We start from the raw sequence: 57,671 nt of genomic DNA on the forward strand, positions 1-57,671 counted from the left end.
AAGGTGTTAAAATTCATGCTAAGGAAAATAAATTAAATATAGAATTATATATAATAGTAGAATATGGAACGAAGATATCTGTAATTGCAAGTAATATAATACAAAAGGTACGATACAATGTTGAAATTTATACAGGATTGAAGGTTTCAAGCATTACAGTGAATGTTCAAGGGGTTAGAGTCTAAGGAGGTAACTTACAATGGAATACTTAAAGATTGATGGGCAGTGTTTTTACAACATGGCAATAAACGCTAGCAATAAATTAGAACAGGAAAAAGAGTATGTAAATGCTTTAAATGTATTTCCTGTTCCTGATGGTGACACTGGAACAAATATGTCCATGACTTTTAAATCTGCAGTTACAGAAATTCAAGGAATGGAAAAAGAAACTATAGGTAAAATTGCTAAAAGTTTAGCTAAAGGTGCGCTAATGGGTGCAAGAGGTAATTCGGGAGTAATTTTATCACAAATATTTAGAGGAATTGCTAAGGGATTAGAAGATAAGGTTCAGGTTAATGCACAAGAATTTGGAAATAGTATAGTAGAAGGTGCAAAATCAGCTTATAAAGCTGTTATGAGACCTACAGAAGGAACTATTTTAACTGTAATAAAATCAGCAGGAGAAGCAGCAGCAAAAAGTAATTTTAAAAACATTACAGAACTTATGAAGCATATATGTGATGAAAGTGAAGTTACTTTAAATAAAACTCCGGAAATGTTGCCAGTTTTAAAGCAAGCAAAGGTTGTGGATGCTGGTGGAGCTGGACTTTTAATTATACTTAAAGGAATGGAAGAAGTATTAGAAAAAGGATTAAGTTCTTTAACTATAAATAAAGGAGTAGAAAAAAGTTCTAACATTTCTGCTGCTAAAACTTTAGGCAATCAAGACATTAAGTTTGGATATTGTACTGAGTTTTTTATAATGTCTGATAAAGTTAATTTAGAAGGATTTAAAAAAGATTTAGAGCCTCATGGAGATTCCATGATAGTTGTAGGTGGAGATGGATTAGTAAAAGTTCATATACATACTAATGATCCAGGATTAATTTTATCAAAAGCCATTAAGTTAGGACCTTTATCGAAAATTAAAATTGATAATATGAGAGAACAGCATAGACACATTTTAGAGGATGAATATCCACTGAAAGATGAGAAAGATGTAAATGATTTAGTAGAAGAATCTATGAAAAAAAAGGAATATGCTTTTGTAGCTGTGGCATTGGGAGAAGGTATAACTAATATATTTAAGGATTTAGGAGTAGACTTTGTTATTGAAGGCGGACAGACAATGAATCCAAGTACAGAGGATATATTAAATGCCATAAATAAAATTAATGCAGACAATGTATTTGTTTTACCGAATAACAAAAATATAATAATGGCAGCAAAACAGGCCGCAGAATTGTCAGATAAAAACGTGTATGTTATTGAAACAAAAACTATTCCACAGGGAATAACAGCTATTACATCATTTAATGGAGAGGCTGAGGTTTTAAAGAATGTTGATACTATGAAAGAAGCAATTAAAAATGTTTCTTCTGCATCAGTAACTTATGCTGTGAGAGATACCGAGATGGAAGGCAAAGTTATTAATGAAGGAGATTTTTTAGGACTTAGAGAAGGGAAGATTAAAGAAATAGGTAGAGGGTTATTTCAGCTTTGTGAGAAATTAATTGAAGATATGGTTACAGAAGATAGTGAGCTTATAACAATTTTTTATGGTAAGGATGCTGAGGAAGAAAAGGTTAATGAATTTGTAGAAAAATTAGAAGAAAAATATACAGATTTAGATATTCAATGTTATAATGGAGAACAACCATTATATTATTTCATTTTATCTGTAGAATAAAAAAAGCCATATGGCTTTTTTTATTCTATATTAAATTATGAAACGTTGGAGTGATATTATGGATGTGTACAGTAACATTAACTGTATAAAAGGTGTAGGACCAAAAACAGAAACTGATTTAAATAAATGTGGAATTTATACAGTAATGGATTTACTATTATACTTTCCTAGAGATTATAAGAAAGTTTTGTTATATAATGATTTAAACAGTGTAAAATCAAGAGATGAGGTTATTTTATTTGGGAATGTAGTAGAAATAAGAAAAGATATAAGAACAAGGACTGGTAAGATTTTATCTACAGTAGTATTTGAGAAAGATGATAGCTTATTTAAATGTAAGTGGTTTAATCAACCTTATATTAAAAATTACTTTAGAATAAATAAAAGCTACATTTTAAAAGGAAAAATAGACATATTTAATGGAGAAAAAATTATAGTTAATCCCACAATATTAAAAGATAAAGATATAGATTTAAATAATAAAAAGGAAACTATAATGCCTATATATCCATTAAGAGGGAATATTAAAAATAATACAATTGCTAAGTTAATAAAAAAAGTTTTAAGCTTTATAGAAATAGAAGAAAATTTACCTGAATGGATTATTGAAAAATATAGATTTTGTTCTTTGGATAAAGGAATAAGAAATATACATAATCCTATAAATAATGAAATTCTTTACGAAGCAAGAAGAAGACTAAAATTCCAAGAACTTTTTACCTACTCTCTTAAAATACTTATGCTTAAAGAATATAAAAAAATAAATACAGAAGGTATATCCTTTAATATAGTACCTGAACTTAAAGAATTAAAAGACAAATTACCTTTTAAGCTTACTAATTCACAAAGTAAAGTAATAAGGGAGATACTTTTAGATAGTAAAAGACCTATACAAATGAATAGGCTAGTTCAAGGAGATGTAGGGAGTGGAAAAACTATAGTTGGAATTCTTTCTATGTTTAATGTAGTTAGAAATGGTTATCAAGCAGTTTTGATGGCACCTACTGAAATATTAGCACAACAGCATTATAAGGAAGTAAGTAAGATATTAAATGACTTTAATTTAAATATAAGGTTATTAAGTGGAAGTACTCCTAAAAAAGAAAAGGAACAAGTAAAAAAAGAATTAAAAGAAGGAAAAATAGATATAATAATAGGGACACATGCGTTAATAGAGGATGATGTAGAGTTTTATAAATTAGGTTTTGTAATAACAGATGAACAACATAGATTTGGGGTAATTCAAAGGAGCAAATTGTTCAATAAAGGGACTAGTGTAGATGTTCTTGTTATGACTGCTACACCTATACCAAGAACTTTAGCATTATATTTATATGGAGATTTGGATGTGTCTATAATAGATGAACTTCCTCCAGGAAGACAAAAAATTGATACGTATTGTATAAATAAAAAAGAAAAAGGAAGAGTATATTCTTTTGCTTTAAAAGAAATACACAAAGGCAGACAAGTTTATATAGTTTGTCCATTAGTAGATGAAAATAATGATTTAGATTTAACTTCTGTTCAATTTTTATATGAAGAGTTAAAAAATAAATATTTTAGAGATATAGATATAGCCATATTACATGGCAAAATGAAGCCAAAAGAAAAAAATGATATAATGAATAAATTTAAAAACAATGAAATAAAAGTTCTTATATCAACTACTGTAATAGAAGTAGGAATAAATGTACCAAATGCAACTTTAATGATAATAGAAAATGCGGAGAGATTTGGTCTTGCACAACTACATCAGTTAAGAGGAAGGGTAGGAAGAGGAGGAGAAAAATCCTATTGTATACTTATAGCTGATATTAAAAATTCCATTACTAAAAAGAGAATGGAGACTATGGTTAGTAGTAATGATGGGTTTTATATAGCAGAACAAGATTTGAAAATAAGAGGTAGTGGAGAGATATTTGGATTTAGACAGCATGGAGAGGAAGGATTTATATTATCAGATATAATGGAGGATATAGACTTACTTAAAAAATCTAATTCAGAAGCCAAAAAGATTATAAGTAGTCAGGATGAAAAAGATAAAAAGATTATAAAATATATTTTATGTAAAATAGATAATAATTCCAAATATATTTGTTTTAATTAAAACTCTATTTTTATATATTATATTGAAAAATTATAAATAATTACTTGAGTATTTCTATAGAATAATGGGGAATATAATTATACACCGATGTTTTACTAGAAGTAAAAATCGGAGGTGTTTATGCCGTGGATAAAGGAAAATATTTAAAGGATGATGAAACAGCAATATCTAAAGATGAAAAAGCTTTACAAAAGTTGCATTATGAAGTAGGCAATGATATAAATCCAGAATATATTAATAATGGATACTTAAGAGGAATTACTTCATGGGAAGATGGAACTATGGGAGGATTTATGGTAAAAAGAATGACGGAAATGGCACAAAGATATATTGTTGATAAAGATGATTAAATAAAACAAGGAAGGTATTTTACCTTCCTTGTTGCTGTGTATATGGTAAAATATCTTTGTATAAAAGAGATAAATATGCTAAAATATTATAGGTATATACCAAAGGAAAAAAATTCAAGGAGGAAATAGTATGAGAATTATCGCAGGTCTTGCTAAAGGCAGAAAAATATTGTCTCCAGAAGGTATGGGAACAAGACCTACTCTAGATAGAGTAAAGGAAAATATATTTAATATAATACAACATAATGTATATGGGACTAAGGCACTAGATTTATTTGCAGGGACTGGGAGTTTAGGTTTAGAGGCAGTAAGTAGAGGAGCCAAGGAATGTTATCTTATAGATAAAGGAGACCAAACATTCAAATATTTACAAGAAAATGTTAAGAATTTGAACTTTGAAGATAAGTGCAAATGTTTAAATGTAGATTCTTATGGAGCATTAAAATATTTTGTAAAGAATCAGATAAGTTTTGATCTTATTTTTATAGATCCTCCATATGCAAAAAATATGATTCCACCAGCAATGGAGATCATTGACCAAAATAATATTTTAGATAAAGATGGATTAATTGTAACTAAAATTGATTCTTCAGAGGAATTATATAATGGAACAGACAGAATTGTAATGATAAATCATAGGAAATATGGAAATACTACAGTCTGTTTTTACAGGTATAAGGAGGACTAAAATGAATATTGCTGTTTACCCAGGAAGCTTTGATCCTATTACTAATGGACATTTAGATATTATTAGGAGAGCTTCAAAGGTATTTGATGAAGTTATTGTAGGAGTACTAGTAAATCCAGACAAAAAAGGACTATTTGCTATAGAAGAAAGAGTTGAAATTATAAAAGAAGTAACTAATGACATTCCTAATGTAAAAGTTGAAAGTTTTAGTGGACTTTTAGTTGATTTTATGAATGAAAGGGATATAAAAGTTATTATTAAGGGACTTAGAGCAGTATCTGATTTTGAATATGAATTTCAAATGGCTCTTATGAATAAAAAATTAAATCCAAACATAGAAACTTTATTTATGATGACAAATGCTAAATATTCATTTTTAAGTTCTTCATCAGTAAAGCAAGTTGCCATGTTTGGCGGATGTATAAAGGGACTTGTACCTGATATTATAGTAGATGATGTAATGAATAAGATAGAACATAAATAGGGGGATATAACTATGGATGTAATGAAATTATTAGAATATCTTCAAGAGATAATTGAAACTTCGGGAAAAGTTCCCATGACAGGGAAAATTATGGTGGATAAAAAAGAGGTTTTGGAAGTTATAGATAAAATAATAAATTTTCTTCCTCCGGAATTTAAAAAGGCTCAATGGATATTGGAAGAAAAAGAAAGAATTTTGGGAGAAGCAATAAAAGAAGCTGAAACAATGAAAAAGGAAAATATAGAATTGATTAAAAGAAAAATAGAAAATCATGATATTACAAAGGAAGCCAAAATAAGAGCTCAAGAAATAATTGCTTCTGCCCAAAGAGATGCTAAAGTTATGAGATTAGGTGCCAGAGATTATGCAGATGAAGTACTTTCTGGACTTGAAAAAGAAATAACTAAAAATAGTGAAGGAATGCTAAATAAATTACATGACGAAATGGAACAATTCTTAATTAAAATAAATTCAGAAGTTAATTCCACTTCGTCAATTATACGAGATAATATTAAAGAGTTAAGGGATATGAAGAAGTAACTTAGTAAATATGCTTTTTAAAGTTATAAATCATAATTGGTAAAATAAATAAAAGTAATGAAATTAAAACGAAGATTCCGTTAATATTAAAAAGTATGGAAGTATTTTGCTTAAAGGTAAAGGCTGAATTTTCTTTATAAAATAGGCAATATAATATATATGAAATAATAGAGGAAATTATTCCTTGAAATACTTTATATTTTATATACCTAATTAATGAAAAATTATGTTTACTCATAAAAGAATTGCATTGCAATACTATGCAAATACCACTAAATCCCAATAAAAATCCAATAAATATTATTTTTATTCCATAACCTAAATTTAAAGATGAGATAATATTACATCCATTTGTCATTTCAATTAACCCAAGAGTAAGCCCTTCTATAATGCCATGTGGCACTTTTAAATTTTTATAAATATTATCTAAGATTATATGAAAAATATAACTATTTCTTAATATATTATTTATAACTGAAAATAATACTATGAAACCTCCTACAGATAAGGAGGTTTTTATTCCATTTTCTATAGAAGATTTTAATGTATTTCCTAGATTAATATTTGAAGAAGGAAAAAGCATTTTAGAATTATTGTGTTTCAGTGAATCATATCTAACAGGTATAATAAAACTTATTATAAGAGAAGAAAGATAACTTCCTATTAATAATATGTATCCTATATAAGTGTTACCTAACATAGATGTACCTACAGTTCCAATAATAAATAAAGGGCTAGCAGTTGAAGCAATGTTCAATAGTCTTTCACAAGTTTTAAAATCTATTATTTTTTTTTCATATAGTTCGCAACTATATTTAGCTCCTAAAGGATATCCGCATAAAATACTTACTATTATGACGAAACTGCAGTTCAAAGGCAAACTTAAAGGAGAGCATAGTATTTTACCAAAGGCTTTAGAATAAATATATACTCCATTACAGTTCATTATAATATTACATATTACCAAAAAAGGAAAAAGAGAAGGAAATACTTTATAAAAAAATAAGGAAGCACCAGATATACATCCTTTAATACATATATTGGGATTTAAAACAAAACTTATTATAATTAATGAACAGATTATAGTAATTATAAGAGATTTATCTTTAAATAATAAAGCTAACAAAACAAATACACATATTATTAAAATATATAATAGAATTCTCACCGTATCTCCTTTAATTAATAATGTTTTAATACATATATATTTTAATCTTAATATTTTATTACTATAATATAATTGGTTTTAGTTTATAATCTGCTAATGGGTCTATACTTTTGTTTAGTAAGCTATAGCATTTAGTAGCCTTAATATCTAGATCCAAAACTGGATCTATTTGTTTAGGTATTTTAGTATAAACTGGTATATTAGAATGTTTCTTCATTTCTTTTAATATTTTCATTCCTATTTTATTAAATCCTAAAACCCTGGCATAGGGGCAAGAATTTTGTCTTAAATTTTTCGTATCTAAGAGCTCAAAACCTAAAAAATACTGGCATAATATTCTATTTATTCTTGTATAAGTATAACGTTTTGTTTTTATTTCAAGTATCAAATCTTCTAAGGAAATGGCTTTATCTAGTGCGGAATATATTCTATTATGAAGTCCTTCAGATATATCGGGAATGTTTTCTAAAGAATTTTTATCTAAAAAATACTTATATTTAATAAAATCTAGCAAAGAATCTTCAAAGACAAAAGTGTATTTATCTTTGCTAAGTGTATCTATTATATTTAAAACATTGTTTGGAAGATATTTTTCTAGTAAGTTTAAGTTATTATTGTTTTTGATATAATGTCTAATAGAGGTTGCACTGGAATAAAATTCATTTAATTCCCTGGAATTGTAAGCGTTTCCTTCTCTTTTTACAGTTAGAGGAATAATTTTGCTATTGATTTTTAATAAATTTTTGCAGTATTCTATGGCCAAAATATTGTTAGAAGAGGTTAAAAAATTGTTAAAGTGAAAACAGGTTTTTTCATTATATACTAAATATTCTCGCAATGCTTCAGTTCTGGCAGTGGGAAAAGATAATCCATTATTTAGGTGTGATTTAAGTAGAGTTTTATATTCATTTGATTCCTCATATAGAACTTTAGCTATTTCTAATATATTATTAATGTCTCCAACTTCACTACCAAAGCAAAGGTTACTAACTACTCCTATGTTATTAAGTAGACTTACTGCTCCTAATGCGAAAAACTCAGCAGAAGATAAGCTATATAAAACAGGAAGTTCTAATACTAAATCTACTCCATTTAATAAGGCCATTTTTGTTCTATTCCATTTATCTATAATAGAAGGAACTCCTCTTTGTACAAAGTTACCACTCATTACAGCTACTATACCGTCACAATTTGTAAATTCTTTAGTTTTATTTATATGATATAGATGGCCATTATGAAAGGGATTATACTCAACTATTACTCCTGATATATTCAATTTAAAACCTCCTATTGTTTATAATATAAATTTTATGGTAATAATTACTTAAAATAGATTAACAATATTATATACAAGTTTTTGAAATATATAAAGAAAATATTAATTTAAAATAGAAATTAAGAATAAACTTTGACAATAATTTAACACTTTTTTTGAAGAATGCTATACTTTTTAAAAAAATTCTGTCAATAATATGTATATATCCTTGTTAAGAGTAGAAAAATTTTTTAACATAACACTTGAAAATGTCACATAAAAAGTCTTATATTATATATGTGTGTAGTTTAAAATTAACCGAAGGGAGAAATTCGAAAATGAAATTAATGGAAGAAATTTGGAAGAAAGCCCAAGATAATAAAAAGAAAATTGTTCTTGCTGAAGGTGAAGAAGAAAGAAATATTAAAGCTTGTGAAATGATAATAAAGAACAAGCTTGCAGATATAGTACTTGTAGGTAACGAAGAAAAGGTTAAGAATAAAGCAAAAGAATTAGGAGTAAGCGTAGATGGAGCTAAAATAGTTGATCCTAAAACTTCAGATAAAACTCAATCTTATGCAAAAACTTTATATGAATTAAGAAAGAATAAAGGAATGACAGAAGAAAAGGCTGCAAAAATTATATTAGATCCATTATACTTTGGAACAATGATGGTTAAGATGGACGATGCAGATGGTATGGTATCCGGTGCTATACATACAACAGGAGATCTTTTAAGACCTGGTCTTCAAATTGTTAAGACTGCTCCAGGAGTATCAGTAGTATCAAGCTTCTTTATAATGTTAGTTCCAGATTCAAAATATGGCGAAGATGGATTATTATTATTTGCTGATTGTGCAGTAAATCCTAACCCTAATTCAGATGAGTTAGCTTCAATAGCTATAACTACTGCAGACACAGCAAAGGATTTATGTAATATGAATCCAAAAGTTGCTATGCTTTCATTTTCAACAATGGGAAGTGCTAGTCATGAATTAGTTGATAAAGTTACTACAGCAGCTAAGGTAGCTAAGGGAAGAAGACCAGAATTAGATATAGATGGAGAATTACAATTAGATGCAGCTATAGTTGAAAAAGTTGCTAATTTAAAAGCTCCAAATAGTTCAGTAGCAGGCAAAGCTAATGTTTTAGTATTCCCTGATCTTCAAGCAGGAAATATTGGATATAAATTAGTTCAAAGATTTGCCAATGCTGAAGCAATAGGACCTATAACTCAAGGTTTTGCAAAGCCTATAAATGATTTATCAAGAGGATGTAGTGCAGAGGATATAGTGAATGTTGTTGCCGTAACAGCAGTTCAAGCGCAAACTAACTAGTTAAGTAAAGAGAATTCTATTTATTATAATTAAATATAAAAAATGAAGGAGAGATTTAGAATTGAAAATACTAGTAATAAACTGTGGTAGTTCATCATTAAAATATCAGCTAATTGACATGGAAAATGAAAATGCATTAGCTAAAGGATTAGTTGAAAGAATTGGAATCGAAGGTTCAATACTTACTCAAAAATCAAATGGAGAAAAATATATAATAGAGCAGCCAATGAAAGATCATAAAGATGCTATAAAATTAGTTTTAGATGCTCTTGTAGATAGCAAACATGGTGTAATTAGTGATATGTCAGAGATATCAGCAGTAGGACATAGAGTTGTTCATGGTGGAGAAAAGTATGCTAAATCAGTTTTAATAGATGATGAAGTTATGAAATCTTTAGAGGATTGTATAAAGTTAGCGCCACTCCATAATCCACCAAATATTATTGGTATAAATGCATGTAAAGCTTTAATGCCAAATACTTCAATGGTAGCAGTATTTGATACAGCTTTTCATCAGACTATACCTGAATATGCTTATATTTACCCTATACCATATGAATTATACAAAAAATATGGTATTAGAAAGTACGGTTTTCACGGTACATCACACAGATATGTATCAAGAATGGCAGCTGAAATGATGGGAAAAGACATAAAAGATTTAAAGATAATTACTTGTCATCTTGGAAATGGAGCGAGTATTTGTGCTGTTGATGGAGGAAAATCAGTAGAAACAAGTATGGGATTTACTCCACTTGAAGGAGTAGCTATGGGAACAAGATCTGGTAGTATTGACCCTGCTATTATTACATTCTTGATGAAAGAATTAAATTTAACTATAGATGAAGTAAATAATCTTATAAACAAAAAATCAGGTGTTTATGGAATATCTGGAGTTAGCAGTGATTTTAGAGATATAGAAACAGCAGCAGAAGAAGGAAAACATAGATCAAAACTTGCTTTAGATGTATTCCATTATAAAGTAAAGAGGTTCATAGGTTCTTATGCAGCAGCTATGGGCGGAGTGGATTGTGTTGTATTTACAGCAGGTCTTGGAGAAAATGCTCCTTTAAGTAGAGCAGAAATATGTAATGGATTAGAGTTTTTAGGAATAAAAATTGATGATAAGAAGAACAATGAAGGAAGAGGCTTTGCTAAAGTTATAAGTACTGATGACTCAAAAGTAAAAGTTTTTGTTATACCAACAGATGAAGAACTTATGATAGCTAGAGATACTGAAGAAATAGTAGAATAAGTTAAATAAGTGGGAAAAAATTTTCATCTTTTAACAAAAAATAAATAAAACTTGACTTTTAATCATCATCTTTATATAATAAATTGTGGTTAATTCATTGAGGTGAGTGTTATGAAAATTGATGTATCTGACTTATTAAAAAAGAAAATCATAAAAAGAAACATTGACCTTATAATTGAGGAAAAGGATTTTTATGATGGAGCAGAATACCTCAGATATTTAGAACCTATTAAATTTGTAGGAAAGATAAATTTAGCAGGAGAATTTCTAACCCTTCAAGGTACTGCAACTACCAAAATAGAGCTAACTTGTTCTAGATGTTTAGAAAAGTTTAGTAAAGATATAGAGATTGAAGTTAACGAAAAATTCTCTAGTGATAATGCTAATAAAGATGATGATTACATCTTTATAGATAGTGATGCTATTGACATCACAGAAATTATTGAAAATAATATTACATTATCTTTACCGATTAGGAGGCTTTGCAAAGAAGAATGTAAGGGATTATGTCAAACATGCGGAACTAATCTTAATCATTCACGTTGTAATTGTAAAAATGAGGATATAGATCCTAGATTAGCAAAGCTAAAAGAGTTGTTTTCATCTAATTAAGGAGGTGTTTACTATGGGAAATCCAGCGAGAAAATTTTCAAAAGCTAGAAGAGATTCAAGAAGAGCTCAAACTTTTAAATTAAGTTTACCAGGAATAGTTGAATGTCCTCAGTGTCACGAAATGAAACTTGCACACAGAGTTTGTAAAAGTTGTGGATACTATAAAGGTAAAGAAGTTGTTGCAACTGAAAAATAAAGAAAGTCTTTTGACTTTCTTTTATTTTTTTACTATTATCATTTCCAAGTATATTGTTTTTAGTAAGGAATTGTTATATACTTTTAAATTATGACAAGTAGTCGAATTTCTATTTAAAAGGAAGTGAACAAAAATGATAATAGCAGTAGATGGAATGGGAGGAGACTTTGCACCTACTGAGGTAGTGGCAGGGGTAATAGAAGCTATTAAAGAATATAATGATTTAAATATTATAATTACTGGTCCAGAAGAAATAATAAATAAAGAATTGGGTAAATATAATTATGACAAGAGTAAAATATCAGTAGTCCATGCAGCAGATGTAATATCCACAAATGAGAGTCCAGTTATGGCCATAAGAAGAAAAAAGGATTCAAGTTTAGTTAAAGCTTTAAATCTTGTAAAAGAAAAGAAGGCTCATGGTATTATTTCAGCAGGAAGTACTGGTGCATTTATGGCAGGTTCTTTATTTGTTATAGGAAGGATAAAGGGAATAGATAGACCAGCTCTAGCTCCAGTTATGCCAGGTAAGAATGCTCCTTTTATGGTTATAGATGTGGGAGCTAATGCTGAATGTAAACCTAAAAATTTAGTGCAATTTGCATTGATGGGTAAAGTATATTTTGAAAGAATATTAAACATTAAAAATCCTTCAATAGGTTTGGTGAATATTGGGGTAGAGGAAGAAAAAGGCAATGAATTAACTAAAGCAACTTACCCTTTATTAAAAGAATCTGGACTAAATTTCATTGGAAATGTAGAACCTAGAGAAATACCCACAGGAGATGTAAATGTTTTAGTATGTGATGGATTTGTTGGAAATACAGTGCTCAAAATGTATGAGGGTACAGCTTCAAATTTATTTCATATAATTAAAAGTGAAATGATTAGTTCGTTTTCTGGAAAAATAGCAGGATTACTATTAAAACCTGTATTCAGAAATATAAAGAAAAAATTTGATTATAAAGAATATGGTGGGGCTGCATTTCTTGGGGTAGAAGGCATATGTGTAAAGGCTCATGGATCATCTGACAAAAAAGCATTTAAAAATGCTGTAAGACAATGTATTAATTTTCATAACAATAATATTATTGGGCACATTAAAGAAGATTTAATAAAAATAAATGAGGCTTAATAATATTGACGGTATGACTATTATGTAATATTATCTAATTATAAGATTTTCGGGGAGGTGAAAGTATGATATTTGAAAAAGTTAAAAATATAATTTCTGAACAGCTAGGAGTTGACCCAGAAGAAATTACTATGGAAGCATCTTTCATAGATGATTTGGGGGCAGATTCACTTGATATTGTTGAGCTTATTATGGCATTAGAAACTGAATTCGATTTAGAAATACCAGATGAAGATGCTGAAAAAATATCAACAGTAGGAGATGTAGTAGAGTACATAAAAGCTCATACTGAAGAGTAATTTTAAGTCCCGTGTATACGGGGCTTTAACTTTTATTTAAATATTGAGGTTTATTGTTGAATTTGTTATGATTAAAAATTTTAACAAATTGAATAATAAACCTGTAAAATAAGGAGTTACTATATATGGAAAGAAAAAAGTTTTTCAAAGAACTAGAGTATAAGTTAGGAATAATATTTAAAGATGAATCTTTGATTAGAATAGCTCTTACACATAGTTCTTATGCAAATCAAAAAAAGCATATTAAATATAATGAACGATTAGAATTTCTAGGAGATTCTGTTTTACAACTTGTAATCACAGAATATTTATTTATGAATTATAAGGAGAAATCAGAAGGAGAATTATCAAAGAAGAGAGCTTTAATAGTTTGTGAAAATTCTTTGTTTGAAATAGCCCAAAAATGGAAGCTTGGAGAATATATGCTCATGAGCAAAGGAGAAGAATTAACAGGTGGTAGAGTAAGAGCATCTATTTTAGCAGATTGTGTTGAAGCTATAATTGCAGCGATATATTTAGATCGAGGATTAGAAATTGTTAAAACTTTTATTATTAGTAATTTTAATGGGATAATAGATAGAGCTATGAAAGATGAAATAATATTAGATTATAAAACAAAACTTCAAGAAAAATTACAAGAGCATGGAGATATAGATATTATATATAATCTTGAGAAATTCGAAGGTCCTCCTCATAGAAGAAAATTCTATACTAAGGTTCAAATAGAGGATAAGATTTTGGGTAAAGGTGAAGGATATAGTAAAAAAGAGGCTGAACAAAATGCAGCTAAAGAAGCCATTAAAAAAATGGAGGAAAGATATGAGTAAAAGACATTATATAATACCTATATTTGTACCTCATGAAGGATGTCCTCATAATTGTGTGTTTTGTAATCAAGAAAGTATAACTGGTAATGAGGAAGTAGTAGATGAAAGTTATACAAGAAATGTAATAGAAAATTATTTAAAAACAATAGATAGAGATAATTCTATAATTGAAGTATCCTTTTTTGGAGGCACATTTACTGCTATTCACATAGATAAGCAAAAAAGACTATTAAAAGTTGCAAAAGAATATAAGGATAAAGGATATATAGATTATATAAGATTATCAACTAGACCAGATTATATAGATAATATTATATTAAATAATCTAAAAAAATATGGAGTGGATATAATAGAGCTGGGAATACAGTCTATGGATAAAGAGGTGCTAGAAAAATCCGGAAGGGGTCATTTGGAAGAAGACGTTTATATTGCATCAAAGCTTATAAAAGAATATGGTTTCACTTTAGGGCATCAGATAATGTTAGGACTTCCAGGGGATACTTTTTTAAAAGACATAAAAACTACTGAAGAAGTAATATCTATGAAGCCAGATATATGTAGAATTTATCCAGCTTTAGTAGTAAAAAATACACCCATGGAAATTATGTATAATAATGGCATATATACTCCATATTCTATAAAAGAAGCATTGAATATTTGTAAAATAATTTATTCCATGATGATAGCTAATGGAATACAGGTTATAAGAGTTGGTTTACAACCTACAGAAGAAATAAATGTAGGAAAAGATATAGTAGCAGGACCATTTCATCCTGCATTTAGAGAATTAGTAGAAAGTAGTATATTAAATGATATGATATATGAATTTGTAGTTGAAGAAAATTTAAAGGATTTTTATATACAGATAAATAGTAAGGACATTTCCAAATTATATGCTAATAAAAAAGAATTTTTCTGCGACATTCTAGGAAGATTAAAGACAGATAAAGTTAAAGTTATTCAAAATAATGGTGTTAATCAAGGAGAAATAATAATAGGTACGGATAAAAATTGTAATTGTCTGTCGATATCTAGCTATATTTTAAAAAAGTATAAAGAAGGAAATTTTGATATTTCATAGAATAATATTAATAAATTATTAATTGATGTAATGTTCAATATAAAAAATACAATAATGAAAAGTAAATTTAATGAAGTCATGGGGGAGGAGTTATTTATGGAAATATTAAAAGTATCCGCTCAATCAGAACCAAAATCTGTAGCAGGAGCATTGGCTGCGACTATTAAGGAAAAGTGTAGCGCAGAAATTCAAGCTGTTGGTGCGGGAGCTGTAAACCAGGCTATAAAAGCAATTGCTATTACTAGGGGATTTGTAGCTCCAAATGGAATTGACTTGGTTGTAGTTCCAGCCTTTTCAGAGGTAAATATAGAAGGAGAGGAAAGAACGGCAATTAAATTTATTGTAGAACCTAGATAATTTTAAATAATTTAAAGAGTAAAAACCATGCTGTAGCATGGTTTTTATTTTTAGAATTGATATTTTGGGTTATATAATATAAACTATTATATTGTTAAGTAATTTAAATAAAATATTAAACATAAATTTGGAGGAGATTAAGGTGAAAAAGCAGCAAAGAGAAAAATCTAAAAAAATAATGGCATATGTGATTCTCGTAATCTTTATAGCTAGTTTGATTCCTATGATATTTGGTAGATAGGGAGTTGTAGCATATGAACTTAAAATCAATTGAAATACGAGGTTTTAAATCTTTTGCAAATAAAACTGAATTGACTTTTAAAAATGGAATCACAGCTATTGTAGGACCTAATGGTAGTGGTAAAAGTAATATATCTGATGCTATAAGATGGGTGCTTGGAGAACAAAGCGTTAAGAGCCTAAGAGGCGGAAAAATGGAAGATGTTATATTTGCAGGAACTCAATTTAGAAAAGCTGTAAGTTTGGCTCAAGTTTCCTTAACATTAGACAATAGTAATTCTGAGTTACCTATAGAATACTGTGATGTTACTATCTCCAGAAGAATATATCGTTCTGGAGATAGCGAATATTACATAAATAATACTCAATGCAGATTGAAAGATATTCAAGAGTTATTTATGGATACTGGTATTGGTAAAGAAGGTTATTCTATTATAGGGCAAGGTAAGATAGAAGCTATATTAAGTGGAAAGCCAGAAGAAAGAAGAAGCCTTTTAGAAGAAGCAGCAGGTATAGTAAAATTTAAAAGAAGAAAAGAAGAAGCGGAAAAGAAACTAGAAAGTACTGAATCAAACTTAACCAGAATAATGGATATTCTAAGTACCTATGAAGAAAGGTTGGAACCTTTAAAAATAGAGAGCGAAAAAGCAAATAAATTTGTCCAAATAAATAATGAATTAAAAAATAAAGAAGTAAATTTAACTATTCATTCTATAGAGAATGTAGTAAATAAAATATCTGATGTAAATTCTAAAATGGAAATTTTGAAAAGAGAAATAGAAAATATAGAAAAGAATACTATATGTTATAAAAACGTTCTAAATGATTGGAATAAAAAACTGGAGAATTTAGAAGAAAAGATTTCTGTTGATAAAAAGAATTATTATAATGAAAAAGAACAATTGAATAAAATAATTGGAGATATAAGTATACTTAAAGAGAGAATAAACAATTTTCATAAATACATAAATGATACATTACAATCAATAGATGAAATAAGAAATAAAATAAGTTCCTTAAAAATAATAAAGGATGAGGAAGAAAAAAAATTAAAGGAAGATCAAGTTGTACAAAAGGATTTAAATAGTATCATAATAAATTTTGAAAATGATGTAATTGCTTTTAATTCATCTATAGAAGATAAATTAAATAAAATAAAAAAATACAAGGAAGATCAAATTGAATATTTAAGTAATATTTCTAACGTAAAAAATGAAATAATTATTATTACTAACAATATTGAAGTTTTAAACAAAAAATTAGATGGAATAAAATCTTCATGTGAAAGTTGTATTAATTCAATTAAAATTAATTCTAATACTGCATTAGCTATAGAAGAGGAAATAAAAAAGCTTAATGCAAATGTATTGACATATGAAGATAAAATTAAAAAAAATAAGAAAGAAATAAGCAACATAAATTCTTTATTAGGTACAAAAGATAAGAAACTGAAAGATTTAAATAATTCTAGAAGTAGATTAGAAGCAAATCATAATCTTTTAGTAAATTTAGATAAACATTATGAGGGATATAATAAGTCTGTAAAAACTTTGATGCAGCATATACATAAAGATAAAATAAAAAGAGCATATGGAAATACTTTTGTATTAGGTGAAATTATAGAAGTTAAAAGGGAGTTTGAAACTGCTATAGAAATAGCATTAGGAGGAGCAATTTCAGACATTATAACCTTAGATGAAGGTATTGCAAAAATTTTAATTAATTATCTTAAAGAAAACAATTTAGGAAGAGCTACTTTTCTTCCTCTAAATATAATAAAAGGTAAAAAAATATTTATTAATGAGGATATAAAAAGTATTCCTGGATACATAGGTATTGGTAGTGAATTAATAAGTTATGATACTAAATTTTCTAATGCAATAGAATATGTTTTAGGGAGAACAATTATTTGTAAGGATATGGATACCTCTCTTGTTATAGCTAAAAAAATAGATTACAGTTATAGAATAGTTACTCTTTCAGGAGAAGTGATAAATGCAGGTGGATCCTTAACAGGAGGAAGTGTATTTCGTAGTAAAAATACAAACATAATAGGTAGAAAAAGAGAAATAGAAGAAGTTAAAGAAGAAATGAATAAGGTAAATAGAGAAATAGAAGCTTTATCAAACTCTATAAATTTTGATAGAGAAAATATAAAAAAGTTAGATGAAGAATCTTTGAATCTGAAGGATCAAGTATATTACGAAAATATTGAAACAACAAAGCTACAAGAGAAGCTTTCTTCTATATGTGATGATAACATAAAGTTAAAAAATAGGTTAGAGGTTTGGAATAAAGAAATAGAAAATATAAATGAAGAATTAAATTTAAGCATTGCTCAAAAAGAAGAAAAGATGGAAAATTTAAATACATTACAAGCGGCAGAAGAAGAAAATTCTAAAAATATAGTACATTTAGAAGAACTTTTAGAAAACAGACAAAAACAAATAGCAGCATTAAGGGATAAACTTACATCTAACAAAATTAAAAAAGCGCAGATAGACGAAGTTGTATCAAATAAACTGAAAGATTTAATTAGAATAGATAAGGAAATAGAAGAACTTAATATAAAACATGAAGAAATGATAAATAGCATAGATAAGTGTGAGGAAGAAAAACATAAATGTGAGCAAAGTATTTTAGAAAAAGAAGATAAATGTAAAAGTATCACAAATGTAATAGAGAAGCTAGAAAACAATTTTAAAGAAGGGGAAATACAAATAATAAAAATAAAAGATTCTATTAAGGAGAATAAAGATAAACTTGATGAATGCTATTTGATAAAAAATAAAAAAGATAGTGAATTACATAAAATAGAAATTTATTTTGCTAAAATTCAATCAGAAAAAGAAATTTTGTATAATAAGTTAAATGAAGAACATAACTTAGATTATATAGAAGCTATAAAGTATAAAGAACCTATAGAAAATATAGAAACTTATAAAAATAGTATTTATAAATTAAAATCTCAAATAACTTCACTAGGAGTAGTTAATTTAGGAGCTGTTGAGGAATATAAAGAAGTAAAAGAAAAATATACTTTTATGAACAATCAGAAAGAGGATTTAATAACAGCAAAACAAGAGCTTTTAAAGTTAATAGAAGAAATGACAGATAAAATGAGAGTAGTTTTTAATGAAAACTTTAATAAATTAAAAGTTCTTTTTAATGAAACTTTTAAACAATTATTCAAAGGTGGAAATGCAGATTTAATATTATCTTCTGGAGATGAATTGAATGGGGCTATTGATATTACTGTTCAACCTCCAGGAAAGAAGTTGCAAAATATCAATCTAATGTCTGGAGGAGAAAAAGTTTTATCTGCAATAGCATTACTTTTTGCTATATTAAAAATGAAACCTACTCCTTTCTGTATATTAGATGAAATCGAAGCAGCTCTAGATGACGCTAATGTAATGAGATATGCAGAGTTTTTGAAAGAATTTTCAGGAAATGTTCAATTTATTGTAATAACTCACAGAAAGGGAACTATGGAAGCTAGCGATGTGCTATATGGTGTAACTATGGAGGAAAAAGGGGTTTCAAAAATAATTTCAGTAGATTTAACAAATTAAGGAGTGATATATATGTTTGGAGGTTTTTTTGATAAGCTAAAACAAGGTTTAACGAAAACTAAAGATAATTTTACAGATAAAATAAGTGAAATGCTTAATTTATATGTAAATATTGATGAGGATTTATATGAGGAGTTAGAAGAAATACTAATAACTTCTGATATAGGAGTAGAAACATCATTAGAAATTATTGAAAAATTAAAGGAAAAAATTAAAGAAAAGAAGATAAAGGAGCCAGCAGAAGTAAAGCCATGCCTAAAAGAAGTACTAATTGAGATGTTAGGAGAAGAAAAAGGATCTATAGTTCCAGAGAGCACACCAGAAATAATGTTAATTGTAGGAGTAAATGGGGTAGGAAAGACTACATCCATAGGAAAGATATCATATAAATTAAAGGACGAAGGATATAAGGTGCTTATGGTTGCAGCAGATACATTTAGAGCTGCAGCTATAGATCAGTTAGAAGTTTGGAGCAAAAGAGCTGGAGTTGATTTGGTAAAGCATAAAGAAGGTTCTGATCCAGCAGCAGTTGTTTTCGATGGAATTCAAGCAGCAAAGGCAAGAGGGGTTGATGTGCTTATTTGTGATACTGCTGGTAGACTTCATAACAAGAAAAATTTAATGGATGAGTTAGGGAAAATAAATAGGGTAATTGAAAGAGAATATAGTGAAGCAACAAAACATACTTACTTGGTGTTAGATGCTACTACAGGTCAAAATGCTGTATTACAGGCAAAACAGTTCATGGAAGTATGTAAAGTTGATGGGATTATATTAACAAAGTTAGATGGTACTGCTAAAGGCGGAATTGTTATTTCAATAAAACACAGTTTGAATATCCCGGTTAAACTTATTGGAGTTGGAGAAGGCGTAGAAGATTTGCAAGAGTTTGATCCAAAGGAATTTGTCGAAGCCCTTTTCTAAAAAAATATATAGGTGTTAAGTAAAAATACTTGACACCTATATATATATTTGATATTATATATTTTGTCAGTTAATGAGAAAAGGAGTGAGTGTGTAGAGTGTTCTACAGGTCTCATGGATAAGAAAATAGAAATTTCAATACTTCTAGATTATTATGGGGTACTTTTAACAGATAAACAAAGGACTATAATGAATTTATATTACAATGAAGATTTTTCTTTGTCTGAGATATCTGAACATACTAATACTAGTAGGCAAGCAATATATGATTTAACTAAGAGATGTAATAAATTGTTATTAGAATATGAAAAAAAATTAAAATTAATGCAAAAAAATGATGAATTTATGAAATCTAAAGAGTATATATTAAGTAAAATTAATGATTTAGAACAAATATGTAAAGATGACAAATGTATAAATATAATTTCTGATATAAAGAATAATTTAATTAATAATTTTTAGGAGGATAACTATGGCTTTTGAAGGATTGGCCTCTAAGCTTCAAGAAACTCTTAAAAAGCTTAAAGGAAAAGGTAAGCTTACAGAAAAAGATATTAAAGAAGCAATGAGAGAAGTTAAATTAGCACTTTTAGAAGCTGATGTAAATTATAAGATAGTTAAAGACTTTGTAAAAAGTGTTAGTGAAAAGTGTACTGGCAAAGAAGTTTTAGAAAGTCTTACTCCAGGGCAACAGGTTATTAAAATAGTTAATGAAGAACTTGTTGAATTAATGGGAAACAAGGAAAGTGAAATAAATTTTTCTCAAACTGGCATAACAGTTATTATGCTAGTTGGACTTCAAGGTGCAGGTAAAACAACTATGGCTGGTAAATTAGCTTTACAGCTAAGAAAGAAAAATAAGAAGCCGTTACTTGTAGCCTGTGATATTTATAGACCAGCCGCAATAAAGCAGTTACAGGTAGTTGGAAAACAAATTGAAATTCCAGTGTTTACATTAGGCGATAAAGTGAATCCTGTGGATATTTCTAAAGCGGCTATAAAACATGCTAAGGAAAATAGTAATAATGTAGTGATAATTGATACTGCTGGAAGACTTCATATAGATGAAGAACTAATGGATGAACTTAAAAATGTAAAAGAGAGTGTTAATCCAAATGAAATACTTTTAGTTGTAGATTCAATGACTGGTCAAGATGCTGTAAATGTAGCAGAGAGTTTTAATTCACAACTTGATATTACAGGCGTAGTTTTAACAAAACTAGATGGTGATACTAGAGGTGGAGCAGCTCTTTCTATAAAATCTATGACAGGGAAACCTATAAAGTTTATTGGTGTGGGAGAAAAAATGAGTGATTTTGAAGTGTTCCACCCTGATAGAATGGCTTCAAGGATTCTTGGAATGGGAGATGTGCTTACTCTTATAGAAAAAGCACAGCAAGCTATTGATGAAAAAGAAGCTGAAAAAATAGGCAGCAGAATAATGAATCAGGAATTTAATTTTGAAGACTTTTTAGCAGCTATGCAACAGATGAAAAAACTTGGACCTTTGAATAAGATTATGGAAATGATGCCAGGAATCAATTCAAAAGAACTTAAAGGTGTTGATTTAAGTCAAAGTGAAAAAGAATTAAAAAGGATAGAAGCAATTGTAAGTTCTATGACTATAAAAGAGAGAAGAAACCCAACTCTTGTAAGTGGTTCTCCTTCAAGAAAGAAAAGAATTGCTAATGGATCAGGTACTAATATTCAACAAGTAAACAAAATATTAAAGGATTTTGAAACTATGAAGAAAATGATGAAGCAAATGAAGGGTATGCAGAAGGGGTTCGCAAAGAAAAAAGGTTTATTTGGTAAATTGCCATTTTAACATAAAAACATATTTTTAAAGGAGGTGAAAAACATGGCAGTAAAGATAAGACTAAGAAGAATGGGTGCTAAGAAAGCTCCTTTCTACAGAGTTATTGTAGCAGATTCAAGATCTCCAAGAGATGGAAGATTCATTGATGAAATAGGTTACTACAACCCAACAACAGAACCAGCTACAATTAAAATTAATGAAGAAAAGGCAGTTACTTGGGTAAAGAACGGTGCTCAGCCAACAGATATAGTTAAAAAGCTTTTTGTAAGAACTGGATTAAATGAAAAGCTTTCTAAATAATTTGGGGGTGTAGTACATGAAAGAATTAGTTGAAATCATAGCTAAGTCACTAGTGGATGACCCTGATATGGTTCAAGTAAATGAAATTGCTGGAGAGCAATCAATTATACTTGAACTAAAGGTTGCACCAGAAGACATGGGAAAAGTAATTGGAAAACAGGGAAGAATAGCAAAGGCTATTAGAACTGTTGTAAAAGCAGCAGCCATTAAAGAGAATAAAAGAGTTGTTGTAGAAATAATATAAAAAAAGAGTTAGGTGCTGCCTAGCTCTTTTTTTAAAAAGGAGAATTAATTATGAAGGAATTTTTAAGTATTGGTCAAATTATAAATACCCATGGATTAAAAGGCGAGCTAAAAATATATCCCTTAACTGATGATATAAGAAGATTTAGAAATTTGAAAAGAGTATTTATTAACAATGAAGAAAAAAAAGTAATTTGGTGTAAATTACAAAATGATAAAGTTATTTTAAAAATAGAAGGGATAGACTCTATAGAAGATGCCATAAAATATAGAAATAAATATCTTGAAGTACCAAGAGCAGAAGCTGTCAAATTGCCAGAGGGACGATACTACATAGCTGATTTAATAGGATGTAAAGTATTTGATGAAAATGAAGAAGAAATAGGAACTTTAGTAGATGTGATTCAAACTAAAAGTAATGATGTATATTGTGTAAAAGGAGAAAAAGAAGTACTAGTACCTGTGTTAAAAACTATTGTGGTTAGTATTGATATAGAAGAAGAAAGAATAATTATTAAACCTATAAAAGAATGGCTTGCAGAATAGATATTCTTACACTTTTTCCAGAAATGTTTAATGTATTTAACCACAGTATAATAGGCAGGGCAATAGAAAAGAAAATAATAGATATTAATACAGTACAAATTAGAGACTTTACTTTAGATAAACATAAAAAAGTTGATGACTATCCCTATGGTGGAGGGGCTGGAATGGTAATGGCAGCACAACCTATTGTAGATGCTATATCCTATGCGAAAAATAAAAATAGAGGTAAAGTTATATTTTTAGGTCCTAGAGGAAAAACTTTCAATCAAGAAATGGCCAAAGAATTATCTAAAGAGGAAGAATTAATATTTTTATGTGGACATTATGAAGGAATAGATGAAAGGATTTATAAATATATTGATTTAGAAATATCTTTAGGGGATTTTGTATTAACTGGAGGAGAAATGGCTTGTATACCTATTATAGATAGCATATGCAGACTTATACCGGGAGTATTAGGAAGAAACGAAAGTTTTATGGAAGAGTCCTTTTATGAAGGAGTTTTAGAGTATCCTCAGTATACTAGGCCAGAAGAATTTAGAGGAGATAGGGTACCAGAAGTACTTACATCTGGACATCATGAAAATATAAGAAAGTGGAAAAGGCTACAATCCCTATTGATTACTAAAGAGAAAAGACCTGATTTATTTAACAGGCTAAATTTAACAGAGGAAGATAAAAAAATATTAAATGAATTTTATAAGAAAATGTAAGTTTAATATTGAAAAATATACATACATATGGTAGAATTAACTTCGTGCTAGTACGGGCGGTCCTCTGTCTATGATTTATTAAGGCATGAACGTCTAATTATATATGAGGAGGGAATGCACAAATGTTAGAAGTAATCAGAGCTATAGAAGCAGAACAAATTAGAACAGACTTACCTAAATTTAACGTAGGAGATACTGTTAAAGTTTATGTAAGAATTAAAGAAGGAACTAGAGAAAGAGTTCAGATGTTCGAAGGAACAGTTTTAAAGAGACAAAATGGTGGATTAAGAGAAACATTTACAGTAAGAAGAGTTACTTCAGGAGTAGGTGTTGAAAGAACTTTTCCTGTTAATGCTCCAACAATTGAAAAAATTGAAGTTGCAAGAAGAGGTAAAGTAAGAAGAGCTAAATTATTCTATTTAAGAGATAGAGTAGGTAAAGCTGCAAAAGTTAAGGAATTATTATAATAAGAATGGGGCTTTTATAGTCCCTTTTTTATATTACGGGATGGTGATTATTATGGTAAAACAATTAGTAGAATTGGGAAAGTCAATTCTTATAGCGATTATAGCGGCATTTTTAATAATAACTTTTATATTTGAGACAGTTCAGGTTGACGGTCTTTCAATGTATCCTACCCTTCATAATAAGGATAGGCTTATAGTGGAGAAAGTATCTTACTATTTTAGAAAGCCAGCTCAAGGAGATATTGTAGTAATAAAATATCCAGCAGATCCTAAGGAAAAGTTTATCAAAAGAGTAATTGCTGTAGGTGGAGATAAAGTTAGAGTAGAAAATGATAAAGTATATGTAAATGGAAAACCTTTAGAAGAAAATTATATATTTGAACAAAGAATGCAGGATTTTAATGAAATTACAGTACCAGAGAATACTATATTTGTTATGGGAGACAATAGGAATAATAGTTTAGATAGTCGAGATGAAAGAGTTGGATTTGTAAAATATAACATGGTAGTAGGAAGGGCAGCTTTGAGAATATATCCATTTAACAGTGTAGGAAAAATAAGAGCAGCAGCAAAAAATAATTGATTAAGTTGAGACTTAGGAAAGGATAGATATTATGGCAATAAATTGGTTTCCTGGTCATATGGCAAAGACAAGGAGAGAAATAAAAGAAAATTTAAAGTTAGTAGATGCGGTTATAGAAATTAGAGATGCTAGAATAGTTAAATCTAGTTCTAATCCAGAGATAGAAGAAATTTGTGGTATGAAGCCTAGAATTATTTTATTAAATAAAAGTGATTTAAGTGAAAAAAAGATTACAAATAGTTGGATAAAAGAATTAACTAAAGATAATGTAAAAGTGCTATCAGTTAATTGCTTGAATGGCGAAGGCATAAAAAATATAAAGCCTATGCTAAATGAACTATTAAAGGAAAAACATGAAAGATTGAAAAATAAAGGATTAGTAAAAGTTGTTGATAGAGTTATGGTGGTTGGTATTCCAAATGTAGGTAAATCTTCTTTTATAAATAAAATGGCTAAGAATAATATAGCTAAGATAGGAGATAAACCAGGAGTAACCAAGAGTAAACAGTGGATAAAAACAAAAATGGATATAGAATTAATGGATACACCAGGAATATTATGGCCAAAGTTTGAGGATGAAAAAGTTGGTCTAAATTTAGCTTTTACAGGAGCCATAAAAGATGAAATAATGGATATCGAGACATTAGCTTTAAGACTTATAGAAAAATTACAAAATGATTATTCAGAAAATCTAAAGTCTAGATATAAATTAGAAGAATTAGATGAAAATCCTTTAACTAATATGGACAATATAGGAAGAAAAAGAGGGGCAGTTATAGCTAAAGGAGAAATTGATTATAATAGGGTAGCAATTATGTTACTAGATGAATTTAGAGGAGGAAAATTAGGAAACATATCTCTTGAAAAACCAGAAGATGAATTATAATTTAATATTTAATTCTAAAGGAAAGGTAGCATAAGATAATGAATTTAGAAAGTTTGAAAAATAATGTAGAAATTTCTACCCTTAAGTTTACAGATATAAAAAGCAAGGTTTGTTCTTTAGAAGAAGAATATTGTAGTGAAGTTAAAGAACATTTAATAGAAATAGCAAAATTTTTAAAACAGGATAAAAGAAAAAATGTAAAGAGTTTGAGTAATAGAATTCTGAAATTTATTCAAAAGCATGAAGATGAAATAAACAGAGTTAAAGGAATGTATAACTTTGATAAATCTTTTGGTAAATATACTTATATAGCAGGAGTGGATGAAGTAGGAAGAGGCCCTTTGGCTGGACCAATAGTTGCTGCTTCTGTTATATTAGATTTAAATTATAAAAATTATAATGACTTAATTTTAGGAATAAAAGATTCGAAAAAACTCTCACAAAAATCTAGGGAGGAGTTATCACAAATAATAAAAAGCAAAGCATTGTATTATAATATAGTAGAAATAGATAATGACATAATTGATTCCAAAGGAATAGGTTGGTGTAATAATGAAGTCTTAAAAAGATCCTCTATGGGTTTAGATGTTAAACCACAATTAGTTATTTCCGATGGATACGCAATAAAAGATATAAAATTTAAAAATGAATTTATAATAAAAGGAGATAATAAAAGTGCGTCTATTGCAAGCGCTTCAATTATAGCTAAGGTATATAGGGATAAAAAAATGGAGAAATATGCAGAAATTTATCCTAATTATGGTTTTGAAAAAAACGTAGGCTATGGAACTACAGAACATATTGAAGGAATAAAAAAATATGGGACATGCCCTATACATAGATTAAGTTTTCTAAAAAATATTCTTTAATATTATAGTTGAAAAGCATCTTTTATTAATTTTATATAAAAATCATCATTTTTGTGATTTAAAGTTACTTCAATTACATCAAATCTAAACTTAAACTTATGAAGATTTTTTTTCAATATATATAGTTGAGCGGTTTTGTATATTCTATATTGTTTTATTAGATTAACTGCTTCTCCAGGTGTGCCATATAGACTTCCATACCTGGATTTTACTTCTATAAAACTTATATAATCGCCGTCCTTTCCTATTATATCTATTTCCCCTTGTTTGCACCTAAAATTTTTATCTAGTATAATATACCCATTTTGAATAAGATAACTTTGAGCTAAATTTTCACCTAAAGTTCCTACTTCCTTCTTATAGGAATGCATAAATACTCTCCTTTCATTTTTAATATAAATAACTAATAATGAAGTATATTCACTTTACAATAATTAATATAATAATATGAATTATATAATTATATTATACTATAAATGAGAATATATCAACTAGTGGTAAAATTCGAAAAATTGATAAAATTATTTTTGGAATTTTAAATCCTAAATTTTTATTTAGGATTTTTTGTATTATAAAAATTTTTTTGTCAAGAATTCTAAAAAAGGTGGTGATGTCATTGGCTGTTAAAATTAATACTGCTACATTTACAGGAATAGAAGGAATAATGATAGATGTAGAAGTAGATATTTCTAGAGGATTACCTTGTTTTAACATAGTAGGAATGCCTAATATAGCTGTAAAAGAATCAAAGGAGAGAGTAAGAGCGGCTATAATAAATTCTGGATTTGAATTTCCAGTTGGGAGGATTACCATTAATTTAGCTCCAGCAGATTTAAAGAAAGAAGGCTCTTTATTTGATTTGCCTATAGCTATTGGTATTTTATTAGCTACAAATCAAATTAAAATAGATAATGTAGAAAAATATATATTTATGGGAGAATTATCTTTATTAGGAGAGTTAAGAATGGTAAAAGGGGCATTACCTATAGTAATAGAAGGCATAAAAAATAATATATATAGCTTTATAGTACCACTAGAGAATAAAGATGAATGTTCAATAATCAAGGAAGCAAAAGTATATCCATTAAGTAATTTAAATGAAGTAGTTGGATACTTAAAATATAAAGATTTACTACCCTATAAAAATAAGTATAAATTTAATATTTTAAATAAATATTCTATAGATTTTTCTGATATTTTAAGTCAAGAAAGTGCTAAAAGAGCAGTTGAAGTAGCAGCAGCAGGAAATCATAATATAATTTTATATGGTCCTCCAGGTACAGGGAAGACCATGATTGCTAAAAGAATTCCAACCATATTGCCAGATATAACATATAAAGAGGCTTTAGAATGTACCAAAATTTATAGCGTAGTGGGAGCATTAAAAGAAAAAAAAGGGTTAATAGTAAAGCGTCCTTTTAGGGATCCACATCATACTGCATCTAAAATATCTCTTGTAGGAGGCGGAATTAATTTAAATCCAGGAGAAGTATCTTTAGCTCATAATGGAGTGCTATTTCTAGATGAATTATTAGAATTTAAGAAAGATGTTTTAGAATCATTAAGACAGCCTTTAGAAAATAGAAAAATAAAAATAAGCAAATCTTCAGGAACAGTAGAATACCCATGTAATTTTATGTTAGTAGGGGCTTTAAATCCGTGTCCGTGCTCCAAAATTCCATGTGAATGTTCTGAGTTAGAGAAAAGAAGATATATAAATAAATTATCTGGTCCTCTTTTAGATAGAATAGATATTTTTACACCTCTTTCTAAGTTAGAATATAGAGAAATAAAATCTACTACAAAAGGCGAAAATTCTAAAACTATAAAGAAAAGAATTGATAAGGCTAGAAAAATCCAAAAAGAAAGATTTAAAAGTTATAGTATATTGACTAATGGAGAAATGAATGGGGAAATGATAATGAAATATTGCAAATTAAAAGGGAAGGCTGCATCATTTATGGAAAAAGTTTATGATAAATTTAATTTTAGTACAAGAGTATACACAAGAATATTAAAGGTATCCAGAACTATTGCAGATTTAGAAGAAAAACAGGATATAGAAGAAGTAGACTTAATTGAAGCTCTTCAATATAGGAAATTTTTAGATAATATAGTTTAAGGAGAGATGTTTATGAATTTTTATGACATATGGTTTTCAACAGTTAAGATTTCTAATAAAATAAAGATTAAATTAATAAAAAAATTTAAGACTACTGAGGCCATATGGAAATACTGTAATGGTAAAGAAAATCATTTTTCTAAAATGATGGAAGAAAACAAATTTAAGAGTTCATTGATTAATTCATGGAATAAAGAAAAGATAAATAATATAGGAGAAATATTAATAAAAGAAGGTATTTCTACGATTAATTACTATGATAAACTTTATCCAAAAAAACTTAGAAATTTTGAAGATTCTCCTACTATATTGTTTTATAAAGGAAATATAGAAATGTTGAATAATAATAAATCTGTAGCTATTGTAGGTTCTAGAAATCATAGTTATTATGGAGAAAATGTAACAAGAATATTAGCTAGTAAACTAGGGGAAGAAAATATAAATGTGATTAGTGGTATGGCAAAAGGAATTGATTCTTTTTCACATAAATCATCGCTAGAAAGTGGAGGATACACTTGTGCTGTATTAGGCTGTGGAGTAGATGTTATATATCCAAAAGTAAATAAAAAATTGTATTATGAAATTATAAATAAGGGGTGTATCCTATCAGAGTTTCCTCCTAAAACTCCGCCTTATGCATATAATTTCCCTTTAAGAAACAGAATAATTAGTGGAGTGAGTGATTTAATTGTTATAGTAGAAGCCTCAGAAAAAAGTGGAAGTTTAATAACGGCTTCTTATGCTTTAGAACAGGGGAAAGATATAATGGTAGTACCAGGAACTATATTTTCAAAAACTAGTAAAGGAACTAATAAATTAATAAGGGATGGAGCATATCCGTTGACATCAGTAGAAGATATTTTTAATATATTAAATATTAAGTACTGTTCTAAAGAGGAGAAAACACCCGTTTTTCAAAGGGAAATTGAACATAAGATATATAGTAATATAAAAGATAGACCAATACATATAGATGACATATTGAAAAAGACTAATGTTGACATTAAGCAATTATATGAGGTATTATTTGAATTGCAACTTAAAAATCAAATAACTTGCCTTTCTGGTAATTATTATGTTAGAATTGCAAATAGTGTTTAATATATTATAAATTATAATATTCTAATACTATAAGCAATAAAATTAATAATAAATAGAAAGCAACTTACGTCATATAAAATATTAAATATAATTGAGGACTAGTTGTTAAAATGTAACACATGCTATCAGTATACTAACTTATATTAAAAAAACTATGGGTAGTAATGATGGCAAGTGAAAGATTTAAATTAAATACTATCATATAGGGGGTGTAACCTCTGATACTAGCTATCGGAGTATAAGATGGGACGAAAACTTGTTATTGTAGAATCACCAGCAAAAGCAAAAACTATAGGAAAATATTTGGGAAAAAATTATGTAGTTGAGGCATCTATGGGTCATGTAAGAGATCTTCCTAAAAGTCAATTAGGAGTTGATATAGATAACAATTATACACCAAAATATATTACTATTAGAGGAAAAGGAGAACTCTTAGATAAGATAAAAAAAGAAGCTAAAAAATGTGATGAAGTATATTTAGCTACAGACCCTGATAGAGAAGGAGAAGCTATATCTTGGCATCTTTTAAAGGCATTAAAATTGGATGAAAGTAAAAAGTGTAGAATAGAGTTTAATGAAATAACTAAAAGTGCTATAAAGACAGCTATAAAACAACCAAGAGAAATAAATTTAAATTTAGTTAATGCACAGCAAGCAAGAAGAGTGTTGGACAGATTAGTTGGATATGAAATAAGCCCTATATTATGGAGAAAGGTAAAATGGGGATTAAGTGCAGGAAGAGTGCAATCAGTAGCCTTAAAGATGATATGCGATAGAGAAAGAGAAATAGAAAAATTTATTCCAAAGGAATATTGGACTATAGAATGTAGCTTACATAAAGAACAAAACAAAAATAATTTTATTGTTAAGTTAATTTCTAAACAGGGAAAAAAAGTAGAGATAAATAATGAAGAAGAAAGTAAAGCTATAATTGATGAATTAAATCAAGGGGAATTTTTGGTTAAAAATGTGAAAAAATCACAAAAAACAAAAAATCCATTAGCACCATTTACTACTAGTACATTACAACAAGATGCCTATAAAAAAATAAACTTTTCTACTAAAAGAACCATGTCTATAGCTCAACAGTTATATGAGGGCGTAGATATAAAAGGACATGGTACTATAGGTTTGATAACATACATGAGAACTGATTCTGTAAGAATTTCTAAAGATGCTCAAGAAGCTGCAAGAAATTTTATAATAGAAAAGTTTGGAGAAAAGTATATTCCAAAGGAAGTTAGAGAATTTAAGGGGAAAAAGAATATACAAGATGCCCATGAAGCTATAAGACCTACTAATGTGGAAATAACTCCAGAATTAGCAAAAGAAAATTTAAGTAATGAGCAATATAAATTATATACACTGATATGGAACAGATTTTTGGCTAGTCAAATGGCATCCTCCATTTTAAAGGCTACTTCAATAGAAATATTAAATAAAGAATATTTATTTAAAGCTACAGGATCAACTGTAGATTTTGATGGATTTATGAAAGTATATGAATATGCGACAGATGAAGAAAAGGATTCCATTAAATTACCTATATTGCAAATAGGTGAAAAATTAGATAAAAAATCCATAGATGGCAAACAACACTTTACTCAGCCACCTGCTAGATTTTCAGAAGCGTCTTTAGTTAAGACTCTAGAAGAGAATGGTATTGGTAGACCTAGTACTTATGCTCCAATAATATCAACATTACTCGAAAGAAAATATATAGAGAGAGAAAAGAAAACTTTAAAATCTACAGAGCTAGGTTTTATAGTAAATGACATATTATCGGAGTATTTTAAACCTATTGTAGATGTGGAATTTACTGCAGAAATGGAAGATAAATTGGATAGCGTAGAAGTTGGAAAAGATGATTGGCAAAGAATAGTCCATCAGTTTTTTAATCCATTGAAAGAACTTATAGATAAAGCAGAAAAAGAAGTGGCAAAAGTCACTATAGAAGATAAGGTTACAGATGTAATTTGTGAAAAATGTGGGAAGAATATGGTGATAAAACATGGTAGATTTGGAGATTTCTTAGCCTGCCCTGGTTATCCGGAATGTAAGAATACAAAACCTATTGTTGAAGAGATCGATGCAAATTGTCCGAAATGTGGAGGAAAAATACTTGTAAAGAAGAGTAAAAAAGGGAGAAAGTTTTATGGATGTGGAAACTATCCTAATTGTGATTTTATAAGCTGGTTTGAACCAGTTAATGATAAATGTCCTTTGTGTAATGGTAATATGGTTAAAAAATATAGCAAAGCAAAGGGAAATTACATTGAGTGTACAAACGAAAATTGTAAAAACAGAATATACAAAACGGAAGAGAAAGAATAAATTTATGTAATTATAAAGCTTTAAGTTAAATGAGATTTTAAATAAAGAATTTATTATATTACGCCACTAATAATATGGATCTATTTAGGTTATATTTATTAGTGGCGTAATTCATGTATAAAATAAATTTATATTATAAGAAAATCATATTTTATATATGAATTACTTGATAATTTTCATAAGTATTAATTGTTAAATTATTAAATTATTAAATTTAAAGGGTAAATCTTAATCAATTTGCATAAAGTTGTCGAAAAGCGCCTTTATAATAATAAATTTAGTACAAGATGGTTGAAATTTGTTATATAGTATGGTATTATTATTAAAGCTAAGGTAACAATTCTAAATATTAAAAAAAATCACAATAATTTAACAAAATTTATTATTGAATGTTATAATTTGTGATATAATATAATTAAAAAAAGTGCAGCAATAAATTCTGTATATGACTGCAGTTTAAATAATTTAATAATGGTAATAAAATAGAGGAGGAATTTTAAAAATGTCATCACTTTTAAATAAGACAAGAAGGTTAAATAAAATACTTCAGAAATCAGGAACAGAGCCAGTGGTATTTGACGACATATGTAAATTACTAAGTGAGGTATTAGAGTGTAATGTTTATATTTTAAGTAAAAAAGGAAAAATATTAGGTTATGATCTTTCAACTGGATTTGAATGTGAAATTGTGAAAGAAAAAATAGTTCCAGAAATGAGATTTCCAGAGTTTTATAATAATAAACTTTTAAATATTCATGAAACTTTAGCTAATTTAACTAATAATGGGAAATGTGTTTTCGAAGAAAACTGTGGCTGTGGTATACAAAATAAATTAACTACTATAGTGCCTATAAATGGAAACAGAGAAAGACTTGGAACATTATCATTAGCTAGATTTGATGATCAGTTTACAGATGAAGATCTTGTATTAGCTGAATATAGTGCAACTATTATTGGACTTGAAATACTTAGATCAAAACACGATGAAATAGAAGAAGAAGCAAGAAAAAAAGCTGTAGTACAACTTGCTATTGGAACACTTTCATATTCTGAATTAGAAGCTGTAGAACATATATTTAATGAATTAGATGGAATGGAAGGACTTTTAGTTGCTTCAAAAATAGCAGATAAAGTTGGAATAACAAGATCAGTAATAGTTAATGCTTTAAGAAAATTTGAAAGTGCTGGAGTTATTGAATCTAGATCATTAGGTATGAAGGGAACTCATATAAGAATATTAAATGACAAATTATTAGATGAATTAAAGAAAATAAAATAAAAAACAGGATAATTATTATCCTGTTTTTTATTTTAATAATGTTTTCACTATAAATTATAGTAAAAATATATATTTTTATTATAGATTAGTTTTTTTTGCTATACTTATGTAAAATTTTTAAATTATTATTGAACATAGTGATTTCATATGATATACTACTCTAGGTAACAAAAATACACACATTATCTAATTTATAAACGGTGCCTTAGGGTATTTTATAAATATGAAGATAATGGAGGTAAAAACCAAGGAGGTAAAAATTATGTCAGTTATTTCAATGAAACAATTATTAGAAGCAGGTGTTCATTTCGGACATCAGACAAGAAGATGGAACCCTAAAATGGCTCCATACATTTTTACAGAAAGAAATGGAATCTATATTATAGATTTACAGAAAACTGTAAAGAAAGTTGAAGAAGCATATAACTTCATAAAAGAAGTTGCAGGAGAAGGAAAAGATATCCTTTTTGTTGGAACAAAAAAACAAGCTCAAGAAGCTATTAAAGAAGAAGCTATAAGAAGTAACATGCACTTTGTTAATAACAGATGGTTAGGTGGTATGTTAACAAACTTCTCAACTATAAAGGGAAGAATTAAGAAATTAGAAGAATTAGAGGAAATGGAACAGGATGGAACTTTTGATGTTCTTCCTAAGAAAGAAGTTATAAAGCTTAAGTTAGAAGAAGAAAAATTAGAAAAGAACTTAGGTGGAATAAAGAAAATGGATGCAAATAATGTTGGAGCTTTATTTGTAGTAGATCCAAGAAAAGAAAAAAATGCTATATCAGAAGCTAAAATATTAGGTATACCAGTGGTAGCAATAGTAGATACTAATTGTGATCCAGATGAAGTTGATTATGTAATTCCAGGAAATGACGACGCTATAAGAGCTGTAAAATTAATAACTGCTAAAATAGCTGATGCTGTTATAGAAGCAAGACAAGGTGAACAATTAGCTGAATAATATATTTAAAGGTAGATGAAGGTATCTTCATTTACCTTTAAAAAAATCGTAAAGATAGGGAGGATAAATTATGATTTCTGCACAGATGGTAAAGGATTTAAGAGAAAGAACTGGAGCAGGTATGATGGACTGCAAAAAAGCTTTATCTGAAACTAATGGAGATTTAGATAAGGCTATAGAATTATTAAGAGAAAAGGGATTAGCTGCTGCTGCTAAAAAAGCTGGAAGAGTTGCTGCTGAAGGATTAGTTGAAACTTTTATTTCAGAAGATGAAAAATCAGGTTCTATAGTTGAAGTAAACTGTGAAACTGACTTTGTTGCTGCAAATGATGATTTCAAAACATTAGCTAATAATGTTGCAAAACAGGCAGTAAATACTAAGGCTTCTAATATAGAAGAATTCATAGAAGAAAAATACATAGGTGATGAAAGCATATCAATAAAAGATGCTGTTACGGCTTTAATTGCTAAACTTGGAGAAAACATGTCAGTAAGAAGATTTAGCAATTATTCTGTTGAAAATGGAGTAGTTGAAAGCTATATCCATGGTGGTGGAAGAATTGGTGTACTTGTAAAGCTTGAATGTGAAAAATCAAATGAAGTATTAAAAGAAGTAGCTAAAGATATAGCTATGCAAATTGCTGCTGTAAATCCATTATTCTTAAATAGAGATGAAGTTGATAATGATACTTTAGAAAAAGAAAAGGAAATTTACAGAGTTCAAGCTTTAAATGAAGGAAAACCAGAAAAAATTGTTGATAAGATGGTAGAAGGTAGAATCCAAAAATACTATAAAGAAAACTGCTTAATAGAACAAGTTTGGGTTAAGAATGCTGATTATACTATAACAAAATATCTCCAGGAAAAATCAAAAGAAGTTGGAGCTGAAATAAAGGTTACTGGATTTGTTAGATTCGAAAGAGGAGAAGGAATCGAGAAGAAAGAAGAAGATTTTGCTGAAGAAGTTAAGAAACAAATGCAGCAAGGAAAATAACTAAAAAGAGAGAACACTGCGTGTTCTCTTTTTTTGAAATGAAAATCCGGTGAATTTTAAAATTACTATGTAATTTTTAACAGTTTGGAGGTATAATATATATGAATAATATTAAATATAAAAGAATAATGCTGAAGCTTTCAGGAGAAGCCTTAGCAGGTGAAAAAGGATATGGTATAGACTTTGAAGTAGTTCAAAATATATCTAAACAAATAAAAGAGCTTGTAGATATGGGAGTAGAAATTGGTGCAGTCGTTGGAGGCGGAAACATTTGGAGAGGAAGAAATGGAGACGCTATGGACAGAACTACTGCAGATTATATGGGAATGTTAGCTACTTGTATAAATGCATTAGCACTTCAGGATTCTTTAGAACAGTTAGGGGTTAATACTAGAGTTCAAACAGCTATAGAAATGAAAGAAGTTGCCGAGCCTTTTATAAGAAGACGTGCTATGAGACATTTAGAAAAAGGAAGAGTAGTAATATTTGCAGCAGGAACAGGAAATCCTTATTTTTCAACTGATACTACTGCAGCTTTAAGAGCAGCAGAAATTGAAGCAGATGTGATACTACTTGCCAAGAAAGTTGACGGAGTTTATGATAAAGATCCTCACAAATATTCAGATGCTAAAAAATTTGAAACTTTAAGTTATATACATGTATTAGACAGAGGACTTCAAGTTATGGATTCTACTGCAACCTCATTATGTATGGATAATAATATTCCTATATTAGTGTTTGGATTAGATTCTCCTGAAAATATTAAAAAAGCAGTTATTGGAGAAAAAATAGGAACAATAGTGTGTAAAGAATAAAGGAGGTATTATTAATGATAAAAGATATTATGGCCACAGCTGATGAAAAAATGCAAAAAACTATTAGTGTTTTAAAGAAAGATTTAGCTTCTATGAAAGCTGGAAGAGCTAATCCAGCAATGCTAGATAAAATAGAAGTTGAGTATTATGGATCCGTTACACCTATAAATCAAGTAGCGAGCATTTCTGTACCTGAGTCAAGAGTTCTACAAATTCAGCCTTGGGATAAGACTGCTATAAAAGATATAGAAAAAGCTATTTTAAAATCAGACTTAGGACTAAATCCGTCTAATGATGGTACTATTATTAGATTGGTAATACCAGAATTAACTGAAGAAACAAGAAAAAACATTGTTAAAACTATTAAGAAAACTGGTGAAGAATCTAAAATAGCAATAAGAGCTATAAGAAGAGATTGCAATGATAAATTAAAAAATCTTAAAAAAGAATCAGATATATCAGAAGATGAAATTAAAAAAGCAGAAGATGATATTCAAAAGAAAACAGATAATTTTATAAAAGAAATTGATAAAATTTTGGAAGTAAAAGAAAAAGAAGTTATGGCTATTTAATATTTTTAATTTTAAACCTGCGTTTTCGCAGGTTTTATTAGTAAAGTTAAATTTTAGTTATTACTAAAGGTTAATTTTAGAATGGAGAGGAATATATGTGGAAATTTTTTAATGATAAGAAAAAGAAAGAAGAGAATTGCTTATCATTGGACATGAATAATATTCCAAAACATATTGGAATAATAATGGATGGAAATGGACGATGGGCTAAAGAAAGAAATTTACCTAGAAGTATGGGTCATAAAGCAGGAGTAGAAACTATTAGAGATGTAGTAAAAGAATGTGACAAATTAGGAGTAAAATATTTAACTTTATATGCTTTCTCAACAGAAAATTGGAAGAGACCTAAAGATGAAGTGAATGCTCTTATGAGATTATTAGTTGAGTATTTAAAAAAAGAAGTAGAAGAATTACATGAAAACAATGTAATAGTAAATACTATAGGAGATATTTTAAAGCTTCCACAAATATGTCAAGATGAGCTTCGAAGTGCTTATGAAAAAACAAAAAATAATACAGGACTTCAATTAAATTTAGCTTTAAATTATGGTGGAAGAAATGAAATTGTTAGAGCTATAAAATTACTTTATGAAGATATTAAGAAAGGACAAATTAATGAAGAAGTTATAGATGAAAATATCATATCAAATTATTTATATACTGCAGGAATGCCAGATCCAGATTTGATAATAAGACCAAGCGGAGAACAAAGAATTAGTAACTTTCTTTTATGGCAATCTGCTTACTCAGAATTTTGGTATTCAGATATAAAATGGCCTGATTTTAATAAAGAACACCTTCACAAGGCAATATACGATTTTCAAAACAGAGATAGGAGATATGGAGGAGTGAAATAAGAAAGTTTAGGAGTGGGTAAAGTGAACAACAGATATTTGGGAGCTCTTATATTATCACCTCTTATAATATTTTTATTTGTAGGTGGAATTTTTTTAAAGTACTTAACTTTTGTACTATCATTAATGGGACTTTATGAATTTTATAAAGTTTTAAAAGAAAAAAATATACATGCATTTAGTATAGTTGGATATGTATTGTGTATAATATACTTTTTAACTTTAGGCACAAAGATAAATACGGATTTATTCTTTTATATTGTTATATTAACTACTTTAATAGTATTGAGTATTCCTGTTATAAATATAAAATATACTTTTATTGATGCAGGAACTACTTTACTAGGATTTTTATATGTACCAGTGTTTTTCAGTTTTATAGTTTTAGTAAATAATAAGTCTTATGGAAATTATCTTATTTGGCTTATATTTCTATCTTCTTGGATATGTGATACTTCTGCTTATTATAGTGGTAAGTTTTTTGGTAAAAATAAGCTTTGTCCTAAAGTAAGTCCTAAAAAAACTGTGGAGGGTTCTATAGGAGGATTTATTGGATCTACACTATCTTGTGGGTTATTTGGAGTTTATTTAGTTAATATAGGAGTAAATATTTCATTAATACATTTTTTTATAATAGGAGCATTATGCGGAATATTAGTACAATTTGGAGATTTAGTTGCTTCTTCTATTAAAAGATATGCAGGTGTAAAGGATTATAGTAATCTAATACCAGGGCATGGAGGTGTACTTGATAGATTTGATAGTATACTTTTTTCAGCCGTAGTAGTATTTTATTATTTAACTTTTATAGTAAGAATATAAAAAATAAGTGTATTTTAGCACTTAGAGTATATAGATTATGCTCTAAGTGCTTTTGCATTATATTTTATAATATATAACTATATTTTAGAATATAATACTATATAGCAATTCTAGGGGATATAAATTTGTTTTATGAAAAATATAAAAAGATTATATATTGCTCTATTTCTTTAATAATATTTATAATTTTTACTGTTTTTATAAAAAGATATTTCAAACCATTTTTTGTAATTGTAATATTTTTATTCCTTTCAAGTCCTATATATGATCTATTGAGTAAGTTTGAAATATTTAGCAAGAAAGTAAGAGGATTAATAAGTATATTATTTGTAAATATGATTATATTTATTTTTCTTATATATATTGGCAATTGGTTATATAGCATTAAGGATATAATTATAGATGCTATATTAAAAATAGTATATACTTTAGATAAATTAAGTAGAAATTTAAATTTAAATTTTTCAGGGTTAAATCAGGAATTAGAAAAATATTATTTTAATATTCTAAACAGTGATTTTTTAAGGAAAGGAGCAGTATATACTACAGAAAGTATTTTTAATTATTTTATTGGTAATATAGTTGCTTACTTTATTTTGGTAGATAAATATGTTATATTTAATTGGACTAAAAATTTTATATCACCTAATGGGCTAAGATTCATAAAAGAAAAGATTAAAGATATGGAAGGTATATTGAAAGTAGAAATATTGTTAATATTTGTTACTACTATAGAAACTATATTTGGATTAATGGCTTTAAATATAGAAAATTACATTATGCTAGGAACGCTTTGTGGTATACTTGATTTGTTACCTTATTTAGGAACAATAATAATATTTATACCTTTAATACTGTATAAAGTTTCCATAGGGGACTTTATAATTGCTTTTGGATTGATTTGTCTTTATGTACTTCTTTTTATTAATAGGCAGATTATGGAAGCTAAATTTATGAGTAATAAATTAAAAATTCATCCTATATTTACTATATTATCTTTATATGTTGGATTAAAGGCTTTTGGTATAATAGGAATGATATTTGCACCTTTATATATAATAATTTGTAAAAGTATACTAGAAATGTAATTTCATTAATTTTTTTACAAAGGAGAGGATATGTTGAAGAATATATGCATATTAGGAGGAACTGGTTCTATAGGATCTCAGGCATTAGATGTAATTAGAGATGAGAAAGATAGTTTTTCATTAATAGCTGTTTCTGCTAATAAAAATTGGAAAGGTATTATAAATATTATAAATGAATTTAGTCCTAAATTTGTTGCTCTGATGGATAGTGTAGCTTATGAGAAAGTTAAAGTGTATTGTAATGATAATAATAAAAATACAGAAGTTCTATTTGGATTAGAGGGACTTAATATAATAGCTTCTTTAGAAGAAGTAGATGTGGTATTAACTTCTGTAGTTGGTATGATTGGCTTATATCCAACTTTAAAAGCTATAAAATCAGGAAAAGATATAGCTCTTGCTAATAAAGAAACTTTGGTGGTAGGGGGAGAAATAATCAAGAAGGAAGCTAAGAAAAGTAATATAAATATACTTCCTGTTGATTCGGAGCATGGAGCTATATTTCAATGTTTAAGAGGTAACTCTTATGAAGATGTAAACAAAATATTATTAACAGCTTCTGGCGGCCCTTTTCGGGGTAAAACTTTGCATGAATTAAAAAATGTTACTGTAGAAGATGCGCTTAATCATCCTAGATGGAATATGGGTAAAAAAATATCTATAGATTCAGCCACTCTTATGAATAAAGGATTAGAGGTTATAGAAGCTCATTTCTTGTTTGATGTGGATTATAATAATATTCAGGTAATAGTTCATCCTGAAAGCATAATACATTCAATGGTAGAGTATAAAGATGGAAGTGTTATAGCGCAATTAGGGAGTACAGATATGAAACTTCCTATACAATATGCATTAAATTATCCTAAAAGAAAGGAAGCGGTGGTTGAAAAAATAGATTTTTATGCTATCAAGAATCTAACTTTTGAAAAGCCAGATATAGATACTTTTAAGCCTTTGAAATTAGCCTATGACGCAGGGAAAATAGGTGGATTAATGCCAGCAATTTTAAATGGGGCTAATGAAGCAGCTGTAGAGCTTTTTATAAATAAAAGAATAGACTTTCTTACTATAGGAAATATATTAGAAGAAGCAATGAATAAATTTAGTAATATAAAAAATCCTTCATTGGAAGAAATAATATATATAGATAAAAGAGTAAAGGAATATGTAAACAATACATTTATTTAAGGAGGAATATACGTGAGTATTATGAATATAATTGGTGCTATTTTTGCTTTTAGTTTATTAGTTATTGTACATGAATTTGGTCATTTTGCTTTAGCAAAATTAAATGGTGTTAAAGTAGAAGAATTTTCTATAGGTATGGGGCCTAAATTATTTGGTTTAAAAAAGGGAGAAACTCAATATAATGTAAAGTTATTACCTATAGGTGGATATGTAAGAATGCTTGGAGAAGATGGAGAAGAAACTACAGATGATAGAGCATTTTCAAATAAATCATCTCTTCAGAAATTAAGCATAGTTGCAGCAGGGCCTTTTATGAATTTAATATTAGCAATAGTTCTGTTTGGAGTTATATCTGCAAGTAGAGGTTACTATGCACCTATAGTAGATAGAGTAGAAGCTAATAATCCAGCCCAAATTGCAGGTATCCAAAAAGGCGATGAAATATTAAAAGTGAATAATAAGAAAATATTAACTTGGGAAGATTTTGTAACTGAAGTTTATACTAATGGTAAATCTACTTTAAATATTACTTATAAAAGACAAGGAGAAGTTAAAACTACTAAAGTTACTCCTGTAAAGAATGAAGAAGAAAATAGATATGTTGTTGGAATTTATCCTACAGCTATAACAAATCCAAGTATAGGACAGTCAATTTCATATGGATTTGTTGAAACAAATTCTCTTATAAGTCAGACTTTTGGATTTTTAAAAACTATGTTCAAAGGCAAGGTATCAGTAAATGATTTTGGAGGACCATTAACTATTATAAAGGTATCGGGAAAAGCAGCAGAAGCGGGATTTTTAAGTTTAATGTCTTTTGCAGCTTATTTAAGCGTACAATTAGCTATATTTAATATTATTCCATTTCCAGCTTTGGATGGAGGATGGATTATTCTATTCTTAATTGAAATTATAACTAGAAGAAAAATAGATAGTAATAAAGTTGGTGTTATAAATTATATTGGATTTGCTATATTAATGACTTTAATGGTGCTAGTTACTGTAAAAGATATACTATATCCTGTTAATTTATAGGAGATGATAAGCATGGAAAGGATAAAAACCAAAAAGATTAAGGTTGGAAATTTATATGTAGGAGGAGACTCCCCTATATCTGTTCAATCGATGACTAATACAGATACTAGAAATGTAGATAAAACAGTAGAACAAATAAAGGCTTTAGAGAAAGCTGGCTGTCATATAGTAAGATGTGCAGTGCCAGATGAAGAGGCAGCTAAAGCAATAAAACATATAGTAAGTAGAATAGATGTACCTTTAGTTGCAGATATTCATTTTGATTATAGATTGGCATTACAATCTATAGAAAATGGAGTAGCTGCTCTTAGAATTAATCCTGGTAATATTGGAAATATTAATCGTGTAAGAGAAGTAGCAGAAAGAGCAAAAGAAAAAAATATTCCTATAAGGATTGGAGTAAATTCAGGTTCTTTGGATAAAGAACTCCTAAAAAAATATGGAAAAGTATGCCCAGAAGCTTTAGTAGAAAGTGCTATGCAACATGTAAGGATATTAGAAGAAGTTAATTTTTCAGATATTGTTATATCTATAAAGTCATCTAATGTTATGCAAATGATTGATAGCTATAGATTAATTTCAAAACAAGTAGAGTATCCATTACATCTTGGTGTAACAGAAGCAGGAACTTTATGGAGAGGAACAATAAAATCAAGTATTGGAATAGGAACTCTTTTATCAGAAGGTATTGGAGATACTATAAGAGTATCACTTACAGGAGATCCTATAGAAGAAATAAAAACTGGAAGAGAGATACTAAAAGCTTTAGGGCTTTTAAACGGAGGGGTAGAATTTATATCTTGTCCAACTTGTGGAAGAACACAGATTAATCTTATAGAAATTGCTAAAGAAGTGGAAAAGAGGTTAGAAGGTGTTGAAAAAAATATTAAAGTAGCAGTTATGGGGTGTATTGTCAATGGCCCTGGGGAAGCAAGAGAAGCAGACATAGGAATTGCCGGTGGAAAAGGTGAAGGGCTTATATTTAAAAAAGGAAAAATAGTTAAAAAAGTTAAGGAAGAGAACTTGTTACAAGAATTATTAAAAGAAATAGAAAACATGTAAAGTGAATGTTAATAGATACTCAGTTAAAGATGTTACTTAAAATAAGCTATGAAATATATAAAAGAGGTATAAAATTTTAAAAGTAGATTTATATAAATCAGAAGCTTTTAGAAAATCATGGATGTTCTAAAGCATTGCCGGAAACTAATCAATTATCTTTATTTAATTTATAATAATTAGTTATGCTGTAAATATAATGTTAACTTTTCCTTGAAATAACCTATACGTTATGATACAATGGGAACTAGTAAGATTACCGATAATTATTTTGACGGAGAAGAGTGGGTGAAGGCCCGCTCTTTCTATTTGTATAAAACGCAACTTATGTTGCGTTTTTAAATTAATATCGTATGTAATTTGTAATTTACCACAAAATAATAAATAAGGAGGGATTGCTATGAACAAAGAAAATTTAATCAAAGAACTAAATACTTTAATAGAACCTATAGTTAATAAATTAAATTATGAATTATATCATTTAGAATTTGTTAAGGAAAGTGGAGAAAATTATTTAAGAATATATATAGATACTGAAAAAGGAATAGGGCTTGAAGATTGTGAAAAAGTTAGTAGAACCATTAGTGATATGCTAGATGAAGTTGATCCAATAGAAGAAAGCTATTATTTGGAAGTATCATCTCCTGGAATAGATAGAGAATTATATAATGATAAACATTTAGAGAAAAATTTAAATTCAGAGGTATCAATAAAACTTTCATCCTTACTTAATGGAAATAAAAAATATGAAGGAACACTAAAATACTTTGACAGTGCTTGTATAAAAATTGAGAGCGAAGGAAAAGAAATAGTTATTCCAAGAGAAAAAATTCAAAAAATTAAATTAAAAGTAGAATTTTAAAAGGAGGTTTAGTAAGAAAATGAACGAGGAGTTTGTAGAAGCACTAAGAGAAATAGTTAAAGAAAAAGGAATTTGTGAAGATTTAATATTTAATACTATAGAAGACGCTTTAGTTGCGGCATATAAGAAAAACTATGCAAAACAAGGAGCTACAAATCAAAATGTAATAGTAAATATGAATAGAGAAACTGGAGAAATAAATGTTTATTCTAGAAAAACAGTAGTTGACGAAGTTTTGGATGAATTGAATGATATATCACTTGATGATGCTAAAGAAATAGATCCAAGATATGAACTAGGAGAGGTAGTAAACATTGAAGTAACTCCTAAAAAGTTTGGAAGAGTAGCTGCTCAAGCTGCAAAACAGGTAGTTATTCAAAGAATAAAAGAAGAGGAAAGAAGACTTGTATATAATGAATTCAGTGAAAAAGAATGTGATATAATAACTGGAACAGTTATAAGAAAAGACAAAGCTAATGTATTTGTTGATTTAGGAAAAATTGAAGCTGTACTTGGACCAAATGAACAAATGTTAGGGGAAAGTTATAATTTCAATGAAAAATTAAAATTATATATAGTTGAAGTGAAGAATACTACTAAAGGAGCTCAGGTGGTAGTATCAAGAACTCATCCAGGCTTGGTTAAGAGATTATTTGAATTAGAAGTGCCAGAAATATATAATGGTATTGTAGAAATAAAAAGCATAGCTAGAGAAGCTGGATCTAGAACAAAAATAGCTGTACATTCTAATGAAGATAATGTTGATCCTATGGGAGCATGTGTTGGTCCAAAAGGTATAAGAGTTCAAAATATAGTAAATGAGCTTAAAAATGAAAAAATTGATATAATAAAGTGGAGTAAGCTTCCAGATGAATACATTGCTAATGCATTAAGTCCAGCTAAGGTATTAGATGTTGATGTAGATGAAGATAATAAATCAGCAAAAGTAGTGGTAGAAGATAATCAACTTTCATTAGCTATAGGTAAAGAAGGTCAAAATGTAAGACTTGCAGCAAAGCTTACAGGTTGGAAAATTGACATAAAAAGTTCATCTCAAGTTAATGAATAATCAAGGCTAAAGAAGGAAGGTGGTTATTTTATGAAAGTAAAAAAAATACCTGAAAGAATGTGCACTGGATGTATGGAAATGAGACCTAAAAGAGAGCTTATAAGAGTTGTTAAAAACAAAGAAGGAGAAGTTTCTATAGATTTAACTGGTAAAAAGCCTGGTAGAGGTGCATATATTTGCAAAAGTACAGGTTGTCTTCAAAAAGCCTTTAAAAGTAAAAAATTAGAGAGAAATTTGGAAACCACTATAAGTGAAGAAATCTATAACAAATTGAAGGAAGAGATAGATAGTGAAAAATAAATTTATTTCTTTTCTAGGTATAGTGAAAAAAGCTGGGAAATGTATAGAAGGATACAACAAATGCGAAGAAGCTTTAAGAAAAGACAAATGCTATTTAGTTATTGTATCAAAAGAAGCTTCACAAAATACAAAAGAAAAGTTTAGTAGAATGGCCCTTAACAGAAATATTCCTGTTATTAGTGAGTGCAATGGAGAAGATTTATGTCAAATATTAGGAAGGGATAGAATAAATATAGTTGGAGTATCAGATATGTCCATGGCTGAAAAGTTGCTAGAACTATGGGAAGATAAAAAATAAAATTAGTCTCGGGGGTGAATGTTTTGTCAAAAATTAGAGTATATGAATTAGCAAAGGAATTAGGAATATCCAGCAAAGAACTAATAAATTTATTAAGAGATGAGTTTGGCATAGAAGTAAAAAATCATATGAGTGTTATTGAAGAAGAGGATGCTCAATTAATAAACGAACTATTTTCAGAAGATAATAAAAAAGCTTCTGATATTAGTAATTCAGAAAATGATATAGAAGAAGAATATTCTGAATTGGAAGAAGAAAAGATAAAAACAAAAAAGAAGAATAGAAGAGGTAAAGAGATTTTGAGTGATGAAAAAACAAATGAAAATGTAATAAAAGATACTAAAGAAGAAATTATAATAGAAATGAATGATACTATAACTGTTAAAGAGTTTGCAGATAAGCTAGAAAAACCTTATACAGAAGTAATAAAAGAACTTATATTTATGGGAGTTATGGCAGCGGTAAATCAAGAAATTGACTTTGAAACTGCAGAAAAATTAGGTGAAAAATTAGGTGCTTTAGTAGTATTAAAAGAACAAAATTTAGAATTAGAAGCCATAGAACAAGAAGACGAAGATGATGAAGAAGGAAAGAAAAAAAGACCAGCAGTAGTAACTGTTATGGGGCATGTTGATCATGGTAAAACTTCTTTATTGGATGCTATAAAACAATCAAAAGTTGCAGCTTCTGAAGCAGGTGGTATAACTCAGCATATTGGTGCTTATACTGTAAATATAAATGGAGAAAAAATAACTTTCTTAGATACTCCAGGACATGAAGCTTTTACAGCAATGAGAGCAAGAGGTGCTCAAATAACAGATATAGTTATATTAGTTGTAGCTGCAGATGATGGAATAATGCCTCAAACAGAAGAAGCAATAAATCACTGTAAAGCAGCAAATGTTCCAATAATAGTTGCAATAAATAAAATGGATAGACCAGGTGCTAATCCTGATAGAGTAAAACAGCAGTTATCAGAGAAAGGATTACTTGCAGAAGACTGGGGTGGAGATACAATAACTGTACCAGTGTCTGCACATACAAGGGAAGGATTAGACTCTTTATTAGAAATGGTTCTTTTAACAGCAGAAATGGAAGAACTTAAAGCAAATCCTAATAGAAATGCAAAAGGAACGGTAATAGAAGCAAAGCTTGACAAAGGAAGAGGAGCTGTAGCCTCATTACTTATACAAAATGGTACTTTACATGCTGGTGATTCTATAATAGTTGGTACTACTTATGGAAGAATAAGAGCTATGTTTGATGATAAAGGAAAGAAGATAAAATCAGCAGGACCATCTATACCAGTAGAGATATTAGGACTATCAGAAGTACCAGCAGCAGGAGATAGATTTCATGTTGTTAAAGATGAAAAAACTGCTAGGGATATGGCAGAAAAGAGAAAAGAAAAAGCTAGGAGTGAATATTTACAATCAACTCATAAAGTATCTTTAGAAGATTTATATAATCAGATAAAAGAAGGAAAAATAAAAGAGTTGAACATAATTGTAAAGGCAGATGTTCAAGGTTCTATAGAAGCAGTAAGACAGTCCTTTGAAAAACTTTCAACTGATGAGATAAAAGTTAGAGTTATACATGGAGCTGTAGGAGCAATCACAGAAACAGATGTTACTCTAGCCAATGCATCTAATGCAATTATAATAGGATTCAATGTAAGACCAGATTCTAATGCTATAGCTGCTGCGGATAAAGAAAATGTAGATATTAAAACTTATAGAGTTATATATACTGCTATAGAAGATATAAAATCAGCTATGTTAGGTATGCTTGAGCCTGATTATAAAGAAGTAGTGTTAGGAAGAGTAGAAGTTAGACGAACTTATAAGATTTCCAATGTAGGAACTGTAGCAGGCTGTTATGTTTTAAATGGAAAGATCACAAGAAATTCAAGCGTAAGGATTATAAGAGACGGAATAGTTATAAATGAATCTGAATTATCATCCTTAAAGAGATTTAAAGATGATGCTAAAGAAGTTGCAACAGGTTATGAATGTGGACTTATGGTTGAGAAATTTAATGACCTTAAAGAAGGAGATATAATAGAAGCTTATACTATGGAAGAAATAAAAAAAGATAAGCTATGATTAGGAGTGAATTTATATGGCTAAATATAGATCTGGAAGAATAAACGAAGAAGTAAAAAAAGAAGTATCAAGTATAATTCGTGAAGATATTAAAGATCCAAGAATGAGTGGAATGGTTAGTGTAACCAAAGTAGATGTTACAAAAGATTTAAGATATGCTAAAGTATATGTAAGTATTTTTGGAGATAAACAAGTAAAAAATGATACTTTAAGTGCTTTAAAAAGTTCTAGTGGATTTATAAGAAGAGAAATTGGTCATAGAATAAATCTAAGATATACGCCAGAAATAATAATAGAATTAGATGAAACTATAGAACATGGTATGCACATAGATGCACTACTTGCCGAAATAAAGGAGAGAGAAAGCCATGATAATGAATAAAATATTGGAGGTTATAAAGAAAAGTGAAAATATAGCAATAACTTTCCATACTTCCCCAGATGGAGATTCTATAGGTAGCTCATTAGGACTTTTACAAGGAATTAGAAAACTTGACAAAAAAGCATATATCATATGTAAAGAAAATATTCCAGAAAATTTTAAGTTTTTGCCATGTAGTGAAGAAATAAATGGAGAAAACTCAGAAGTCAAAGATGGAACGGATTGTGTAATTGTTTTAGACTGCGGAAACTATGAAAGAGTAAATGCAAATATAGATTTAGACAATAAAAAATATACTTTTATAAATATAGACCATCATATATCTAATGGATTATATGGAGATTTAAACTTTGTAGATACGAATGCTTCATGTATGGGGGAAATTGTATATCAAATGTTAAGATCACTAGGAGTAAATGTTGACAAAGATATAGCTTCTTGTTTATATACATCAATTTTAACAGATACAGGTTCTTTTAGACATTCAAATGTAACATCTATTACTCATAGTATAGCAGGAGATTTGATAAATACTGGTATTGACTTTAGTGATATACATAGAAAAGTATTTGATAACAAAGAATTCAATAGATTTAAATTATATGGTGTAGTATTTAATAACATGGAATTAATTAATAATAAAATATGTGTAATGAAAATACCACAGGAGATATTTGCAGAATTAAACATAGAGTCAGGTACAGATACTTCAGATGTAGTATCCTTTGGTAATAGCATAAAAACCGTAGAAGTAACAATGTTATTAAAAGAAAAAGATGAAGAAATAAAGTTAAGTTTAAGATCTAAATCAAAAGTAGATGTTAGAAAAATTGCAGAAACTCTTGGTGGTGGAGGACATATAAGAGCAGCAGGAGCTTCTATAAAAGGTAAATCACTAGAAGAAGTAAAAAATATTGTGTTAGAACTAATAAAAAAAGAGTTGATATAAATGAATGGTGTGTTAAATATATATAAACCTTCAGGTATGACTTCTTTCGATGTGGTAAGAAAAATTAAGAAACAATGTAATACAAAGAAGGTTGGCCATACTGGTACATTAGATCCTATGGCGACTGGTGTGCTGCCTATATGTGTAGGTAATGCAACTAAGATAGTAGATTACATTATGAATGAAAATAAAATATATGTTGCTACTATGAAACTTGGCATAATTACTGATACATATGATAGGGAAGGAAGCATATTAGAAGAAAAGTTAGTAGATATAGGTGAAGAAAAAGTTGTAGAGTGTATTAAATCCTTTAAAGGAGAAATAGACCAAATACCTCCTATGTATTCAGCTCTTAAAGTGAATGGTAAAAGACTTTATGAATTAGCTAGAGAAGGAATAGAAATAGAGAGGAAAAGTAGAAAAATCAATATATATTCCATAGAAATATTAGATATAAATGTGCCTTTTGTAACTTTTAAAGTGGAATGTTCAAAAGGCACTTACATAAGAAGTCTTTGTTATGATATTGGACAAAAGCTAGGAGTAGGTGGAACTATGTGGTCTTTAGAAAGAACCAAAACTGGTATTTTCAATATTGAAGATTCTGTTAATATAGAGAATTTAAATAAAGATAATTTTGGACAGCATTTAATTCCTATAGACCAAGCTCTAACTAAATATGATTCATTAAAAATGGATAAAAGATATGAAAAACTTCTTTTAAATGGAGTTACTATAAATAATAAATATATTATTAAAGATATAGAAAAAGATATTATATTTAGAGTATACTTAGAAGATAAATTCATAGGTTTAGGTAGAAGAGAAGAAAAAGGATTTAAAATTTTGAAGTTACTTGTATAGGAGTAATAAATATGGATATAATTGAAGAGGAAAGAAATTATAAACTTCAGTGTAATACTTATGTTGCATTGGGAAGCTTTGATGGATTACATTTGGGACATATGAAGCTAGTAAACAAAGCTATACAGCTTGCTCATAAAAATAATGGAAAAAGTATGATTTATACATTTAAAAACCATCCTTTATCTATTATTAATAAAGAAATTATGCCGAAGCTTTTAATGGATAAAGAAACAAAGATTGATGTTTTACAGAAAAAAGGGTTAGATATATTTAGACTTGTTGATTTTGATAAACAATTCATGAAGCTTTCTCCTGAAGAATTTGTCTTTAATATTGTAAAGAAGTATAATGTAAAAGGTATTATAGTAGGATTTAATTATAGATTTGGATATAAAAATTTAGGAGATGTAGAATTGTTAAAAGAGCTAAGTAGAAAATATGATTTTCAGCTATTTATTGTAAGGCCAGTAAAGTATAAAAATGAAATTGTATCTAGTTCTCATATAAGACATATAATTGGAGATAATGGAGATATAAAAAAAGCAAATAGTATGCTAACTAGACCATTTTCTCTTTCAGGAACAGTTATACATGGAAAGCAATTAGGAAGAATTATAGGATTTCCTACTATAAATCTAGACTATAATAAAGAATTTATTATACCAAGAGGTGGAGTGTATTTTACCATAGTTGAGTATAATAATACTTATTTTAAAGGGGTAACTAATGTAGGATATAATCCTACAGTAAAAGACAAAAAATTAAGTATAGAGACACATATAATTAATTTTGATAAAGAAATATATGATGAAAAAATAAGATTGTATTTTATAGATAGAATAAGAGATGAAAAAAAGTTTAATTCTATTGATGAATTAGGTAAAAGAATAAAAAAAGACAAAGATTATGTAGAAAAGCAAAATTTAGAATTAATTATAAAAAATAATTTACAACTGTAAGGTTCTTTGTTATAATTAAGTTCGTGAACCTTAATCTAAGATTGCTGTGTTGCCGTCGGTATTCTTGGACTAAGGGGATATAACAATCGGAGGTGTATAGAAATGGATAAGGCATTAAAAAATGAAATTTTAACTAAACATGCAAGACATGAAGGAGATACTGGTTCTCCAGAAGTTCAGATTGCACTATTAACAGAAAGAATCAATCATTTAAATGATCATTTAAAAGTTCATAAGAAAGACTTCCATTCAAGAAGAGGTCTTTTAATGATGGTTGGTAAAAGAAGAGGTCTTTTAAATTACTTACAGAAGAAAGATATTGAAAGATACCGTGCAATCATTAAAGAATTAGGTTTAAGAAAGTAATAAAAAAGATACTAGAGCGGCTTTGACCGCTCTATTATTTTGAAATTAGCTTAACTATATGTTTGTATAAAAAAATATAAAAATTAGGATAATAATAATGTATAGTTTGAAGGGAGGTAAATTATGAGTCATATACTTGAAACTACTGTAGCAGGTAGAACACTTAAAGTAGAATGTGGAAAAGTTGGTGCGCTTTCAGATTCAGCAATACTTGTAAGTTATGGAGATACAGTAGTATTAGTAAATGCAAATGCATCTAAGGAACCAAGAGAGGGGATAGACTTTTTTCCGTTAAGTGTTGAATATGAAGAAAGGTTATATTCCGTTGGAAAAATACCAGGAGGATTTATAAAAAGAGAGGGTAAACCTTCAGAAAAAGCAATACTTCATGCAAGAGCAATAGATAGACCATTAAGACCGCTATTTCCGAAAGGATATAGGAATGATGTGCAAATAGTTTGTACAGTTTTATCTGTAGATCAAGATAATCTGCCAGATATTTTAGCTATGAATGGTGCTTCTATGGCATTATGTTTATCTAGTATTCCATTTACAATTCCAGTAGCAACTGTTTCTGTAGGACTAATTGACGGAAAATTCATAGTTAATCCTACAAAAGCTGAAAGAGAGAATACAGAACTAAATCTTACAGTTTGTGCTACTAAAGATAGAGTTATGATGATAGAAGCAGGTGCACAAGAAGTAGATGAGGATATAATGTATAATGCTATAACTTTTGCTTTTGATGAATGCCAAAAAATAGTTCAATTCCAAGAAGAGGCAATGAAAAAATTTGGCAAAGAAAAAGTAGAACCAGTACTATACAAAGTAGATGAAAACATAGAAAAAGAAGTAAAAGATTTCTCATTTGATATGATAAAAGAAGCTATGTACATTACAGATAAAGATGAAAGAAACACTGCTATGGATGTAGTGAAAGAAAAAATAAAAGAAGAATTTGAAGAGAAATATCCAGATAATGTTTCTGATATAGGGGAAGTAGTTTATAAGACACAAAAAGAAATAGTAAGAAATATGATCCTTAAAGAAAACAGAAGACCTGACGGAAGAGGCTTTGAAGAAATAAGAAGTATAAGTTGTGAAGTAGGTTTGCTTCCAAGAACTCATGGAACAGGACTGTTTTCAAGAGGATTAACTCAAGTAATGACAGTAGCAACAATTGGACCATTAGGTGATGTTCAAATATTAGATGGTATTGGAGACGAAGAATTTAAAAGATATATGCACCACTATAATTTCCCATCCTATAGTACTGGAGAAGTAAGACCACTTAGAGGACCAGGTAGAAGAGAAATTGGTCATGGTGCTTTAGCAGAAAAAGCTTTAGAACCATTGATTCCGTCAGAGGATGTATTTCCATATACAATAAGACTTGTATCTGAAGTTTTAAGTTCAAATGGGTCTACATCACAAGCTAGTGTTTGTGGAAGTACTTTAGCATTGCTTGATGCAGGTGTCCCAATTAAAAGACCAGCTGCAGGAATAGCTATGGGACTTGTAACTAGTGAGGATTTATCAGAAGAAGAAGTTTTAACAGATATTCAAGGTATTGAAGACTTCTTTGGAGATATGGATTTCAAAGTAGCAGGAACTTCTGAAGGAATAACTGCTATTCAGGTTGATACTAAAATTCATGGACTATCTAATAACTGTATAAAAACTACTTTAGAAAGAGCAAAAAAGGCACGTTTATTTATATTAGATAAAATAAAAGAATGTATTCCTAAACATAGGGAAGAACTTTCACCATATGCTCCAAGAGTTTATACTATGAGCATTGATCCAGACAAAATAAGAGATGTTATAGGAGCCGGCGGTAAGACTATAAATAAAATTATAGCTGAAACAGGTGTAAAAATTGACATAAAAGAAGATGGAAAAATTTATATCATGTCTAACGATAGTGTTGGAGCTGATAGAGCATTAAAGATAATATATGATTTAACAAAAGAGGTTGAAGTAGGGGAAATCTACTTAGGAAAGGTTACAAGAATAACTAACTTTGGTGCTTTTGTTGAAATATTACCTGGCAAAGAAGGATTAGTTCATATATCTAAACTTGACTTTACAAGAGTAAATAAAGTAGAAGATATAGTATCTATGGGTGATGAAATATTGGTAAAAGTTACAGATATAGATGAACAAGGAAGAATTAATCTTTCAAGAAAAGATGCCATTAAAAAACCAGAAGATAAAGAAGATCAAAATAATAAATGATATTAAATAGAAGGGCTTTGTGCCTTTTTATTTTTTAAATAAGTATTTATTATACTATATGGGAGGAGCATAATGTATAATGTAGTAAAACTAAACAATGGGTTAAAAATAGCTTTAGAAGAAATAGACTATGTTAATTCTGTGAGTGTAGGATTATGGGTTAAAAATGGGTCTAGAAATGAAAACAGGGAAAATAATGGAATATCCCATTTTATAGAGCACATGCTTTTTAAAGGAACCTATAATAGGAATTCAAAAGAAATAGCAGAATGTATCGAGGATGTAGGAGGGCAAATTAATGCTTTTACAGGTAAAGAGGCTACCTGTTACTATGTAAAGATTTTAGATAGTCATTTAGAATTAGCTTTAGATGTTTTATCTGATATGCTATTTAATAGTAAGTTTTCAGATGAAGATATAGAAAAAGAAAAAGGTGTAATAATAGAAGAAATCAATATGAGTGAGGATTCACCAGAAGATGTACTTATGGATGTACATAGTAAAGCTATATGGGGAGAAGAATCGATAGCATTACCTATACTTGGAACTGAAGATACAATAACTTCATTTGATAGACAACATATTATAGATTATGTATATTCTCATTATATACCTGAAAATTGTGTTTTATCAATAGCTGGAAAGTTTAGTATTGATAAAATAGTAAATTTAATAGAAAAATATTTTGGAAATTGGCACATTACACATAAGGAAATAACTAATTATACTAAGCCACAAATATTAGATAATCACTTATTTAAAAAGAAAAGCATAGAGCAATTGCATATGAGCTTAGGATTGTATGGAGTAGAATTAGGTAGTGAAGATGTTTATTCTCTTTTACTTTTAAATAATATTTTAGGAGGAGGGGCATCTTCAATATTATTTCAGAAAATAAGAGAAGAAAAAGGAAGATGTTATTCTATATATTCTTATTTGAGTTCATTTAATAATACAGGTGTGGTTAGTATTTATACAGGATTAAATTCTAAATATGCAATAGAAGTAATTCAGCTAATACAAGATGAACTTATTAAATTTTCAAAATCCAATATTTCCTATGAAAGGATTTTAAAAGGTAAAGAACAATTAAAAGGAAACTATATTTTAGGGTTAGAGAGTACTAGTAGCAGAATGTTCAGTAATGGAAGATCTGTTTTATTCTTAAATAGAATTAATAAACCGGAAGATACAATAAAAAAAATAGATAATATTAATGAAGAAAAAATAAAAAAAGCTATGGATAATACATTTAAAAAAGGAATAATTAATTCTGCTTATGTAGGAGAACAAATTGACTTAAATTTAGTAAAAATATTAATGGAAAAACATACGGTTCCTTTTAACAATTCTAAGACAACACTAATATAATGTATTAGTAATAAATCCTTAATATGTTTCATATTATCTTATGAAATATATTAAGGAGGTATTATAGTGGAAGAGGATATTAAATTATATAGTGATATGGAAAAGTATGAAATAATTAATATTAATGATGGAGATAAATACAACTATTTATCTAATAATGATATTATAATTGATGAAGAGGGCAATTTTAAATTGCTTATATTAACAGACCCTAAAATGAAATTTAGTTTTTTTAGCAAGAATGAATTTATTGAAATTCCTTGGGAGTATGTTAAAAAAATTGGGTCAAGAACTATAATAATAGATGTAGAAGAAAAATTCATGAAAAAAACCCGTGTATAGTTATGGAGGGATAGTATGAAAATTTTAGTTCAAAAATTTGGAGGTACATCTGTATCTACAGCAAAAAGAAGACAAATGGTTATAGAAAAAGTGATTAATGCTAAACAACAAGGATACTCTCCAGTAGTAGTTGTGTCAGCTATGGGACGAAAAGGAGAACCTTATGCAACAGATACTTTACTATCTTTAGTAAATAAAGAACTTAAAGAAAAAAATCCACTTTCTATAGATTTGCTTATGAGCTGTGGAGAAATAATTAGTACTGTAGTAATGACAGGAGAGCTTTTAGAAAAAGGAGTGGAAGCTGTTCCTATGACTGGGGGACAGGCTGGTATAATAACAAATGATAATTATAATAATGCATCAATAGAAAGTTTAGACCCTGATAGAATATTTCATATACTAAATGAAGGTAAAATTCCTGTAGTAGCTGGATTTCAAGGAATAAGTAAGAATGGTTATATAACAACAATAGGCAGAGGCGGAAGTGATGTAACAGCATCTTTACTTGGAGTAGCATTAAAGGCTCATCAAGTAGAAATATATACAGATGTAGATGGTATAATGACAGCGGACCCTAGAATTGTATCTGATGCTTGTTTAATAGAAGAAATAAGCTACAATGAAGTTTTCCAGTTTGCAGATCAAGGAGCTAAAGTTATCCATCCTAGAGCTGTTGAAATAGCTATGAAAGCAAATATACCTTTAGTTATAAAAAATACTTTAAGTAATTGCAAAGGTACTATAATTAATAATTTAGGGGATGTTGATGTTGACAATATAGTAACTGGTATAACTCATATGTCAAATAGAGTTCAAATAAAAGTACAAGAAAATGAAAATAAAGAAAATCTTCATTATAATACATTATTAAATATATTAGCAGATAACTTAATAAGCATAGATTTAATAAATGTATTCCCGGAAGAAAGTATATTTACAATAGATAAAAAGGATTTTGATAAATTTAATAATATAATGAGAAATCTAAATTTAAATTTCTCTCATATAGATAATTGTAGTAAAATTGCTATTATAGGTAGTAGAATAAGAGGTATACCTGGTGTAATGGCAAAAATATTACATTGTTTAAATTTAGAGAAAATTAAGGTGCTTCAAACTGCAGATTCTCATACAACAATCTGGTGTTTAGTAGAAGAACAACATACAGAGAAAGCCATAAATGCATTACACAAAGGATTTAATCTAGGAGAAGTTAAAAAATAATAAATAGTATAATCTTTTTTCTTATGCACAAAATAAAATGAAGTGAAAATAAATGGGATAAATTTGTGCTAGGAGGCAAGATTATGTGTAATGAGAATAAGGGAGATAATAATTTAAAGAATATAAAAGATTTAGGTGTTACGAACATTCCTAAATCAGATGAAAAAATATATGTACTTCCTATTATAGGTCAAATAGAAGGACATATGGCTGGAACACCTCAAACTAAAAGTACTAAATATGAGCATGTAATTCCTCAACTTGTGAATATAGAGATGAATGATTCTGTAGAAGGAATACTTGTAATATTAAATACTGTTGGAGGAGATGTAGAGGCAGGTCTTGCTATAGCTGAAATGATAAAAAGCCTTAGCAAACCTACTGTATCTTTGGTTATAGGTGGAGGACATTCTATAGGAGTTCCTCTTGCAACAGCAGCAGATTATTCATTTATTTCTCCATCTGCTACTATGATAGTCCATCCTATAAGAATGAATGGACTTGTAATAGGAGTACCACAAACTTTTGAATATTTTAATAAGATGCAGGAGAGAATATTAGAATTTATTATTAGAACCTCTAAAATTAAAAGAGAAGAATTACAAAATATGATGATCCAAACAAATGATCTTCTAAATGATATGGGAACAATACTAATAGGAGATCAAGCGGTTGAATGTGGACTTATAGACGAAGTTGGAGGCATAAAGGATGCACTGGCTAAATTAAATAGTCTAATTAAAGATAAAGGGAAAACGACCCAACCATAGGTATATCCTATGGTTAATTTTTGTATAGACAAGCTTTAGAAGGATAATTAAAATAATGTATAGAAATACTAAAAAGGAGGTGACAGTTTATGGGAAGAAAGAAAGCAAAAAGTAATGGTGATAATGATATAAAGGGAATAATTTCAATAACATTTGGAGTATTGATGCTTATAAGTGTATTTTCACCATTAGATTCTGGTATAATAGGTAAAATTATAAAAAAAATACTTATTGCTACCTTTGGATTAGGAGCATTTATTTTCCCATTTCTTATTATTTTCATTGGAGCATGTTTTATAGTGAAAAAAGGTAAAATTAATTTTAATAAAAAGTTTTATGGAATAGTGATTTTATTAGTAAATACTTTATTATGTATTCAAATGGGTGACATAGCTATAAGAGATAGTAACCAAACTATATTTGAAGGTATTAAATCAATATATAATACTGATTCTATATTACATGGTGGTATAATATGTTATTTAATAGATTTACCTTTATATAAACTTTTTGGTAAGCTAGGATCTTTTGTTATTTTTATTGCCCTTTATATAATTTCTTTTATTCTAATTAGTCAAATATCATTATATACTTTAATAGAAAAATATAAATTACAAAGGAATTTAAGATT

At 28.3% G+C, this 57,671-nt stretch carries 61 protein-coding genes (2 of these 61 cut by a window edge); 58 read left to right on the forward strand and 3 right to left on the reverse strand.

Annotated elements, in window-relative coordinates; genetic code table 11:
* The 7 genes from J2Z24_RS13780 to J2Z24_RS13810 form a co-directional block, all read left to right on the forward strand.
* Positions 1–185: the 3' portion of an Asp23/Gls24 family envelope stress response protein gene (locus J2Z24_RS13780; RefSeq protein ID WP_035148511.1), read on the forward strand. The gene continues 166 nt to the left of window position 1, outside the view; the window shows 185 of its 351 coding nt (coding positions 167–351); the start codon falls outside the window, past its left edge; the stop codon is at positions 183–185.
* Between the two features lie 14 nt (positions 186–199).
* Positions 200–1,849 (forward strand): DAK2 domain-containing protein, encoded by a 1,650-nt coding sequence (locus J2Z24_RS13785; RefSeq protein WP_035148512.1) that lies wholly within the window; start codon positions 200–202, stop codon positions 1,847–1,849.
* A 58-nt stretch (positions 1,850–1,907) separates the two neighbouring features.
* Positions 1,908–3,956 (forward strand): ATP-dependent DNA helicase RecG, encoded by a 2,049-nt coding sequence (gene recG, locus J2Z24_RS13790; protein ID WP_035148514.1) that lies wholly within the window; start codon positions 1,908–1,910, stop codon positions 3,954–3,956.
* A 125-nt stretch (positions 3,957–4,081) separates the two neighbouring features.
* On the forward strand, positions 4,082–4,306 hold the full coding sequence (locus tag J2Z24_RS13795; RefSeq protein ID WP_035148517.1) for a small, acid-soluble spore protein, alpha/beta type: 225 nt from the start codon (positions 4,082–4,084) through the stop codon (positions 4,304–4,306).
* Between the two features lie 130 nt (positions 4,307–4,436).
* A complete protein-coding gene (rsmD, locus tag J2Z24_RS13800) occupies positions 4,437–4,994 on the forward strand; it encodes a 16S rRNA (guanine(966)-N(2))-methyltransferase RsmD (RefSeq protein WP_035148520.1) in 558 nt (185 codons plus the stop codon).
* Between the two features lies 1 nt (position 4,995).
* Complete coding sequence (coaD, locus tag J2Z24_RS13805) at positions 4,996–5,478, forward strand: pantetheine-phosphate adenylyltransferase (RefSeq protein WP_035148523.1); 483 nt, start codon at positions 4,996–4,998, stop codon at positions 5,476–5,478.
* Between the two features lie 12 nt (positions 5,479–5,490).
* Complete coding sequence (locus tag J2Z24_RS13810) at positions 5,491–6,018, forward strand: hypothetical protein (RefSeq protein ID WP_035148525.1); 528 nt, start codon at positions 5,491–5,493, stop codon at positions 6,016–6,018.
* A gap of 1 nt (position 6,019) precedes the next feature.
* On the opposite strand, the gene spoVV is transcribed toward J2Z24_RS13810, so the two are convergent.
* Complete coding sequence (gene spoVV, locus J2Z24_RS13815; protein WP_035148526.1) at positions 6,020–7,186, reverse strand: dipicolinic acid transporter SpoVV; 1,167 nt, start codon at positions 7,184–7,186, stop codon at positions 6,020–6,022.
* Between the two features lie 61 nt (positions 7,187–7,247).
* Positions 7,248–8,462: a nucleotidyltransferase gene (locus J2Z24_RS13820; RefSeq protein ID WP_035148528.1), complete on the reverse strand. Its 1,215-nt coding sequence runs from the start codon at positions 8,460–8,462 to the stop codon at positions 7,248–7,250.
* Positions 8,463–8,779: 317 nt separating this feature from the next.
* On the opposite strand from J2Z24_RS13820, the gene pta reads away from it, so the two are divergent.
* The 21 genes from pta (at position 8,780) to rnhB (ending at position 26,705) form a co-directional block, all read left to right on the forward strand.
* Positions 8,780–9,778: a phosphate acetyltransferase gene (pta, locus tag J2Z24_RS13825; protein ID WP_035148529.1), complete on the forward strand. Its 999-nt coding sequence runs from the start codon at positions 8,780–8,782 to the stop codon at positions 9,776–9,778.
* Between the two features lie 61 nt (positions 9,779–9,839).
* On the forward strand, positions 9,840–11,033 hold the full coding sequence (locus J2Z24_RS13830; protein ID WP_035148530.1) for an acetate kinase: 1,194 nt from the start codon (positions 9,840–9,842) through the stop codon (positions 11,031–11,033).
* A gap of 111 nt (positions 11,034–11,144) precedes the next feature.
* On the forward strand, positions 11,145–11,645 hold the full coding sequence (locus J2Z24_RS13835) for a YceD family protein (RefSeq protein ID WP_035148532.1): 501 nt from the start codon (positions 11,145–11,147) through the stop codon (positions 11,643–11,645).
* Between the two features lie 13 nt (positions 11,646–11,658).
* Positions 11,659–11,841, forward strand: coding sequence for a 50S ribosomal protein L32 (rpmF, locus tag J2Z24_RS13840; protein WP_035148534.1), 183 nt, complete (start codon positions 11,659–11,661; stop codon positions 11,839–11,841).
* Between the two features lie 133 nt (positions 11,842–11,974).
* Positions 11,975–12,976 carry a phosphate acyltransferase PlsX gene (gene plsX / locus J2Z24_RS13845; protein ID WP_035148537.1) on the forward strand — a complete coding sequence of 334 codons (1,002 nt, stop codon included), beginning with the start codon at positions 11,975–11,977 and terminating at the stop codon, positions 12,974–12,976.
* Positions 12,977–13,041: 65 nt separating this feature from the next.
* Entirely contained in the window at positions 13,042–13,275 is a 234-nt protein-coding gene (gene acpP / locus J2Z24_RS13850) for an acyl carrier protein (RefSeq protein WP_035148540.1), read from the forward strand.
* Between the two features lie 125 nt (positions 13,276–13,400).
* Entirely contained in the window at positions 13,401–14,102 is a 702-nt protein-coding gene (rnc, locus tag J2Z24_RS13855; RefSeq protein WP_035148541.1) for a ribonuclease III, read from the forward strand.
* Entirely contained in the window at positions 14,095–15,183 is a 1,089-nt protein-coding gene (locus tag J2Z24_RS13860) for an elongator complex protein 3 (protein WP_035148542.1), read from the forward strand. The genes rnc and J2Z24_RS13860 overlap by 8 nt, the downstream gene beginning before the upstream one ends.
* Before the next feature lie 96 nt (positions 15,184–15,279).
* Positions 15,280–15,540 (forward strand): stage V sporulation protein S, encoded by a 261-nt coding sequence (locus J2Z24_RS13865; protein ID WP_035148543.1) that lies wholly within the window; start codon positions 15,280–15,282, stop codon positions 15,538–15,540.
* Positions 15,541–15,794: 254 nt separating this feature from the next.
* Positions 15,795–19,355, forward strand: coding sequence for a chromosome segregation protein SMC (gene smc / locus J2Z24_RS13875; protein WP_035148544.1), 3,561 nt, complete (start codon positions 15,795–15,797; stop codon positions 19,353–19,355).
* A 12-nt stretch (positions 19,356–19,367) separates the two neighbouring features.
* Positions 19,368–20,279, forward strand: a complete 912-nt coding sequence (gene ftsY, locus J2Z24_RS13880; protein WP_035148545.1) for a signal recognition particle-docking protein FtsY — start codon at positions 19,368–19,370, stop codon at positions 20,277–20,279.
* Between the two features lie 114 nt (positions 20,280–20,393).
* Positions 20,394–20,741 carry a putative DNA-binding protein gene (locus J2Z24_RS13885; protein ID WP_035148546.1) on the forward strand — a complete coding sequence of 116 codons (348 nt, stop codon included), beginning with the start codon at positions 20,394–20,396 and terminating at the stop codon, positions 20,739–20,741.
* 10 nt (positions 20,742–20,751) lie between these two features.
* Positions 20,752–22,107: a signal recognition particle protein gene (gene ffh, locus J2Z24_RS13890; protein WP_035148547.1), complete on the forward strand. Its 1,356-nt coding sequence runs from the start codon at positions 20,752–20,754 to the stop codon at positions 22,105–22,107.
* 33 nt (positions 22,108–22,140) lie between these two features.
* A complete protein-coding gene (gene rpsP, locus J2Z24_RS13895) occupies positions 22,141–22,398 on the forward strand; it encodes a 30S ribosomal protein S16 (protein WP_035148548.1) in 258 nt (85 codons plus the stop codon).
* Between the two features lie 16 nt (positions 22,399–22,414).
* Positions 22,415–22,642, forward strand: a complete 228-nt coding sequence (locus tag J2Z24_RS13900) for a KH domain-containing protein (protein ID WP_035148549.1) — start codon at positions 22,415–22,417, stop codon at positions 22,640–22,642.
* Between the two features lie 50 nt (positions 22,643–22,692).
* Positions 22,693–23,187: a ribosome maturation factor RimM gene (gene rimM, locus J2Z24_RS13905; protein ID WP_035148550.1), complete on the forward strand. Its 495-nt coding sequence runs from the start codon at positions 22,693–22,695 to the stop codon at positions 23,185–23,187.
* A complete protein-coding gene (gene trmD, locus J2Z24_RS13910) occupies positions 23,172–23,900 on the forward strand; it encodes a tRNA (guanosine(37)-N1)-methyltransferase TrmD (protein WP_035148551.1) in 729 nt (242 codons plus the stop codon). The genes rimM and trmD overlap by 16 nt, the downstream gene beginning before the upstream one ends.
* Positions 23,901–24,022: 122 nt before the next feature.
* Positions 24,023–24,367, forward strand: a complete 345-nt coding sequence (gene rplS, locus J2Z24_RS13915; RefSeq protein WP_035148552.1) for a 50S ribosomal protein L19 — start codon at positions 24,023–24,025, stop codon at positions 24,365–24,367.
* A 52-nt stretch (positions 24,368–24,419) separates the two neighbouring features.
* Positions 24,420–24,950 (forward strand): signal peptidase I, encoded by a 531-nt coding sequence (lepB, locus tag J2Z24_RS13920; protein WP_035148553.1) that lies wholly within the window; start codon positions 24,420–24,422, stop codon positions 24,948–24,950.
* A 31-nt stretch (positions 24,951–24,981) separates the two neighbouring features.
* Complete coding sequence (gene ylqF, locus J2Z24_RS13925) at positions 24,982–25,836, forward strand: ribosome biogenesis GTPase YlqF (RefSeq protein ID WP_035148554.1); 855 nt, start codon at positions 24,982–24,984, stop codon at positions 25,834–25,836.
* Between the two features lie 38 nt (positions 25,837–25,874).
* Positions 25,875–26,705 (forward strand): ribonuclease HII, encoded by an 831-nt coding sequence (gene rnhB / locus J2Z24_RS13930; protein WP_035148555.1) that lies wholly within the window; start codon positions 25,875–25,877, stop codon positions 26,703–26,705.
* Positions 26,706–26,707: 2 nt separating this feature from the next.
* Here the strand turns inward: rnhB and J2Z24_RS13935 are convergent, their stop codons facing one another.
* The gene (locus J2Z24_RS13935; protein WP_035148556.1) at positions 26,708–27,076 is read right to left on the reverse strand and encodes a YraN family protein; all 369 of its coding nucleotides are present in this window, start codon (positions 27,074–27,076) and stop codon (positions 26,708–26,710) included.
* Between the two features lie 245 nt (positions 27,077–27,321).
* On the opposite strand from J2Z24_RS13935, the gene J2Z24_RS13940 reads away from it, so the two are divergent.
* The 30 genes from J2Z24_RS13940 to J2Z24_RS14085 all read left to right on the forward strand — a co-directional run.
* Positions 27,322–28,827, forward strand: coding sequence for a YifB family Mg chelatase-like AAA ATPase (locus tag J2Z24_RS13940; protein WP_035148557.1), 1,506 nt, complete (start codon positions 27,322–27,324; stop codon positions 28,825–28,827).
* A 12-nt stretch (positions 28,828–28,839) separates the two neighbouring features.
* Positions 28,840–29,928, forward strand: coding sequence for a DNA-processing protein DprA (gene dprA / locus J2Z24_RS13945; RefSeq protein WP_035148558.1), 1,089 nt, complete (start codon positions 28,840–28,842; stop codon positions 29,926–29,928).
* Positions 29,929–30,171: 243 nt separating this feature from the next.
* Positions 30,172–32,262 (forward strand): type I DNA topoisomerase, encoded by a 2,091-nt coding sequence (gene topA / locus J2Z24_RS13950; protein WP_035148559.1) that lies wholly within the window; start codon positions 30,172–30,174, stop codon positions 32,260–32,262.
* A gap of 502 nt (positions 32,263–32,764) precedes the next feature.
* On the forward strand, positions 32,765–33,541 hold the full coding sequence (gene codY, locus J2Z24_RS13955; protein ID WP_111947504.1) for a GTP-sensing pleiotropic transcriptional regulator CodY: 777 nt from the start codon (positions 32,765–32,767) through the stop codon (positions 33,539–33,541).
* Positions 33,542–33,803: 262 nt separating this feature from the next.
* On the forward strand, positions 33,804–34,505 hold the full coding sequence (gene rpsB, locus J2Z24_RS13960) for a 30S ribosomal protein S2 (protein WP_035148562.1): 702 nt from the start codon (positions 33,804–33,806) through the stop codon (positions 34,503–34,505).
* Between the two features lie 70 nt (positions 34,506–34,575).
* Positions 34,576–35,499 (forward strand): translation elongation factor Ts, encoded by a 924-nt coding sequence (gene tsf / locus J2Z24_RS13965; RefSeq protein WP_035148564.1) that lies wholly within the window; start codon positions 34,576–34,578, stop codon positions 35,497–35,499.
* A gap of 101 nt (positions 35,500–35,600) precedes the next feature.
* Complete coding sequence (gene pyrH, locus J2Z24_RS13970; RefSeq protein ID WP_035148566.1) at positions 35,601–36,314, forward strand: UMP kinase; 714 nt, start codon at positions 35,601–35,603, stop codon at positions 36,312–36,314.
* 14 nt (positions 36,315–36,328) lie between these two features.
* Positions 36,329–36,886, forward strand: a complete 558-nt coding sequence (gene frr / locus J2Z24_RS13975) for a ribosome recycling factor (RefSeq protein WP_035148568.1) — start codon at positions 36,329–36,331, stop codon at positions 36,884–36,886.
* A 95-nt stretch (positions 36,887–36,981) separates the two neighbouring features.
* On the forward strand, positions 36,982–37,743 hold the full coding sequence (gene uppS, locus J2Z24_RS13980) for an undecaprenyl pyrophosphate synthase (RefSeq protein WP_035148571.1): 762 nt from the start codon (positions 36,982–36,984) through the stop codon (positions 37,741–37,743).
* A gap of 21 nt (positions 37,744–37,764) precedes the next feature.
* A complete protein-coding gene (locus J2Z24_RS13985; protein ID WP_035148573.1) occupies positions 37,765–38,562 on the forward strand; it encodes a phosphatidate cytidylyltransferase in 798 nt (265 codons plus the stop codon).
* A gap of 125 nt (positions 38,563–38,687) precedes the next feature.
* On the forward strand, positions 38,688–39,650 hold the full coding sequence (locus tag J2Z24_RS13990) for an AI-2E family transporter (RefSeq protein WP_035148576.1): 963 nt from the start codon (positions 38,688–38,690) through the stop codon (positions 39,648–39,650).
* 33 nt (positions 39,651–39,683) lie between these two features.
* Positions 39,684–40,838 carry a 1-deoxy-D-xylulose-5-phosphate reductoisomerase gene (dxr, locus tag J2Z24_RS13995; protein WP_035148577.1) on the forward strand — a complete coding sequence of 385 codons (1,155 nt, stop codon included), beginning with the start codon at positions 39,684–39,686 and terminating at the stop codon, positions 40,836–40,838.
* A gap of 21 nt (positions 40,839–40,859) precedes the next feature.
* Positions 40,860–41,873: an RIP metalloprotease RseP gene (gene rseP, locus J2Z24_RS14000; RefSeq protein WP_035148607.1), complete on the forward strand. Its 1,014-nt coding sequence runs from the start codon at positions 40,860–40,862 to the stop codon at positions 41,871–41,873.
* A 12-nt stretch (positions 41,874–41,885) separates the two neighbouring features.
* Positions 41,886–42,935, forward strand: coding sequence for a flavodoxin-dependent (E)-4-hydroxy-3-methylbut-2-enyl-diphosphate synthase (gene ispG / locus J2Z24_RS14005; RefSeq protein WP_035148578.1), 1,050 nt, complete (start codon positions 41,886–41,888; stop codon positions 42,933–42,935).
* 397 nt (positions 42,936–43,332) lie between these two features.
* Complete coding sequence (gene rimP, locus J2Z24_RS14010) at positions 43,333–43,794, forward strand: ribosome maturation factor RimP (RefSeq protein ID WP_035148579.1); 462 nt, start codon at positions 43,333–43,335, stop codon at positions 43,792–43,794.
* Between the two features lie 19 nt (positions 43,795–43,813).
* On the forward strand, positions 43,814–44,863 hold the full coding sequence (nusA, locus tag J2Z24_RS14015; protein ID WP_035148580.1) for a transcription termination factor NusA: 1,050 nt from the start codon (positions 43,814–43,816) through the stop codon (positions 44,861–44,863).
* 30 nt (positions 44,864–44,893) lie between these two features.
* Positions 44,894–45,163 (forward strand): RNase P modulator RnpM, encoded by a 270-nt coding sequence (gene rnpM, locus J2Z24_RS14020; RefSeq protein WP_035148581.1) that lies wholly within the window; start codon positions 44,894–44,896, stop codon positions 45,161–45,163.
* A complete protein-coding gene (locus J2Z24_RS14025; protein ID WP_035148582.1) occupies positions 45,153–45,461 on the forward strand; it encodes a ribosomal L7Ae/L30e/S12e/Gadd45 family protein in 309 nt (102 codons plus the stop codon). Before rnpM ends, J2Z24_RS14025 begins: the two co-directional genes overlap by 11 nt.
* Before the next feature lie 23 nt (positions 45,462–45,484).
* Entirely contained in the window at positions 45,485–47,566 is a 2,082-nt protein-coding gene (gene infB / locus J2Z24_RS14030) for a translation initiation factor IF-2 (RefSeq protein ID WP_035148583.1), read from the forward strand.
* 16 nt (positions 47,567–47,582) lie between these two features.
* Positions 47,583–47,948 carry a 30S ribosome-binding factor RbfA gene (rbfA, locus tag J2Z24_RS14035; RefSeq protein ID WP_035148584.1) on the forward strand — a complete coding sequence of 122 codons (366 nt, stop codon included), beginning with the start codon at positions 47,583–47,585 and terminating at the stop codon, positions 47,946–47,948.
* Positions 47,935–48,897: a DHH family phosphoesterase gene (locus J2Z24_RS14040; RefSeq protein WP_035148585.1), complete on the forward strand. Its 963-nt coding sequence runs from the start codon at positions 47,935–47,937 to the stop codon at positions 48,895–48,897. Before rbfA ends, J2Z24_RS14040 begins: the two co-directional genes overlap by 14 nt.
* Positions 48,898–49,764 (forward strand): tRNA pseudouridine(55) synthase TruB, encoded by an 867-nt coding sequence (gene truB / locus J2Z24_RS14045; RefSeq protein WP_035148586.1) that lies wholly within the window; start codon positions 48,898–48,900, stop codon positions 49,762–49,764.
* A gap of 11 nt (positions 49,765–49,775) precedes the next feature.
* Positions 49,776–50,726, forward strand: a complete 951-nt coding sequence (locus J2Z24_RS14050) for a bifunctional riboflavin kinase/FAD synthetase (RefSeq protein WP_035148587.1) — start codon at positions 49,776–49,778, stop codon at positions 50,724–50,726.
* A gap of 102 nt (positions 50,727–50,828) precedes the next feature.
* A complete protein-coding gene (rpsO, locus tag J2Z24_RS14055; RefSeq protein WP_035148588.1) occupies positions 50,829–51,092 on the forward strand; it encodes a 30S ribosomal protein S15 in 264 nt (87 codons plus the stop codon).
* A gap of 123 nt (positions 51,093–51,215) precedes the next feature.
* Positions 51,216–53,330: a polyribonucleotide nucleotidyltransferase gene (locus tag J2Z24_RS14060; RefSeq protein WP_035148589.1), complete on the forward strand. Its 2,115-nt coding sequence runs from the start codon at positions 51,216–51,218 to the stop codon at positions 53,328–53,330.
* Positions 53,331–53,402: 72 nt separating this feature from the next.
* Positions 53,403–54,701: a M16 family metallopeptidase gene (locus tag J2Z24_RS14065; RefSeq protein WP_035148590.1), complete on the forward strand. Its 1,299-nt coding sequence runs from the start codon at positions 53,403–53,405 to the stop codon at positions 54,699–54,701.
* A gap of 66 nt (positions 54,702–54,767) precedes the next feature.
* Positions 54,768–55,043 (forward strand): YlmC/YmxH family sporulation protein, encoded by a 276-nt coding sequence (locus J2Z24_RS14070; RefSeq protein ID WP_035148592.1) that lies wholly within the window; start codon positions 54,768–54,770, stop codon positions 55,041–55,043.
* A 15-nt stretch (positions 55,044–55,058) separates the two neighbouring features.
* A complete protein-coding gene (dapG, locus tag J2Z24_RS14075) occupies positions 55,059–56,270 on the forward strand; it encodes an aspartate kinase (protein WP_035148593.1) in 1,212 nt (403 codons plus the stop codon).
* A gap of 83 nt (positions 56,271–56,353) precedes the next feature.
* Complete coding sequence (locus J2Z24_RS14080; protein ID WP_035148594.1) at positions 56,354–57,040, forward strand: ClpP family protease; 687 nt, start codon at positions 56,354–56,356, stop codon at positions 57,038–57,040.
* Positions 57,041–57,129: 89 nt separating this feature from the next.
* Positions 57,130–57,671 carry the start of an FtsK/SpoIIIE family DNA translocase gene (locus J2Z24_RS14085; protein ID WP_035148596.1) on the forward strand. 1,687 nt of this gene lie beyond the right edge of the window, so the window shows 542 of its 2,229 coding nt (coding positions 1–542); its start codon is at positions 57,130–57,132; its stop codon lies off the right edge, out of view.

The sequence above is a fragment of the Clostridium tetanomorphum genome, from assembly GCF_017873215.1.
Taxonomy (GTDB): Bacteria; Bacillota; Clostridia; order Clostridiales; family Clostridiaceae; genus Clostridium_AO; species Clostridium_AO tetanomorphum.

Coding starts and splice junctions, on each gene's coding strand:
- recG (WP_035148514.1), top strand. CDS start 1,908: ATGGATGTGTACAGTAACATTAACTGTATAAAAGGTGTAGGACCAAAA.
- pta (WP_035148529.1), top strand. CDS start 8,780: ATGAAATTAATGGAAGAAATTTGGAAGAAAGCCCAAGATAATAAAAAG.
- J2Z24_RS13900 (WP_035148549.1), top strand. CDS start 22,415: ATGAAAGAATTAGTTGAAATCATAGCTAAGTCACTAGTGGATGACCCT.
- J2Z24_RS13810 (WP_035148525.1), top strand. CDS start 5,491: ATGGATGTAATGAAATTATTAGAATATCTTCAAGAGATAATTGAAACT.
- rsmD (WP_035148520.1), top strand. CDS start 4,437: ATGAGAATTATCGCAGGTCTTGCTAAAGGCAGAAAAATATTGTCTCCA.
- tsf (WP_035148564.1), top strand. CDS start 34,576: ATGATTTCTGCACAGATGGTAAAGGATTTAAGAGAAAGAACTGGAGCA.
- J2Z24_RS13785 (WP_035148512.1), top strand. CDS start 200: ATGGAATACTTAAAGATTGATGGGCAGTGTTTTTACAACATGGCAATA.
- rimP (WP_035148579.1), top strand. CDS start 43,333: ATGAACAAAGAAAATTTAATCAAAGAACTAAATACTTTAATAGAACCT.
- J2Z24_RS13860 (WP_035148542.1), top strand. CDS start 14,095: ATGAGTAAAAGACATTATATAATACCTATATTTGTACCTCATGAAGGA.
- J2Z24_RS13865 (WP_035148543.1), top strand. CDS start 15,280: ATGGAAATATTAAAAGTATCCGCTCAATCAGAACCAAAATCTGTAGCA.
- trmD (WP_035148551.1), top strand. CDS start 23,172: ATGGCTTGCAGAATAGATATTCTTACACTTTTTCCAGAAATGTTTAAT.
- frr (WP_035148568.1), top strand. CDS start 36,329: ATGATAAAAGATATTATGGCCACAGCTGATGAAAAAATGCAAAAAACT.
- rbfA (WP_035148584.1), top strand. CDS start 47,583: ATGGCTAAATATAGATCTGGAAGAATAAACGAAGAAGTAAAAAAAGAA.
- rnhB (WP_035148555.1), top strand. CDS start 25,875: ATGAATTTAGAAAGTTTGAAAAATAATGTAGAAATTTCTACCCTTAAG.
- codY (WP_111947504.1), top strand. CDS start 32,765: ATGTCATCACTTTTAAATAAGACAAGAAGGTTAAATAAAATACTTCAG.
- rpsO (WP_035148588.1), top strand. CDS start 50,829: ATGGATAAGGCATTAAAAAATGAAATTTTAACTAAACATGCAAGACAT.
- rplS (WP_035148552.1), top strand. CDS start 24,023: ATGTTAGAAGTAATCAGAGCTATAGAAGCAGAACAAATTAGAACAGAC.
- smc (WP_035148544.1), top strand. CDS start 15,795: ATGAACTTAAAATCAATTGAAATACGAGGTTTTAAATCTTTTGCAAAT.
- truB (WP_035148586.1), top strand. CDS start 48,898: ATGAATGGTGTGTTAAATATATATAAACCTTCAGGTATGACTTCTTTC.
- J2Z24_RS14060 (WP_035148589.1), top strand. CDS start 51,216: ATGAGTCATATACTTGAAACTACTGTAGCAGGTAGAACACTTAAAGTA.
- rpsB (WP_035148562.1), top strand. CDS start 33,804: ATGTCAGTTATTTCAATGAAACAATTATTAGAAGCAGGTGTTCATTTC.
- lepB (WP_035148553.1), top strand. CDS start 24,420: ATGGTAAAACAATTAGTAGAATTGGGAAAGTCAATTCTTATAGCGATT.
- ftsY (WP_035148545.1), top strand. CDS start 19,368: ATGTTTGGAGGTTTTTTTGATAAGCTAAAACAAGGTTTAACGAAAACT.
- J2Z24_RS13835 (WP_035148532.1), top strand. CDS start 11,145: ATGAAAATTGATGTATCTGACTTATTAAAAAAGAAAATCATAAAAAGA.
- J2Z24_RS13935 (WP_035148556.1), bottom strand. CDS start 27,076: ATGCATTCCTATAAGAAGGAAGTAGGAACTTTAGGTGAAAATTTAGCT.
- rpsP (WP_035148548.1), top strand. CDS start 22,141: ATGGCAGTAAAGATAAGACTAAGAAGAATGGGTGCTAAGAAAGCTCCT.
- plsX (WP_035148537.1), top strand. CDS start 11,975: ATGATAATAGCAGTAGATGGAATGGGAGGAGACTTTGCACCTACTGAG.
- pyrH (WP_035148566.1), top strand. CDS start 35,601: ATGAATAATATTAAATATAAAAGAATAATGCTGAAGCTTTCAGGAGAA.
- rnpM (WP_035148581.1), top strand. CDS start 44,894: ATGAAAGTAAAAAAAATACCTGAAAGAATGTGCACTGGATGTATGGAA.
- rseP (WP_035148607.1), top strand. CDS start 40,860: ATGAATATAATTGGTGCTATTTTTGCTTTTAGTTTATTAGTTATTGTA.
- dapG (WP_035148593.1), top strand. CDS start 55,059: ATGAAAATTTTAGTTCAAAAATTTGGAGGTACATCTGTATCTACAGCA.
- uppS (WP_035148571.1), top strand. CDS start 36,982: ATGTGGAAATTTTTTAATGATAAGAAAAAGAAAGAAGAGAATTGCTTA.
- topA (WP_035148559.1), top strand. CDS start 30,172: ATGGGACGAAAACTTGTTATTGTAGAATCACCAGCAAAAGCAAAAACT.
- coaD (WP_035148523.1), top strand. CDS start 4,996: ATGAATATTGCTGTTTACCCAGGAAGCTTTGATCCTATTACTAATGGA.
- rpmF (WP_035148534.1), top strand. CDS start 11,659: ATGGGAAATCCAGCGAGAAAATTTTCAAAAGCTAGAAGAGATTCAAGA.
- rimM (WP_035148550.1), top strand. CDS start 22,693: ATGAAGGAATTTTTAAGTATTGGTCAAATTATAAATACCCATGGATTA.
- acpP (WP_035148540.1), top strand. CDS start 13,042: ATGATATTTGAAAAAGTTAAAAATATAATTTCTGAACAGCTAGGAGTT.
- nusA (WP_035148580.1), top strand. CDS start 43,814: ATGAACGAGGAGTTTGTAGAAGCACTAAGAGAAATAGTTAAAGAAAAA.
- ylqF (WP_035148554.1), top strand. CDS start 24,982: ATGGCAATAAATTGGTTTCCTGGTCATATGGCAAAGACAAGGAGAGAA.
- J2Z24_RS14050 (WP_035148587.1), top strand. CDS start 49,776: ATGGATATAATTGAAGAGGAAAGAAATTATAAACTTCAGTGTAATACT.
- ispG (WP_035148578.1), top strand. CDS start 41,886: ATGGAAAGGATAAAAACCAAAAAGATTAAGGTTGGAAATTTATATGTA.
- dprA (WP_035148558.1), top strand. CDS start 28,840: ATGAATTTTTATGACATATGGTTTTCAACAGTTAAGATTTCTAATAAA.
- J2Z24_RS14040 (WP_035148585.1), top strand. CDS start 47,935: ATGATAATGAATAAAATATTGGAGGTTATAAAGAAAAGTGAAAATATA.
- rnc (WP_035148541.1), top strand. CDS start 13,401: ATGGAAAGAAAAAAGTTTTTCAAAGAACTAGAGTATAAGTTAGGAATA.
- J2Z24_RS14065 (WP_035148590.1), top strand. CDS start 53,403: ATGTATAATGTAGTAAAACTAAACAATGGGTTAAAAATAGCTTTAGAA.
- ffh (WP_035148547.1), top strand. CDS start 20,752: ATGGCTTTTGAAGGATTGGCCTCTAAGCTTCAAGAAACTCTTAAAAAG.
- J2Z24_RS14080 (WP_035148594.1), top strand. CDS start 56,354: ATGTGTAATGAGAATAAGGGAGATAATAATTTAAAGAATATAAAAGAT.
- J2Z24_RS13885 (WP_035148546.1), top strand. CDS start 20,394: ATGGATAAGAAAATAGAAATTTCAATACTTCTAGATTATTATGGGGTA.